Source organism: Psychrobacter sp. SZ93C1, from assembly GCF_015864635.1.
GTDB classification, from domain to species: domain Bacteria; phylum Pseudomonadota; class Gammaproteobacteria; order Pseudomonadales; family Moraxellaceae; genus Psychrobacter; species Psychrobacter fozii.
The window spans coordinates 1-57,671 of the sequence record NZ_JADYWY010000013.1 but is presented as its reverse complement, the minus strand read 5'-3'; the positions used below and the strand labels follow the sequence as shown (position 1 = coordinate 57,671).

Annotated in this window: 50 protein-coding genes, 2 tRNA genes and 1 pseudogene (1 of these 53 running past the window's edge); 26 read left to right on the top strand and 27 right to left on the bottom strand. The window is 41.6% G+C overall.

The features are described 5' to 3' along the window. The 4 genes from I6E83_RS14085 to infA all read left to right on the top strand — a co-directional run. Positions 1-677, top strand: partial view of a FimV/HubP family polar landmark protein gene (locus tag I6E83_RS14085; protein ID WP_197102813.1) — the 3' portion only. 886 nt of this gene lie to the left of the window's left edge; the window shows 677 of its 1,563 coding nt (coding positions 887-1,563); its start codon lies beyond the left edge, outside the window; it ends in the stop codon at positions 675-677. A gap of 171 nt (positions 678-848) precedes the next feature. Continuing rightward, positions 849-1,934: an asparaginase gene (locus tag I6E83_RS14080; protein ID WP_197102811.1), complete on the top strand. Its 1,086-nt coding sequence runs from the start codon at positions 849-851 to the stop codon at positions 1,932-1,934. A gap of 42 nt (positions 1,935-1,976) precedes the next feature. Beyond that, a complete protein-coding gene (gene truA / locus I6E83_RS14075) occupies positions 1,977-2,816 on the top strand; it encodes a tRNA pseudouridine(38-40) synthase TruA (protein WP_197102806.1) in 840 nt (279 codons plus the stop codon). Between the two features lie 121 nt (positions 2,817-2,937). Then, positions 2,938-3,159, top strand: a complete 222-nt coding sequence (gene infA / locus I6E83_RS14070) for a translation initiation factor IF-1 (protein WP_021814850.1) — start codon at positions 2,938-2,940, stop codon at positions 3,157-3,159. 242 nt (positions 3,160-3,401) lie between these two features. On the opposite strand, the gene I6E83_RS14065 is transcribed toward infA, so the two are convergent. From I6E83_RS14065 to leuC, 5 genes are all read right to left on the bottom strand, one after another. Then, on the bottom strand, positions 3,402-4,523 hold the full coding sequence (locus I6E83_RS14065) for a L,D-transpeptidase family protein (RefSeq protein ID WP_197102805.1): 1,122 nt from the start codon (positions 4,521-4,523) through the stop codon (positions 3,402-3,404). Between the two features lie 483 nt (positions 4,524-5,006). Continuing rightward, positions 5,007-6,110 carry a 3-isopropylmalate dehydrogenase gene (leuB, locus tag I6E83_RS14060; protein WP_197102804.1) on the bottom strand — a complete coding sequence of 368 codons (1,104 nt, stop codon included), beginning with the start codon at positions 6,108-6,110 and terminating at the stop codon, positions 5,007-5,009. A 162-nt stretch (positions 6,111-6,272) separates the two neighbouring features. Beyond that, positions 6,273-6,989, bottom strand: coding sequence for a hypothetical protein (locus I6E83_RS14055; RefSeq protein ID WP_197102803.1), 717 nt, complete (start codon positions 6,987-6,989; stop codon positions 6,273-6,275). A 139-nt stretch (positions 6,990-7,128) separates the two neighbouring features. Next, complete coding sequence (gene leuD, locus I6E83_RS14050) at positions 7,129-7,779, bottom strand: 3-isopropylmalate dehydratase small subunit (RefSeq protein ID WP_110922531.1); 651 nt, start codon at positions 7,777-7,779, stop codon at positions 7,129-7,131. Positions 7,780-7,821: 42 nt separating this feature from the next. Then, on the bottom strand, positions 7,822-9,240 hold the full coding sequence (gene leuC / locus I6E83_RS14045; protein WP_110922530.1) for a 3-isopropylmalate dehydratase large subunit: 1,419 nt from the start codon (positions 9,238-9,240) through the stop codon (positions 7,822-7,824). 453 nt (positions 9,241-9,693) lie between these two features. Here leuC and I6E83_RS14040 point away from each other — a divergent pair, with 453 nt between their 5' ends. Beyond that, positions 9,694-10,566: a LysR family transcriptional regulator gene (locus tag I6E83_RS14040; RefSeq protein WP_110922529.1), complete on the top strand. Its 873-nt coding sequence runs from the start codon at positions 9,694-9,696 to the stop codon at positions 10,564-10,566. 501 nt (positions 10,567-11,067) lie between these two features. Continuing rightward, positions 11,068-12,567, top strand: coding sequence for a sodium/proline symporter PutP (gene putP / locus I6E83_RS14035; protein ID WP_110922528.1), 1,500 nt, complete (start codon positions 11,068-11,070; stop codon positions 12,565-12,567). Positions 12,568-13,148: 581 nt separating this feature from the next. On the opposite strand, the gene I6E83_RS14030 is transcribed toward putP, so the two are convergent. The 3 genes from I6E83_RS14030 to I6E83_RS14020 form a co-directional block, all read right to left on the bottom strand. Next, complete coding sequence (locus I6E83_RS14030; protein WP_197102801.1) at positions 13,149-14,573, bottom strand: outer membrane protein transport protein; 1,425 nt, start codon at positions 14,571-14,573, stop codon at positions 13,149-13,151. Positions 14,574-14,979: 406 nt separating this feature from the next. After that, positions 14,980-16,206 (bottom strand): OmpP1/FadL family transporter, encoded by a 1,227-nt coding sequence (locus tag I6E83_RS14025; protein ID WP_197102799.1) that lies wholly within the window; start codon positions 16,204-16,206, stop codon positions 14,980-14,982. Positions 16,207-16,415: 209 nt separating this feature from the next. After that, positions 16,416-16,688, bottom strand: coding sequence for a SlyX family protein (locus I6E83_RS14020; RefSeq protein ID WP_197102797.1), 273 nt, complete (start codon positions 16,686-16,688; stop codon positions 16,416-16,418). A 225-nt stretch (positions 16,689-16,913) separates the two neighbouring features. On the opposite strand from I6E83_RS14020, the gene I6E83_RS14015 reads away from it, so the two are divergent. The 6 genes from I6E83_RS14015 (at position 16,914) to I6E83_RS13990 (ending at position 23,244) form a co-directional block, all read left to right on the top strand. Beyond that, positions 16,914-18,851, top strand: coding sequence for an ATP-binding cassette domain-containing protein (locus I6E83_RS14015; RefSeq protein WP_197102795.1), 1,938 nt, complete (start codon positions 16,914-16,916; stop codon positions 18,849-18,851). Between the two features lie 472 nt (positions 18,852-19,323). After that, complete coding sequence (gene petA / locus I6E83_RS14010; protein ID WP_110922523.1) at positions 19,324-19,908, top strand: ubiquinol-cytochrome c reductase iron-sulfur subunit; 585 nt, start codon at positions 19,324-19,326, stop codon at positions 19,906-19,908. A gap of 7 nt (positions 19,909-19,915) precedes the next feature. Continuing rightward, positions 19,916-21,136: a cytochrome b gene (locus I6E83_RS14005; protein ID WP_370463022.1), complete on the top strand. Its 1,221-nt coding sequence runs from the start codon at positions 19,916-19,918 to the stop codon at positions 21,134-21,136. After that, positions 21,136-21,849: a cytochrome c1 gene (locus tag I6E83_RS14000; protein WP_110922521.1), complete on the top strand. Its 714-nt coding sequence runs from the start codon at positions 21,136-21,138 to the stop codon at positions 21,847-21,849. Before I6E83_RS14005 ends, I6E83_RS14000 begins: the two co-directional genes overlap by 1 nt. 208 nt (positions 21,850-22,057) lie before the next feature. Continuing rightward, positions 22,058-22,672, top strand: a complete 615-nt coding sequence (locus tag I6E83_RS13995) for a glutathione S-transferase N-terminal domain-containing protein (protein ID WP_197102785.1) — start codon at positions 22,058-22,060, stop codon at positions 22,670-22,672. Positions 22,673-22,806: 134 nt separating this feature from the next. Beyond that, complete coding sequence (locus tag I6E83_RS13990; protein WP_197102783.1) at positions 22,807-23,244, top strand: ClpXP protease specificity-enhancing factor; 438 nt, start codon at positions 22,807-22,809, stop codon at positions 23,242-23,244. A 104-nt stretch (positions 23,245-23,348) separates the two neighbouring features. On the opposite strand, the gene dcd is transcribed toward I6E83_RS13990, so the two are convergent. The 8 genes from dcd to I6E83_RS13950 all read right to left on the bottom strand — a co-directional run bounded on the left by dcd (position 23,349) and on the right by I6E83_RS13950 (position 31,502). Next, on the bottom strand, positions 23,349-23,924 hold the full coding sequence (dcd, locus tag I6E83_RS13985) for a dCTP deaminase (protein WP_010199897.1): 576 nt from the start codon (positions 23,922-23,924) through the stop codon (positions 23,349-23,351). A 154-nt stretch (positions 23,925-24,078) separates the two neighbouring features. After that, positions 24,079-25,248, bottom strand: a complete 1,170-nt coding sequence (locus I6E83_RS13980) for a DUF2804 domain-containing protein (protein WP_197102779.1) — start codon at positions 25,246-25,248, stop codon at positions 24,079-24,081. A 12-nt stretch (positions 25,249-25,260) separates the two neighbouring features. After that, the gene (locus I6E83_RS13975) at positions 25,261-25,698 is read right to left on the bottom strand and encodes a hypothetical protein (protein WP_197102778.1); all 438 of its coding nucleotides are present in this window, start codon (positions 25,696-25,698) and stop codon (positions 25,261-25,263) included. Positions 25,699-25,762: 64 nt separating this feature from the next. After that, the gene (gene apbC / locus I6E83_RS13970) at positions 25,763-26,998 is read right to left on the bottom strand and encodes an iron-sulfur cluster carrier protein ApbC (RefSeq protein WP_197102777.1); all 1,236 of its coding nucleotides are present in this window, start codon (positions 26,996-26,998) and stop codon (positions 25,763-25,765) included. A 473-nt stretch (positions 26,999-27,471) separates the two neighbouring features. Continuing rightward, complete coding sequence (locus I6E83_RS13965) at positions 27,472-28,272, bottom strand: 3-hydroxybutyrate dehydrogenase (RefSeq protein ID WP_197102776.1); 801 nt, start codon at positions 28,270-28,272, stop codon at positions 27,472-27,474. A gap of 156 nt (positions 28,273-28,428) precedes the next feature. After that, complete coding sequence (locus I6E83_RS13960) at positions 28,429-29,058, bottom strand: 3-oxoacid CoA-transferase subunit B (RefSeq protein WP_197102775.1); 630 nt, start codon at positions 29,056-29,058, stop codon at positions 28,429-28,431. Between the two features lie 167 nt (positions 29,059-29,225). Then, positions 29,226-29,930: a CoA transferase subunit A gene (locus I6E83_RS13955; RefSeq protein ID WP_197102773.1), complete on the bottom strand. Its 705-nt coding sequence runs from the start codon at positions 29,928-29,930 to the stop codon at positions 29,226-29,228. Positions 29,931-30,161: 231 nt separating this feature from the next. Continuing rightward, positions 30,162-31,502, bottom strand: a complete 1,341-nt coding sequence (locus tag I6E83_RS13950) for a short-chain fatty acid transporter (RefSeq protein WP_197102772.1) — start codon at positions 31,500-31,502, stop codon at positions 30,162-30,164. A 411-nt stretch (positions 31,503-31,913) separates the two neighbouring features. Here I6E83_RS13950 and I6E83_RS13945 point away from each other — a divergent pair, with 411 nt between their 5' ends. Together I6E83_RS13945 and metG are read left to right on the top strand one after the other, a co-directional pair. Then, positions 31,914-33,329 carry a GntP family permease gene (locus I6E83_RS13945; RefSeq protein WP_197102770.1) on the top strand — a complete coding sequence of 472 codons (1,416 nt, stop codon included), beginning with the start codon at positions 31,914-31,916 and terminating at the stop codon, positions 33,327-33,329. 311 nt (positions 33,330-33,640) lie between these two features. After that, positions 33,641-35,746, top strand: coding sequence for a methionine--tRNA ligase (gene metG / locus I6E83_RS13940; RefSeq protein WP_197102768.1), 2,106 nt, complete (start codon positions 33,641-33,643; stop codon positions 35,744-35,746). Between the two features lie 88 nt (positions 35,747-35,834). On the opposite strand, the gene I6E83_RS13935 is transcribed toward metG, so the two are convergent. Next, entirely contained in the window at positions 35,835-36,242 is a 408-nt protein-coding gene (locus I6E83_RS13935; RefSeq protein WP_197102757.1) for a hypothetical protein, read from the bottom strand. A gap of 530 nt (positions 36,243-36,772) precedes the next feature. Between I6E83_RS13935 and I6E83_RS13930 the strand changes: the two genes are divergently transcribed. From I6E83_RS13930 to I6E83_RS13910, 5 genes and pseudogenes are all read left to right on the top strand, one after another. Then, positions 36,773-37,819 carry an ABC transporter substrate-binding protein gene (locus I6E83_RS13930; protein ID WP_194197091.1) on the top strand — a complete coding sequence of 349 codons (1,047 nt, stop codon included), beginning with the start codon at positions 36,773-36,775 and terminating at the stop codon, positions 37,817-37,819. Between the two features lie 181 nt (positions 37,820-38,000). Continuing rightward, positions 38,001-39,038, top strand: coding sequence for an ABC transporter substrate-binding protein (locus I6E83_RS13925; protein WP_197102755.1), 1,038 nt, complete (start codon positions 38,001-38,003; stop codon positions 39,036-39,038). A 356-nt stretch (positions 39,039-39,394) separates the two neighbouring features. Then, a complete protein-coding gene (locus tag I6E83_RS13920) occupies positions 39,395-40,294 on the top strand; it encodes an ABC transporter permease (RefSeq protein ID WP_194197089.1) in 900 nt (299 codons plus the stop codon). Positions 40,295-40,325: 31 nt separating this feature from the next. Continuing rightward, the gene (locus I6E83_RS13915; RefSeq protein WP_110922506.1) at positions 40,326-41,120 is read left to right on the top strand and encodes an ABC transporter ATP-binding protein; all 795 of its coding nucleotides are present in this window, start codon (positions 40,326-40,328) and stop codon (positions 41,118-41,120) included. Between the two features lie 133 nt (positions 41,121-41,253). Next, a pseudogene (locus I6E83_RS13910) lies at positions 41,254-41,400 on the top strand (IS5/IS1182 family transposase); the annotation flags it as partial. Between the two features lie 27 nt (positions 41,401-41,427). On the opposite strand, the gene I6E83_RS13905 reads toward I6E83_RS13910, so the two are convergent. Continuing rightward, positions 41,428-41,823 carry a VOC family protein gene (locus I6E83_RS13905; RefSeq protein ID WP_197102753.1) on the bottom strand — a complete coding sequence of 132 codons (396 nt, stop codon included), beginning with the start codon at positions 41,821-41,823 and terminating at the stop codon, positions 41,428-41,430. A 253-nt stretch (positions 41,824-42,076) separates the two neighbouring features. Then, positions 42,077-42,685 carry a LysE family translocator gene (locus I6E83_RS13900; RefSeq protein WP_194197086.1) on the bottom strand — a complete coding sequence of 203 codons (609 nt, stop codon included), beginning with the start codon at positions 42,683-42,685 and terminating at the stop codon, positions 42,077-42,079. A 147-nt stretch (positions 42,686-42,832) separates the two neighbouring features. On the opposite strand from I6E83_RS13900, the gene I6E83_RS13895 reads away from it, so the two are divergent. The 7 genes from I6E83_RS13895 (at position 42,833) to I6E83_RS13870 (ending at position 50,849) form a co-directional block, all read left to right on the top strand. Continuing rightward, on the top strand, positions 42,833-43,723 hold the full coding sequence (locus I6E83_RS13895; protein WP_197102751.1) for a LysR family transcriptional regulator: 891 nt from the start codon (positions 42,833-42,835) through the stop codon (positions 43,721-43,723). 417 nt (positions 43,724-44,140) lie between these two features. Then, positions 44,141-46,489, top strand: coding sequence for an FdhF/YdeP family oxidoreductase (locus I6E83_RS13890; protein WP_197102748.1), 2,349 nt, complete (start codon positions 44,141-44,143; stop codon positions 46,487-46,489). Positions 46,490-46,601: 112 nt separating this feature from the next. Continuing rightward, a complete protein-coding gene (locus tag I6E83_RS13885) occupies positions 46,602-47,543 on the top strand; it encodes a formate dehydrogenase accessory sulfurtransferase FdhD (protein ID WP_413787071.1) in 942 nt (313 codons plus the stop codon). Positions 47,544-48,492: 949 nt separating this feature from the next. Beyond that, entirely contained in the window at positions 48,493-50,133 is a 1,641-nt protein-coding gene (locus I6E83_RS13880) for a sodium:solute symporter family protein (protein ID WP_197102836.1), read from the top strand. A 108-nt stretch (positions 50,134-50,241) separates the two neighbouring features. Continuing rightward, on the top strand, positions 50,242-50,376 hold the full coding sequence (locus tag I6E83_RS14800; protein WP_220034714.1) for a putative transporter small subunit: 135 nt from the start codon (positions 50,242-50,244) through the stop codon (positions 50,374-50,376). Between the two features lie 188 nt (positions 50,377-50,564). Continuing rightward, positions 50,565-50,638 (top strand) — tRNA-Cys (locus I6E83_RS13875). A gap of 124 nt (positions 50,639-50,762) precedes the next feature. Next, a tRNA-Leu gene (locus I6E83_RS13870) sits at positions 50,763-50,849 on the top strand. 361 nt (positions 50,850-51,210) lie between these two features. Here I6E83_RS13870 and I6E83_RS13865 read toward each other — a convergent pair. The 8 genes from I6E83_RS13865 to I6E83_RS13830 all read right to left on the bottom strand — a co-directional run. Continuing rightward, entirely contained in the window at positions 51,211-51,630 is a 420-nt protein-coding gene (locus tag I6E83_RS13865; protein WP_197102746.1) for a hypothetical protein, read from the bottom strand. 701 nt (positions 51,631-52,331) lie between these two features. Further along, positions 52,332-53,528 carry a DUF6708 domain-containing protein gene (locus I6E83_RS13860; protein WP_197102744.1) on the bottom strand — a complete coding sequence of 399 codons (1,197 nt, stop codon included), beginning with the start codon at positions 53,526-53,528 and terminating at the stop codon, positions 52,332-52,334. A 165-nt stretch (positions 53,529-53,693) separates the two neighbouring features. Beyond that, entirely contained in the window at positions 53,694-53,873 is a 180-nt protein-coding gene (locus tag I6E83_RS13855) for a hypothetical protein (RefSeq protein ID WP_197102742.1), read from the bottom strand. A 55-nt stretch (positions 53,874-53,928) separates the two neighbouring features. Then, positions 53,929-54,807, bottom strand: coding sequence for a DUF6708 domain-containing protein (locus tag I6E83_RS14945; RefSeq protein ID WP_197102740.1), 879 nt, complete (start codon positions 54,805-54,807; stop codon positions 53,929-53,931). 160 nt (positions 54,808-54,967) lie between these two features. Then, positions 54,968-55,429, bottom strand: coding sequence for an IS630 transposase-related protein (locus I6E83_RS14795; RefSeq protein ID WP_227680964.1), 462 nt, complete (start codon positions 55,427-55,429; stop codon positions 54,968-54,970). A gap of 292 nt (positions 55,430-55,721) precedes the next feature. Beyond that, complete coding sequence (locus I6E83_RS13840) at positions 55,722-56,153, bottom strand: hypothetical protein (RefSeq protein WP_197102738.1); 432 nt, start codon at positions 56,151-56,153, stop codon at positions 55,722-55,724. Between the two features lie 47 nt (positions 56,154-56,200). Further along, positions 56,201-57,304 carry a polymorphic toxin type 44 domain-containing protein gene (locus tag I6E83_RS13835; RefSeq protein WP_197102729.1) on the bottom strand — a complete coding sequence of 368 codons (1,104 nt, stop codon included), beginning with the start codon at positions 57,302-57,304 and terminating at the stop codon, positions 56,201-56,203. Next, positions 57,297-57,671, bottom strand: a 375-nt coding sequence (locus I6E83_RS13830; protein WP_197102727.1) for a hypothetical protein, incomplete at its 5' end; no start/stop codon positions are given. The genes I6E83_RS13835 and I6E83_RS13830, both read right to left, overlap by 8 nt.

Sequence of the window (57,671 nt, the reverse complement as noted above, 5' to 3'; positions counted from 1 at the left end):
ATTTTGATAATTTAGCGACTGATGCTGATCAAAGTACTGAAGAGAACATTACTGAAGAATTGGTTATTGATGCGTTCGAAAGTGATGCAGCAGAAGACTTTGTATTACCTTCAGACAATATTGATACGCCAAGTAGCACAGAAACGTCGTTAGAAATTGAAGAAACTACCTTTGCAGAAAATAGTGATAACTTTGTTCTTCAAGACAGTAGTTTTGAAGAACAAAGTTTTGAGGACAGCGATTTTGAAATAGAAGATCTTGAAAAAATTGATGTTGAAGAGCCAATGCTCAACGATAGCAACTTACCAGAAACACTTGCTAATGGGTTTGCTGCTATACCGACTGACACGCCACTGTTCGATGACAACAGCCTAGTAAGTGATGAGTTTGCTGTAGAGCCTTTGACTGCAGCTAGCCCAGTCGATATCGAGACTGACATTGTAACTGACGAAGTGGACGAAACTCCTGAAACTGCAGAGGACTTCTCATCGCGTTTTGCAGCAGATTTTGATTTTGTAAAATCATTAGACAGCAACCAAGTGACTCTTGACTTGGCTGGCCAATATCTGCAATTGGGTGAGTATGACAGCGCCAAACGCTTACTCAATGAAGTGATTGCCCATGGCGATAGTGAACAGCAAAGCCAAGCGCAAGTACTACTTGAGCGCACTGCCTAGTAAACAACCAGTTTTCTCATCAGCAAGTATTCTACTAACATAGAATACTTGCTGATTTTTTTTGCATTTACCCTTTATACTATCTATTATTAATAAAGCTTATTGAGTACATTCTAGACGTCCTTTTCTTTCATACTTAATTATTACACCAATACTATGCCATCTCCTGCTATGACAACGACCATATCTAACCCTATTCAACTGATTTATGCTGGTGGTACTTTTGGGAGCTACGGAAGACCATTAGCTCCCTTAGCAGCAGATGTGTTTTTGCCAACATTGCAGACACTGATGCTTAATCAGGATAATGCAGCCAAGCACCCAAGTATCTCTTGGCTAGATAATGCATTAATTAAAGACAGTAGCCAACTCACTCCAAGTGACTTTATCCACTTTTATCAGCTGTTACTGACTGCTTATGCTCAAGGTGATAGGCGATTTGTGTTAATTACTGGTACGGACACCTTGAGCTACTTAGGAGCATTTTTGGCAGAAGCCTTTGCAGGTAGCGATATTTGTGTCATCGTCACTGGCAGTATGCGCCCATTGTTAGACAATGAAGTACTACAGTCCTATACTATCGACACTCACAGTGATGCTTGGGACAACCTCAATCATTCGTTAAAACTGGCAGCGGTAGGTGAATCGGGTGTCAAAATTAGTTTTGGTGGTGAATCTTGGCCTGCACAAACGGTACAAAAGATTCATAGTCATGATTTGATGGCATTTACTGGGCATTCTCGAGCAGCCTATCCAGCAAATAGCTATATCAAAAATCTACCAGATACCCGCCGACAGCATTGGACTGATGATCAGCAATCCTTACTTGCCAGCATTCGAGCGCGTGCTGAATCCAGCCGTATTCATGCACTATATTGCTTACCTAATGATACCAACGTCATCAATACTCAGCTACAAGCGCTCTTATCACACCCACCCTCTGGCATTATTCTACTGGGATTTGGGGCTGGTAATGTTCCTTATTCCGCAGCACTAGCAGAAACATTAGAGCTGCTTCATAAAAAAGGGCACATCGTAATATGTGCTAGTCAGTGCCCATTTGGCGGTGTTAGCGATAGCTACGCGGCGGGTAGTTGGCAATATGACCATCATGTCATTGCAGGTGGACGTCTAACGATTCCGGCAATTTATGCGCGATTATTATGGCTGTTATTGCGTTACGACACTCCGGCAAGACGCAAACAGCGTTGGTTGAATAATGTCAGTCAGACTGGCACCAGCATCAAAAAACGATAAACTACTCTTAATCCCCTTAACTTTAGAAGTTTAAAAATCACCATGTCTGAAACTGAAATTATCGAGTCTGAATGTTCGCCAATTTATACTTTAGCGATTGCTATTGAATTTTTGGGCACACATTATCATGGCTGGCAGCGACAACGAGAAGTGATGGGTGTACAAGAAGCACTCGAAACGGCTATTAGCAAAGTTGCCAACGAATCCGTAGAAGTCATCGCAGCTGGGCGTACTGATGCAAGCGTGCATGCCAGTAATATGATTGCTCATTTTACGACTCACGCTTATCGCCCTACCCATAATTGGTTGCGTGGTGTGAACAGCTTGCTACCTGACGACATTGCACTACGCTGGATTCAACCGATGCCCGCTGACTTCCATGCGCGCTTTGGCGCTATTGCCCGCCGTTATCGGTATATTACTCTGAACCAACCACAGCGCCCTGCGATACTCAATCATCAAGTCACGCATATCTACGAACCACTCGACTTAGCAGCAATGCAATTGGCAGCATCTGATATCGTTGGCACTCATGATTTTAGCAGCTACCGTGCCGCAGCTTGTCAATCCAATCAGCCAGTGCGTACCATCAGCCATGCTAGGCTTTTTAAACATGGTCAGTTTATTGTGTTTGATATTCAAGCAGATGGATTCTTACATCATATGGTTCGCAACTTAATGGGTACCTTATATACCATTGGTAGACATGAATTAGTACCAGACGATTTTTTGAATATTTTGCATAAAAAAGACCGTACGATTGCACCGCCGACCGCCTCTGGTGATGGTTTGTACTTCATTAATGCTTATTACCCTGAACGTTTTCAGCAGATATTACCACAGGCACCTTTGACCCCTATCTGGCTAAACCTACCTGACTAAATTAATATGGGCTGGCATACATATCACTTACAGACTGTCAAGTCAAAACCCGGTTCCGTATTGCTTTAACCTGCTAACTTACGTATAATATGGGCTTATTTTTAATTGATTGATACAAATTATGGCAAAAGACGATATTATCGAATTTGAAGGCGAAGTCATTGATACCCTTCCTAATACTTTATTTAAAGTTCGTTTAGAAAACGGACATGAAATCATTGCGCACATCTCTGGTAAAATGCGTAAGCATTATATCCGCATCTTGACTGGTGATAAAGTTAAGGTCGAAATGACGCCTTATGACCTGTCTAAAGGTCGCATTACTTATCGTGGTAAGAACTAATTTTTTATTGACTAAAATGGTTATAAAAGCATTTATATAAACACAGCCAGTTGTCGAATGACACTTTTATCACTGGTATAAATGTTTGAGTGGTTTGACTGATAATAATAATGAAAATGCTAAGCTACTCATTATTTCCTATCAATATTTTAGTTATTTGAATTCCGTTTTTACCATAAAAAATACCGCTCAATATCAGCGGTATTTTTTTGTCTATTTTTTATGATTTAGCTTATTTATGTTTAGCTAAATTCGACAGTTGCGCCGTTTTTAATCACACCTAAAAGACTAATTGCATCCCAGTTGGTCAGACGCACACAACCAGCTGATGCCTGACGACTGATACGAGCAGGATCTGGTGAACCATGAATCCCATAAGTTGGTTTACTCAGTCCAATCCATACCGAACCAACTGGATTGTTAGGGCCTGGCGGAATGATAGACTTACGACCGTCATTGCCTGTATAGGTATAATTAGGCTCGTGTACTTTCACCTTTACAGTATGCGTGCCTGTCGGCGATGGTGTCGCTGTACTACCCACTGTTGTTGGATAACTAGCAACTAACTTATTGTTTTCGTCATAAGCATAAAGTGTCTCAGTGTCCTTGTCAGCGACTACTCGGCTGACAGGCTTGGTGTTAGGGTTGCCAGGGTTATATACCGTAATAATTTCACCAGCAGTAAAGCTGGCATTGGGATTAAGAGATTTTAGATATTTCTCACTAATATGAAATTTTTCTGCAAGTGCCTCAGTGAGGCTTTCATAATACATTCCTTCGAGCTTGGATTTGGCCACAGAATCAGCAGGTATACTCGTAGTTTTGACGTTTACATCTGCATCAGTTAGCTGATAACTAACTAACACTGGTTGAGCGATAAGCTTTTCATTTTTAATCAGTGCTTGCCACGTTTCATTGTTCAATGTGTCAGTTACAGTCAGACCATTCGCATTTTGAAATGCTTGCATGGCTTTTCGGGTATTTTTTCCCCAATATCCATCAACAGGCCCTACCCCATTATGATACCAGTTCAATAAGGCTTGCAGTTTCGTTCCCATATTACGATCTATATCAGCGTCCGTAGTCCAATTGATATTGTTCACTTCTTTTGCCGTGTCTGATAGGTTTTCAGTTGTGTATTTTATGGTAGGCAATAGCTTATTTAATGATGTTGCAGCTTTACTATCCCCTGTTAATTTTTGGCTTATCCCATTCGTCACTGGACTCACTTCTGTCGGAGCTGTAGCGCTATTATCTACAATCATGCTATTAGTTGGTTCTGCTGCAATGCCCTGCCCCATAAAGACGACTGTAGAGAATCCAATCATTGCTATCGCGGTGCTTAATTTTTTTAATTGATACATGTGATACTCCTAATTTTTGATAATTTTTTTTGTTTTTTTTCAGTTTTTATTATGCATAAACTCTTATTTTTAGACGTTCAAACTTTTAATGGTTATAAAGCTTTTTCTATTAACTTCCTTATAAAATGATAAATACATCTATCCATTTATTATTAATCAATATTGCCATATTCCTCTGTGGTCATATAACAACTTTGTGTTAATGAGCGCCTTACACGATAGTAGCTGTGTTAAAACAAGTGCTTTTTTACAACGAGGTGGGTGAGTATGTTACGGATGATAAAACACTCAGATAAGCACGAAAAAACCCATAATCTGCTGAGCAAATTATGGGTTTGCAACTACAAGAATTTATGAATATTAAATAACTCAGTCTAAAAATAAGACGGAGAAAATTTTAAGCTATACTAGGGCGTGTCCTCAATTCAATCGATAGTTATCTAAATGGGTTAAAAATGAGGACAAGCCCTAAAAATATGCTGATTAAACCAGTTTAGCCAATACTGCTTGACCCATTTCTATACAACCTACTTGCTTAAGTCCAGCTTCAGTACTATCTAAAATATCAAGCGTACGTAGACCATCATCAAGCACATCACTGACTGCTTGCTCAATGGCTTTAGCGGCCTCTTCTTGCTTAAAAGTATAACGCAGCATCATCGCAACAGATAAGATGGTCGCCAATGGATTAGCTTTATCTTGTCCTGCGATATCAGGTGCTGAACCATGGCACGGCTCATACATCCCTTTACCTGCCACATCTAGACTGGCTGATGGCAACATACCGATAGAGCCGGTTAGCATCGCCGCTTCGTCAGACAAGATATCACCGAACATATTGCCCGTTACCATCACATCGAACTGCTTAGGATCTTTGATCAGCTGCATACAAGCATTGTCAGCGTACATGTGCGATAACGCCACATCGCTATAGTCCGCTTGTTGCATCTGGGTCATCGTCTGCTTCCACAGCTCTGTGACTTCTAATACGTTTGCTTTGTCCACTGAGCAAACTTTAGGCGCTGTACCTGCTGCTTGCGCACGTGTTTTTGCCAATTCAAAAGCAACTTTTCCGATACGTTGAATCTCGCTCGTACTATACACCATGGTGTTATAGCCTTGCTGCTCGCCATTCTCTAATGTACGAATACCACGCGGCTCACCAAAATAAATACCACCTGTCAGCTCACGAACGATAAGCAAGTCTAAACCTGAGATAATTTCAGGCTTGATACTAGAGGCATTAGCAAGCTGTGGATAAAGCTTTGCCACACGTAGATTAGCAAACAAACCAAGCTCACCACGAATTTTTAGTAGACCACGTTCAGGACGTTTGCTACGCTCAATACCATCCCATTTAGGGCCGCCAACAGCGCCTAGCAATACGGCATCTGCAGCACGTGCACGCGCCAGAGTCTCATCAGGTAAAGGCTCACCAGTTGCGTCAATAGCTACGCCACCAATCAATCCAGACTCAAGTGTCAAACCTAATGTAAACTTATCGTTCACAGCATTAAGCACATCAATGGCTTGAGTCATGATTTCAGGGCCAATACCATCGCCTGCTAATGTTAAAATCGTTGCCATACTGATCCTTGGGTAAGTAAGTTTTATTTATAATACTGCTATAAGCACATGATAACTTTTAAAAGATAATTACTCGTGTAATGAGCTACACGAGAAAAAGAAATTTATCCCATTTAAATGACTACTAAATTCTGTATCAATCTGAGACTAACACACTGGTTATTAAGCTTTTGTTTTTGATGGTATAGGCATAGTCTTGGTGAGACGCGTTTCTACAAACTCGCCTTGATGCTCAGCACCCAGTTCTTTGCAGAAACGGCGCTGTACACTGTTTCCTTGATATAGATCGACACACAAAGGCTCTGGTGAGGCGGTGTCTAATAAACTACCTGAGTTATCACTAGATTTCTTTTGATAAGCTCGAAGCTGATAAGTATCCGCCTCGACAAAATCATGAATCATCGCAAAACGCTCAACATAGCCCAAGTTGTTTTCTGGATAAAAATTCACTTGTACTTCTCGTTTGGCTGGCTTTACCCGTGCATAGTAATTGGTTAGACCGGCGATGCCTGAAGCCGATAAAGGTACAATTTTTATCTCATTTTTATGAGTAATCGGTGTCATATCCATTTTCATGGTGACTTTCGAACGGTTATTGCTACTGTCTGCTGTCATCGCAACGACCATCGTAGAGTTTATAGGCTCATGGGTATCCGTAGCTATCACTGGCACTTTATCTATTCTCGCAATTTCACAATGATAAGTGCCTATGCAAGCAATGTTTACTTCACCAGCGACAGGTTGAATCTTACCTGCCCACGCTGTTGCGCTTTCTGCCTCATCTATTTTCTGGTAGCCATTCATGAGCTGACAGCCTGACAACCACAAGCTGGCAGCAACAATTGTACTTGTCCATAAAACATAACGTTTTTTATTCATAATGACGGCTACTATTCATAAGTGAAATAATAAAATACTTTACAAAACCATACTTCATTTTAGCCAGTTCGCCGCCATAACTCAACGCTACATTACTGTTGTTCAGCAGTTTTATGAGTAATAGCTATCAATTGATTGTCTAGGCTCGCACTTCATTAAAGATCCAAGGCGTTTTTTGCATCATTTGTTGCTCATACTCTTTGATAGCATCACTTTGCTGTAAAGTGAGACCGATATCATCAAGACCATTTAGCAAGCAGTGTTTACGGAAATCATCCACTTCAAAAGCGTACTCTTCACCTGTTGGCGTAATAACGACCTGACGCTCAAGATCAGCAGTCAGCTCGTAGCCTTCATTAGCAACGGTCGCTTTCATCAACGCATCGACGATATCTTCCGCCAGTACAATTGGGAGCATGCCATTTTTAAAACAGTTGTTATAAAAAATATCAGCGAAGCTTGGTGCAATAACGGTACGAAAGCCATATTCTGAAAGCGCCCACGGTGCATGCTCACGGCTAGAGCCACAGCCAAAGTTTCTGCGTGCCAGCAAAATATTAGCACCTTGATAACGTGGTTGATTGAGAATAAAGTCTGGGTTGATAATGCGTGTGCTATTGTCCTGACCTGGATAGCCTTCGTCGAGATAGCGCCAATCATCAAACAAATTGACACCAAATCCTGTGCGTTTAATAGATTTTAAAAACTGTTTTGCGATAATTTGATCGGTATCGACGTTTGCGCGATCTAAAGGGCAAACGATACCTGTTTGGGTGTTATAAGCTTGCATAAAATTTCCTATCAATGATGTTTTTATTGATGTGTATCCGTCTTAGAATGTGCGTACATCTACAAAGTGACCGGCCAATGCTGCTGCTGCTGCCATCGCTGGGCTAACAAGATGCGTACGACCACCATTACCCTGACGACCCTCAAAATTACGGTTAGACGTAGAAGCACAATGTTCTTGTGGCTCAAGCTTATCGGCGTTCATGGCTAAGCACATAGAACAGCCCGGCTCGCGCCATTCAAATCCAGCATCCGTAAACAGGGTATTCAAACCCTCTGCTTCCGCTTGTAGTTTCACTTGACCAGAACCCGCAACCACAATAGCTTCTTTAATATTGTTAGCTACTTTACGGCCTTTAATTACCGCCGCTGCATCACGCAAATCTTCGATACGTGAGTTGGTGCATGACCCAATGAAGATACGATCTAGTTGAATATCGGTAATTTTTTGACCCGCTTCTAGCCCCATATAGGTATAGGCACGTAACCAACCTTCTTCTTGTGCTTCATCCACAGCTTGGTCAGGCGTTGGCACTGACTGAGTGATGTCGACGACCATTTCAGGTGATGTACCCCAAGACACTTGCGGCGCTATTTGGCTACCATCAATCTCAACCACACTGTCAAATACTGCATCATCATCTGAATACAATGTGCGCCAGTATTCTTCAGCTTGTTGCCATTGTGATTCTGTTGGCGCATAAGGACGACCTTTCACATAGTCGATAGTGATGTCATCGACCGCAACCATACCTACGCGAGCACCGGCTTCAATGGCCATGTTACAGACGGTCATACGACCTTCCATACTCATCTCTTCAAATACTTGCCCAGCAAATTCAATCGCGTAGCCTGTGCCACCCGCTGTACCAATTTTTGCGATGATGGCCAGTACAACATCTTTCGAGGTCACGCCAGCACCTAGCTGACCAGTCACACGAATTTGCATATTTTTTGATTTTTTCTGAATCAGGCATTGAGTGGCCAATACATGCTCCACTTCAGACGTACCGATACCATGTGCCAAGCAACCAAGTGCACCATGGGTCGCTGTATGTGAATCACCACAAACGACTGTCATGCCTGGTAATACAAGGCCTTGCTCAGGACCAACAACATGCAAAATTCCTTGACGAGCATCGTTGATCGTAAATTCAGCGATATCAAACTTAGCACAGTTATCATCCAAGGTGACCACTTGCAAGCGTGATACTTTGTCTTTGATACCAGACACGCCTTCTAAGCGCTCTTTAGACACCGTTGGCACGTTGTGATCAGGACTCGCGATATTGGCAGACAAACGCCATGGCGCTCGATTGGCCAATTCCAAACCTTCAAATGCTTGCGGACTTGTCACTTCATGCAGTAGATGACGATCGATATAAATGAGGCTCGAACCATCATCACGTTTAGTGACTTCGTGAGCGTTCCAAAGTTTGTCATATAACGTTTGACTGGCCATGTTGCTATCCTTTATTGGTTGCTAGCTACTTGATTACTCGATGGCTTACACCATAATAAACGAGGATTCTATTTAAAATTTATGTTTATGTATAACGGCTTGATAGTATTTACTTATCAATGCCTATTGGCTTAAAACTGACATTTTTCAATAAATACTTTCATCAAAACAGATCTATCAGGACATCTCTACTCTATAAATACAAAATAACAATTCTCTATTTTTTTATATTTATTGCTGCAATTGAGGCTCAAAACAAGTTTTATAGCGTCATTTATCAAGTTAATCTAATAAATATGTCACAATACGTCCTGATGTCTTGTGATTATAGCAGGCTAATCCTATAATAATAATTGATGATTTTTGACCAGACGCAAACTTTTATTTCTAATACATTGTGATTAGGCCAGCCAACTTTTATTTATAGCTCGATAAGTAGCTAAGGACATCCGCTTGAACACCACAAACTTAACGACTTTCGTCACTGTTATGCACACAGGCAGTATTTCGGGCGCGGCAGAAAAGCTGTTTATTACTCAGCCTGCTGTCAGTAAACGCATCAAAAATCTAGAAGATGAATTTAATATTACGTTGTTTGACACAGTAGGACGCGGGATTGTACCGACACAAGCAGCCAATGAGATGCTACCACATGCCAAACGTTGGTTAGAAGATTATGAAAATTTCAAAATCAACCTACAGCATTCTCAACATATCGTATCAGGCAAACTGGTCATCGGCACCAGTCATCATATAGGCTTGCATCATCTAGCGCCTGTGCTTAAACACTTTATTCAAGCTTATCCTGCCGTACAGTTAGAAGTACATTTCGTTGATTCAGAAAAAGCACACAAGGCCGTGCTAGATGGCGATTTATCGTTGGCTTTCGTCACGCTGCCACCTGTGTATGATAAGCGCTTGACCTATCACACGCTATGGTCAGATCCTCTCTACTTTATGACAGGCACTCTATCGCCTTTAGCAACCAAGTCTAATGTCACCTTAGAGCAATTGGCCCGTTATCCTGCTATTTTGCCATCTGCCAATACCTTTACCAGTCAGATTACCTTAGCTGAATTCGCCAAGCACAATCTTAAGCCTTATGCCACGATGAGCACTAATCCACTTGAGTCTATTCGCATGTTGGTTTCTGTTGGGCTTGGTTGGTCAGTATTGCCACAGACCATGATCAGTCAAGATTTGGAACGTATCGATATGGCTGATAACGTTGAGCTACAGCGTCATCTAGGTGTTGTAATCAATCCAAAACTAACACAATCTAGCAGTGTTACTGCTTTGCTAGACTTGCTTGCTCCTATCGAATAAAAACTGCTCTCTAAAGATCAATTTCTATAGTTACAATTGGAACAATTTATTGGGTCAAAAAAGCACGCTATTCGCATTTGCGTCAGTCATACGTTATAATACACTCGGCGTTGTCTACATAACAAAAACTTACCATATGAACACTGATAGTCATATATTGAAGACTTCTAGTAAGATATGATGGTTAGTAGTAGGTTTGATGGTTTTAAATGATTGGTTATACAGGCGGCTTATATTGATATATAACGAGCAGATGCGAGCAATTAAGACAGATAGAAAGAGCGTAATATTTCTATTGCTCTCAAATGACTGCTTAATTAGTATTCGCCCTAAAACAGCATCAATCATATAAAACTAACAACAGATATTAAATAAAAGCCATTATGTCCTACTTAATGGCTTTTTTTGTCTTTAGATATTGTTTTGGACATCGTCTTGTAACACTTAATATTTATAGTTAAAAATAATTACAGCCAACATGGTTGGTTAAGGATCATTTATATGAACGGAGTTTCTAGTGGCGTGCTGATATCACTCGGTGCCTATTTCTTAGTGATGATTGGGATTGGCATTTACGCTTATTTTAAGCAAGCCAATGATACTGAAGGCTATATGTTAGGGGGTCGTAACTTAGGTCCAGCAGTAACAGCACTTTCGGCAGGTGCATCAGATATGTCAGGTTGGTTATTACTTGGCCTACCTGGTTATATGTTCGCCGATGGTGTGGTTAGTATTTGGATTGCCCTTGGTTTGACATTAGGCGCATTCTTGAACTATCTCATCGTAGCACCGCGTCTTCGTGTTTATACCGAAGTAGCTGATAATGCTATTACCCTACCTGATTATTTCGCCAACCGCTTCGAAGATAAATCACATATGCTACGGGTTATTTCAGCCGTGGTTATCATCTTGTTCTTCACTGTTTACACCGCAGCCAGCTTAGTAGGTGGTGGTAAACTATTCGAAAGCTCACTCAACCTTTCTTACAGCACAGGCCTATGGGTCACCGCTGGCGTGGTTGTCGCATACACCTTGTTTGGTGGTTTCTTAGCTGTATCAATGACCGACTTTGTGCAGGGCGTTATCATGCTTTTTGCCATGGTTATCGTACCGGTTGTTGCTTTCACAGACTTGGGTGGTATTTCTGCCACCACAACGGCTGTTAGAAATATTGACCCGAGTTTGCTAGACATTACCAGTGGTATGACGGTTATTGGTATCGTTTCTCTGATGGCATGGGGCTTAGGCTATTTTGGTCAGCCACATATTATTGTTCGTTTTATGGCGATTCGCTCAGTAAAAGACGTTCCTACTGCGCGTAATATCGGTATGAGCTGGATGGTAGTTAGTCTTGTAGGTTCATTGATGACTGGTTTTGCTGGTCGCGCTTATGTACAAAAAACTGCGATGACACTAGACGATCCTGAAACTATCTTTTTAGTATTCACTCAGTTTTTATTCCATCCACTGGTATCAGGTTTCCTATTAGCCGCTATTTTAGCCGCTATTATGAGTACGATTTCTTCACAGCTATTGGTGGTATCAAGCTCACTAACCAAAGATGTGTACAAATTGTTCTTTGATCAAGATGCACCAGAAGCTCGCCAAGTATTGGTTGGACGTATTTCTGTAGTCGCCGTTGCTCTAGTATCAATCTTACTTGCCTCTAATCCTGAAAGCTCTGTACTAAGCCTTGTATCTAACGCATGGGCTGGATTTGGTGCAGCATTTGGACCATTGGTTATATTTAGCTTGATATGGCGTGGTATGAACCGCAATGGTGCGGTTGCCGGTATGGTCATTGGTGCTTTGACCGTCATTCTATGGATATATGGTCCATTCGAGATGAATGGTATGGCATTGAATAGCTGGTTATATGCTATCGTTCCAGGCTTTGTATTAAGTACGATCGCAATCTTTGCTGTTAGTATCATGACTGGTGGTCCAAGACCTTCAGTATCTGCTAAGTTCGAAGAGATGGAGCTGAACCTAAACAAGTAACTTTGTTTAGCACTTTTAGCTTACTACAACAAAAAAACCTCGCCATCATTGGCGAGGTTTTTTTGTTGATTGCAATTAATACAAAAGTAACTAGAACTTAAATCAACTCGCTTTGGGCTTGTCGCTTAGTACCTACCGTATGTTGGCAATGCCAAATTGCTATAACGACAGTACCAATACCTCTATTTTCTTTGTGAAAGGATATAAACAGTTGTTAATTATTCTTTCAGACTGTCATGTAAAGATTCCATCAATAGATCGCTATAGTATCCAATCGTAGCGCTATACTTCTCAGATAACCCTACATAGCATACAAGCTGAAACTCTATAGCTTACACCCTAAACCCCCTATATAGCTTCAGTCTACCTAACCAACAGTCACTTATCACTTTCCCTATATTTACTTATAACGATTGCAGCAATCAGCATTTTTTCACTGAACAGCATGTCCTATTATTCGTTATTAAACTCTTTATAAGAAAGTCCATATAAAACACGCCATAAAAAAGCGACCTTTAGCAGATCGCTTTTTTTTACTACATATCAGTTATCAGTTATCAGTTATCAGTTATCAGTTAATACTATTTTGCTTGATAAGAAACTTTTAGACCAGCGATGAAGCCATCATTGTCTTGGAAGTCACCAACGAGTTTATCACTAGGTAACTGTCCTTTTGCATCACCGAACCACAGATATTTACCACCAGCTGATACAGCCCAGTTCTCAGTGAAATTGTACTTAGCACCAAGACCAACGCTATAGTAACCTTCAACAGGGCCTAACGACGTCGTTGGATCACCAGCGCCACTATCCCAACCAACCGTACCACTGATTGCTAGTGCTGGTGCTACACGTTTAGCTAAACCAAGCTCTACCATCCACTGATCTTCAGTATATTCAACCAAGTTTAGACCATCAGGGCCATAACTTATTTTACTAGTATCATTATAAAGTGGTGGTGTAATGACAAAATCACTCCACGGTACCCAGCGTACTTTTGCCGTCGCTAGTGTCGTAGGATTGATACCAGTTTGAAAATCAAAGTTTACTGATTTAGGTGTAGTAATCTCATAGTTACTGGCTCTATTTGATAATGCCGTAGCCTGTTCTGCAGTTGCTCCTGCTGCTACGGCTCTGATAGCTACTAACGGGTAACTCTCAGCGATATCTACATTGTGTTCAATCTCAGAACGGTACGTCAACGCCGCTTTTAGTGCAATTTCAGGCTTACTATAGGCAATACCTGCGATGTAACCATAATCCATATTAGGATTGCTGGTTGAGGTGTAACCACTAGCAGGGCCGTAAGCCAGTCCACGTAGTTTGGTTTCAGCTTGAATACGCTGTGCCACTGGGCCACCATACACTTGGAAGTTTTTGTTAGCGCCAAACTTCATTCCAAGAATACCAGTTAGGCTTTGGCTACGAACCTCTACATTGGTATTTTCGCCAGCATTACCCGCCTCGGCTGTTGCTACTGCAACTGCTCCACGCAACCCGTCTAATTGAGCTTGCTGTGCTGGGGTTAACACACCTGCTGTTTCTCCTGCAGCTAGTGCACCAATTCCAGCTTGTGCTGCTGCCAGACTCGGAGCAGCACCATTAGTAATAGAAGAAATGGAAGCATCCATATCCCCTTGCGATACAAAGTTGCTTTGAGTATATTCAGCTGCCGCACCAAAAGGTTCGTCATATAAGACACCAACACTGAAAGTATCATTGATATCGGCTTTTACGCCATAGCGGAAAAAGTCATAACTTTCAGCGATATCGCCCGTTTTATCACCACGTACGTAATCATTTTGAGAAGGATTAGTATTAGCACTGTCGTAACCACTCACATCAGCATCGATGTAGGTATAAACGGCTTCAGCATAAGTGCCATCTTGGAAAAAGGCGGTGACATCTTGACCTGAACGATCGAGACCAGCTGCATTGGTGACGCTGGCTATAGAAAGAGTAGCAATCGCTACTGCGAGGGTTTTCAAATGAAAGTGATTGCGCATTGTGTATCTCCAACGGTCCTTGTTGTATTACTACTTTAACAATCAATATATAGCATTGTTGCGCTTAACATTGAAGTTATCAAAGTCGTGTCCTAAGTTGAATACTAATGCCTTTTTGACACTAAAACAACAATAAAAGTGCTTTATTTCCCAATTATGACTGGACAGTACAAATACCATATAAATATAATACTAGTATATGTTTTTAAGATATGATTATTATTTAAATCACTGTTAGAGTTACTTAGATATAATAGCGAGATAAGAATTTGATCATAATCAAGCCCCTAGTAAGCTATGCTTATTTTCTTCAAAGATAGTAATGCACGCACAAAAAAACGACTCATAATGAGTCGTTTTTTTTCGCCGCTAAACTATACATTCAACAATATGATGGACGTACGCCTTATAGCGCTTGGTAAGAAACTTTTACGCCAAGTACAAAACCGTCATTGTTTTCAAAGTTAGCAACAGTGTCACCAGTTGGCACTTGACCATCAGCATCACCAAGCCATAAATATTTACCACCAGCTGAGATTGCCCAGTTTTCAGTGACATTATACTTAGCACCTAAACCAGCACTATAATAGCCTTCAGTAGGTCCTAATGAGGTCACAGGGTTACCAGCACCACTATCCCAACCTACCGTACCACTTACTGCTAGAGCTGGCGCCAAACGTTTGGCAAGGCCTAGCTCAACTACCCACTGATCTTCATCATAGCTTACTAATGGTAAACCATCTGGACCATAACTAAGTTGGCTCACACCATTATATAGTGACGGTACAATTGCAAAGTCACTCCATGGTACCCAACGTACTTTGGCAGTCGCTAAAGTCGTTGGGTTAATACCCGTTTGGAAATCAAAGTTGACTGACTCAGGGGTAGTAATGTCGATACTACTACTTCTGCTTGATGAAAGACCTAGTGCTGATATGGCAGAATCTGGTATCAAACCACTATCAACGAAAGGATAAATTTCAGCAGCATCAGCTGTATGCTTGATTTCTGAGCGATAGGTCAATGCTGCTTTCAGTGCAATTTCAGGCTTGCTATATGCAACACCAGCAATATAGCCATATTCTTGATCTGTACTAATATGCGTCGTATAACCATTAGCAGCACTATAAGCTGCACCGCGCAGCTTTACATCAGCTTGTACACGTTGAGCGACTGGGCCGCCATATACTTGGAAGTTCTTGTTTTCACCAAATTTAGCACCAACAATAGCAGTAATGCTTTCGGTACGTACTTCTACATTTGTACCTTCACCATTTCTAGGTGAAGCGGTATTTTGGTCGACGAAGTTATTGTCACCACTATAGTCAGCCGCAGCACCAAAAGGCTCGTCATATAAGATACCAACACTAAAAGTCTCATTAACGTCTGCTTTTACACCATAGCGAAAGAAATCATAAGATTCTGCGATATCACCAATTTTATTACCTGAGACATCATTGCCTGTCACATCAGCATCGATATAAGTATAGACGGCTTCGGCATAGGTGCCATCTTGTAGGAATGCGGTGACATCCTGACCTGAGCGATCAAGACCAGCAGCACTAGCAATGCTAGTAATAGAAAGTACAGCAACAGCTACTGTAAGAGTTTTTAAATGAAAGGTGTTGCGCATTATATGTCTCCAAACGTCCGCATTGTTTTACTGCCTTACCCATTTTTGACGAGTAAGCAGTATCCGAGATGGAGAATAGTAATGATTTTCGAACATTAAAACAACTATAAGAATACATTATTTCTTCATTATGACCAGATAGTCATAATATAGTGCCTTTATATAAATACGTGAATATAATTTTATTAACGGTTCAACATTTATATGTATCAATAATGAGGCGGTCTGTCTGCCATCACATCAAATGGTGCAATGCCAGTTTCTGTATCTTGACTATCCACTTGTTTATAAATCAGCTGCAACTGTCGCTGTAATGTCTGAAGATCCTTATCTTGACGTGCAATCACTGCATCGAGTCTCTCTACTGTCATCTCAAGATGCGCCATGCTCATTTGAAGGTCAATGACTTGTTGCGTTTGTAAATCAACCTGCATAGCTGCGTCGTCTTTTTTAGCGTTGTCTTGAGTGTTAGATTGATTCATGTCTTTCTCTGAGTTATCGTAAATATAAAGCTAGTAGGATTGGTTATATAAGCAAATGAGTAACCGATATATTACCGCTATTAAAAAATAAGGCTTTTAAAACAGTAGCTATAAATAGTGTGTATAAAACTATTTACACGCACTACAGTCACGTAGTGGCATGTTATACTGCTAGCAATTCTGCAACAACCCCTACCTCACTATTATATAAGCTTAAGATATTCTATGGCACTGATACATTTAAAAGATATTCACCTTGCATTTGGCGTCGCTCCTGTACTTGATGGCATTGATTTTGCTATTGAAGCAGGCGAGCGTGTCTGTCTAATTGGCCGTAATGGCGAAGGCAAATCTACCTTATTTAAGCTGATTAGCGGCACCTTACAACCTGATAGTGGCGAAGTTATTATCAATAGTAGCGTACGTGTTGCGATGCTAGAACAAGACGTTCCTGAAACCAGCGGACGTATTTTGGATATCGTGATGGGTGGCAGCCGCCGCACGGCCGATCTGCTTATCAACTATAACGCCCAAACTGACTTATGTGCGAATGGCGATATGGATGCCTGCGAGCGTATGGCTGATTTGCAACATGATATCGATGCCGTACATGGCTGGGATCTAGAGCGCGAAGCAACCCGCCTTATCAAAACCATGGGGCTCAACCCAGACGATGATTTGTCTTCATTATCAGGTGGCCGTAAGCGCCGTGTGCTACTAGCACGCTCTTTGGTAACCAAACCTGATGTACTGCTTCTCGATGAACCAACCAACCATTTGGATGTTGATAGTATTGAATGGTTAGAGCGCTTTTTATTAGACTGGCAAGGTCTGACACTATTGTTCGTGACCCATGATAGAGCATTCGTTAACAAACTATCGACTCGCATCATTGAGCTTGATCGTGGTCAATTGACCAGCTATGACGTCACCCAAGGCGAAGGTGGCTACGCACGCTATCAAGAGCTAAAAGAGCTACAGTTACTGGCTGAAGAAAAGAATAATGCTAACTTTGATAAAAAGCTGGCACAAGAAGAAGTTTGGATTCGTCAAGGTATTAAAGCCCGTCGTACCCGTAATGAGGGCCGTGTCCGTGAGCTAAAAGCATTACGTGAAGAGCGTAGTGATCGCCGTGAGCAAGTTGGTAATGTCAACATCACGATGGGTCAAGGCGAGAAAAGCGGTAAGCTCGTCTGTAAAGTTAAAAACTTACATCTTGAGTATGACGGCAATGTATTGGTTGAAAACTTTACGACGACTATCATGCGCGGCGATAAAATCGGTATTGTCGGACCTAACGGTGCTGGTAAAACCACCCTTATTAAAGCCCTACTTGATATGTCTGATGACGAAGTCACAAAGTCTGGTAGCGTTGAATTAGGGACCAACCTAAAAATCGCTTTCTTCGACCAGTTGCGCGATCAGTTAGACCTTGAAGCCAGTGTGGCGCAAAACGTCTCAGAAGGCTCGGATTTTGTAGAAGTGGGTGGTCGTAAGACGCACATCATGAGCTATTTACAAGACTTCTTGTTTGCTCCAGAGCGTGCACGTACACCAGTTAAAGCATTATCAGGTGGTGAGCGTAACCGCGTCCTACTTGCCAAGCAATTATTGAAGCCTGCCAATATTCTGGTACTTGATGAGCCAACCAACGATTTGGATATGGCAACACTTGAGCTATTAGAAGAGTCAGTCGCCAGCTTTGGCGGTACGATTTTGCTCATCAGTCATGATCGTTCATTCATGGACAACGTCGTTACCTCAACATGGGTATTTGGCGAAGACGAAGATGGCAAAGGTACTGTCAGCGAGTATGTCGGTGGCTATCAAGAGTATTTGGTACAAAAAAATCGTGAAGAAGCAGCAAAGGCGGCTAGAGCACCAGTAATCAATACAGCAGGTAAAGCAGCCAATAAACCAACAGCCGCAAAACCCAATAAAGCAGCCAAGAAGCTTAACTTTAATGATCAACGCGAACTGGATAATTTACCAAAAGAAATCGCGGCACTAGAAGCTGAACAAAATGATCTACAAGAAAAACTGGCAGATGGCTCTTGGTTCAATAGCGACTTTGATGCGGCGACTGCTGCTAGTGAGCGTCTATTGACTATCGAAGATGAGATGATGAACAAGCTTGAACGCTGGAGTACGCTAGAGGGCTAAGTATTCGTTTTAGGTTCTTTGATAAATGCTTATTTGATGAACATTTATAGTGGTAAGCAGTTAAATATTAAAAAATAATCACCACTTGATTGTACAAAGTGGTGATTATTCGTTTATAGCGACTTACAAAGCAGTTAGATAGTGAAAGTTACCTTAATTTCAAGTATCATTCGCTATTGCTAAATATCCTTATTAATTATAAGGTCATCCGCATTTATAATCCTTGCTAGAAAACAGAGTCCAGATAGTGATAAACCATCTACTTTACTTAGGTTATCGCTTTCAACCTTATAATATATCCTATTAAGGTTGCTTTATTTTTAACGCAATAATTTATTTTATCACCGAAATAGCTTAGAATAGCAACAATTAGCAAAATTAGGCATAGCCAAAGTGGCTTGATATTATATATTTTATAAGTCACAAACCCAGTGTGGGATAATCCCATTTCATTCACCTGGAGGAAGTATTAATGAGCCAAGCCGAAGGCGTTAATGTACAACGCCGTAGAGTTCTTATTGCCTCAACTGCCGCGATTGGTGCAGTTGGAGTCGCTGCTGTGGCAACACCTTTTGTCCGTTCTTGGTATCCAAGCGCTAAAGCTGAGGCTGCAGGGGCTGCAGTGACCCAAGACATTGGTTCTATCGAAGCAGGACAGATGATTGTTGTCAAATACCGTGGTAAACCTATCTATGTGGTTAAACGTACAGAAGAAATGATTGCAGGACTAGAATCAGTCAAGCCATTATTGTCTGATCCTGAGTCTGCAGCATCGTTACAGCCTGAATACTGTACCAATCCTACTCGCTCTTTAGAACCAACTGTGTTGGTCGTCGAAGGCGTTTGTACGCATCTAGGCTGTGCACCGAACTATCGTCCTGATGTTGGTGCAGCTGATTTGGGTGGTAATGACTGGTTTGGTGGATTTTTCTGCCCGTGTCATGGGTCTAAATATGACTTAGCCGGTCGCGTCTTTAGTGGCGTTCCAGCACCGCTTAATTTACCTATTCCAGAGTACAACATGGATGGTACCATCTTGACGGTTGGGGAGGCTTAATATGAGTATGGGTAAAAAGTTAATGCATTGGGTGGACGCTCGCTTCCCAGCGACCGAAACCTATGAATACCATATGTCAAAGTACTATGCACCAAAGAACTTTAACTTTTGGTACTTCTTTGGCGTATTGTCAATGATTGTACTGGTTAACCAATTGGTGACTGGTATTTGGCTGACGATGATGTATAACCCAAGTGCCGAAGGGGCGTTTGCATCTGTTGAATACATCATGCGTGATGTAAAAGGCGGTTGGCTCATTCGTTATATGCACTCGACTGGCGCATCAGCGTTCTTCGTCGTGGTATATTTGCATATGTTCCGCGCATTACTATATGGTTCATACCAAAAACCGCGTGAGCTTATTTGGCTCATCGGTATGGGTATTTACCTAGCGCTAATGGCAGAAGGCTTCTTTGGTTATCTACTACCTTGGGGTAACATGTCATTCTGGGGTGCACAGGTTATTTTGAACCTTCCTGCTGCCCTACCTGTGATCGGCGATGGTCTTGCTGAATGGGTACGTGGTGATTATATTATCTCTGGTATTACGCTAAACCGTTTCTTTGCTCTACACGTTGTTGCTATTCCATTAGTACTGGTAGGCTTAGTATTTATGCATTTGGTGGCACTGCATCACGTGGGTTCGAACAACCCTGATGGCATTGACATTAAAAAGCTAAAAGATAAAAATGGTGTGCCATTAGACGGTATCGAATTCCATCCGTACTACACTGTGCATGACATGGTTGGTATTGTTGTGTTCTTTATCTGCTTCTTTGCAGTGGTATTCTTCTTCCCAGAAGGCGGCGGTTTCTTCCTTGAGCCACCAAACTTTGAGACAGCGAACTCACTGAAAACACCAGCACATATTGCACCAGTATGGTACTACACGCCGTTCTACGCTATTTTACGTGCGGTTCCTGATAAGTTAGGTGGTGTGGTCGCGATGGGTGCTGCAATTGCCGTACTATTCTTGATACCATGGCTTGATAGATCACCAGTACGTTCTATACGCTATAAAGGCATATTGTCTAAGATTGCTTTAACAGTATTCGCTATTAGCTTTGTCGTACTAGGCTACTTGGGTGCAACACCAACGACCCCAACAGCAACATTAATGGCTCGTATATTTACGGTCTTGTATTTCTTATTCTTCTTATTGATGCCGTTCTACACTGCTATTGAGAAGTGTAAACAGCCACCAGAACGCGTTACCGGAGGTCACTAATGAACACGCTAATTAAATCCCTAGCTGGTCTAGGCTTGGGCGCGGCATTAACCTTGACTGCTGGTACCGCAATGGCCGAAGGTAGTGGCTGTGGTACGTTCACTAATGCCGATGGCGTTGATGAACATCTGGCTTGTAGTACAGCTCCTATTGATTTTACCAATAAGGGCTCACTACAAAACGGTGCTAAGATCTTTATGAACTACTGTGCTGGGTGTCACTCGGCCAAGTATGTTCGTCATTCACGCATTGCCAAAGATTTAGAGATACCGCCTGAGCTTGTTGAAAAGTATCTGATGGTCACCACCGATCAAATCGGTGACCATATCACTGCTGAGATTGATCCTGATATTCAAGCATCTTGGTTTGGTGCTGCGCCTCCGGATTTGTCACTTGAGACAAGACTACGCGGCGATGACTGGGTATATACTTACCTACTGTCATTTTATGAAGATCCAAATCGTCCTTGGGGCGCTAATAACCTAGTGCTTAAAAACGCGGCTATGCCTCACGTCTTGCATAACATGCAAGAAAAATTGAGTGCAGAAGAGTTTGAGAGCGAAGTTGGTGACCTAGTGAACTTTATGGCATGGATGGGTGAACCTGCTCGTCATGACCGTCAAGTGATTGGTTTCTTTGTGATTCTATTCTTATTAGTACTGCTCATCCCAGTTTACTTATTGAACAAAGAATTCTGGAAAGACGTAAAATAAGATAGTAGTAGAAACATAAAAAACGAGCATGACATTAGGCACTACTTCGGTAGTGCCTTTTTCTATTCTGATAAACCATTAAATCATAGAACTATCGCCAAAGAGGTAGACAAATAAAGCGCTCACAAGCAATGTTTACGTACGTTACCTTGATAATCAGGGCAACTTTGTTTACGATGATAGTCTTTACTATTAACATTAGGCTTTCATGATTGATGCGAACGACATTCCAAGTAGTCAGCTGATTTTGTACGCTGATGACGGCTACGACAGTCATGTGGTACGCCTATTACTTGAAGAAAAAAAGCTCGCCTACTATTTATCACGTTTACACTCTGAGCGTCCTGAAGATTTGACTGAGCTGAACCCCTATCATACTTTACCTGTCCTGCAGCAGCGAGAAATTGCGCTTTATGAGATCAATGTTATCTTTGAGTATCTCGAAGAACGCTATCATACAAACAAACTACTGCCTGATACACCGCAGGAGCGTGCACAGTTCAGACAGTTAGCGTGGCGTATTCAGCGTGATTGGCTCTCACTCGGCAAGCGCCTACTCGTACACCCAGATAGCTTTAATAAAGCACAAGCAGCAGTTGCTAAAAAACAGCTGAGTGATTCGCTGATTACTTTGTCACCTTTGTTTGCCCATAAGCCTTATTTTATGGCAGATGAATTTGGCTGGTGTGACATACTATTGGCACCGTTATTGTGGCGACTTGAAGAGATGCATATCGAACTACCTCGTGCCATTAGTCGTCCACTATTTGATTATCAAAAGCGTGTCTTTGAACGCGATAGCTTTCAAAAAAGTGTGCGTTGATTAGACAGCTGGCTTAGAATAGAAAATTACTAGAATAGAAGTTAAGTAATATTTATTTAGGTTTTTTCAATGAACAAGCTACTCCAAGAAGTATCTGTTCACTATTAAAAATAATTCGTATAGGAAATCATCAAATGAGCGAAACCACCTCTATTACCCCAACACGTCCCTATATGGTGCGCGCACTGTATCAGTGGATAGAAGACAATTCACTTACCCCGTATCTAATGGTTGATGCCACTGCTGAAGAAGTACAGATTCCAAGAGAGCATGTGCAAGATGGTCGTATCGTGCTCAATATTGCGAGCCGTGCAACTGGTAATATGAGTATGGGGAACGACTATATTAACTTCAGTGCCCGCTTCGGTGGTGTATCGCAAGAAATTTGGGTGCCACTGACTGCAGTGTTAGGTATCTATGCAAAAGAGAACTCACAGGGTATGTTCTTTGATCCTAACGAATATGATAATTACGTACCTGAAGAAGATTCAGACATTACGGTTAAGACAGTCCCTACTGCTGCGCCCAAGCCAAAACGTGATAATAAAGCAGGTTTAAAAGTCTTAAAATAACTGACTCAACAAAGTGAGTAGGTTTAAAACCGTAAAAAGGCCAGTCATATTAATTATGACTGGCCTTTTTTATAACTGATTCGACACTTATATTGCTAACATTACTACGTCCGTGGCAATGTCACACCGCGTTGACCTTGGTATTTACCACCGCGATCCTTATAACTGGTCTCGCAAACATCATCAGCATCACTTTGGAAAAATAGCATTTGTGCCACACCTTCACCAGCATAGATACGGGCTGGTAGATTGGTGGTATTACTAAATTCTAAAGTGACATGCCCTTCCCACTCTGGCTCCAGCGGTGTCACGTTGACAATAATACCGCAACGCGCATACGTTGATTTACCTAGGCAAATAGTCAATACATCACGCGGAATACGGAAATATTCCATGGTACGTGCTAGCGCGAATGAGTTTGGTGGAATAATACACTCGTCACCAACGATATCAATAAAACTTTTTTCATCGAAGTTTTTAGGATCAACGACGACTGAATGTACGTTGGTAAAGACTTTAAACTCAGGGGCACAGCGCACGTCATAACCATAGCTTGACGTACCATAGCTCACCAAGCGCTCGCCAGCATCGTTAAAGCGTACTTGACCCGCTTCAAATGGCTCAATCATGCCATGCTCTTCGGCCATTTTACGAATCCAGCGGTCAGACTTGATAGACATTGTTGTTCCTTAGCAAATATTTAATAGCGGTTATGATAACAGTATTTTGATAGCGACGATTATACGGAATTGATGGCAAAATTTATAGAGGAGCGGCTACTTAAAACTGAATACAGCCAATAATCTCATTTATCCCCATCTTATGTTTTAGAAGCTACCATTTGGCAAAATGATCTTCTGCGAGCCCCATGACATTATCAAGCCTAATGACTTCATCTCTTATTCGAATTTCACCACTATAAAAACCTATCCATTGCTCAAAGATACTGGCTATCACACCAAAATTATCAGTCTTTTTATAGACGGTAATCGGTGTAAAGCTTAAATCAATATCGACATTGCTCCACCCAAGATTTTGATGATAAATACGCCACGGCTTTGTGGCGCTAGCATCACTTTCTACACTTTCTACACTTTCTACACTTGGCTCAAGACTGTCTGGCTGACTTGATCGAATATTTGAACCCTCACGAGCAAACATAACGGGTGGTAAATAGAATATCTGCCCATCAAGCCAGCAAGCATTTTCACTGGCTCCTGTCTCATTGACACCCATAGACAGATTGAGCAAAAAGCGACGGCCATCTGACAAATAGCTAGTGATACAGCTCCAAAACCAATTGGTCTCATGACGCATATAGCCGAGCGTCCAATCTAGATTGGCAATAGTGGCATCGGTGAAAGTTGTTTTTTGAGGTTGAGCGTCAGGAGCATCAGTATGAAACTTTGACTTGGTTTTAATAAGTAAATGCCCAGATAGTGCGGTCAACGGCTCTTTTTGCGTAAACGTCCAGCCACGCTTACCAGTCGGCGTACATATGGCTAACGGTTGTGCGCTTCGTGCTAACGCTGCCGTGATTGCAACATACTGACTGTCGAGCGCAATAGTCATCTGAGCAGGACTAAAATCCAAGGTGACGCTGAGCTTTGTATGTGTAAATGCCATCTGCCCTTGATAACCATCACCGTCTAAGTGCGTATGATGCGTCAAAGGCTGTAGCGCCTCACAGACTTCCAGCTGCTGAGTATCCTCATTATAAATGTAAACGAAAGCACTAGTCGCAAGCTTAATCGTTGCGAGCGCGAGGCACACTCTATAAGGGGGATGGAGTATCTGAATGAAGCAGAACTGGTTGGCTTTTAGTTCTTTACGCCAGTTAGGTAAGGATTTTTGTGAAATGAGATGACTATGATAGTCTAAGTAATTGATATTTTTTACTTGAGAAAAAACACCAAAGGTAGGCTGACCATTTTGGATAAGATATTCGAGATTTGCCAGTTTTAAGTTGGCGGCAGTATATGGTTTGTCGTGGCTTTTATTCATGATATCGGCATCCTAGCCAAATTTTTCTAAAGGTACTATCTGTCCTTGATAGCTAACGGTGCTATGTAAAATTCTTCTTTTTGCCTGTACAGAACCCACAAAAAGCGCTTCAGTTATCACCTTAACTTCAATATTGGTTAATCCATCTGCTAGTGTTTCTGTAACATTGATTGATGCAAGCGCACTCATCCATAAAAAGTGTCTTGGAAACTTTTTTAACAGCTCAGCGAGAGCCTTTGCTAATTTGTTAAAATCGGCAATTACCATTCGGCGATTGCTAAAGTCAGCATTAATCTGATAGCGTTTGCTACTACCATCTTTATAGTAGCAAACGGCACTCAACTGATTGTTTGAGAGTTCAATGATGTATATCGGTGGGCGAAATAATCGTAGGACTCTATACTGCTTGGGAGTATTGTCTAAATGACTTTGATAAATAGATAAGTTCAAGATATCCTCTTTTTAGACAATACATTCACTTTAAAAGTTGCCAGCTTAAGCTACTTCTCCACCATCAAAAAATCCGCTTGTCATCAACAGGTTTGGCAAATTTATTAATATTGGCTTCGATATTTGTAGCGATACTCAGATAATAAATCGCAAACTCGTCATTAGCCAAGACGCTTGGCACGCCTTTATCCACTTGCGCACGAATACCACTGGCAAGGGGGAGCTGCCCTAACAGCGGCACTTGATACTGTTCAGCGATTTTTTCGCCGCCACCCGTACCAAAAATAGCTTCAGTATGATTACAGTTACTACAAGTGTGTAGCGCCATATTTTCAACGACACCAAGCACAGGGATATTGGTTTTGTTAAACATCTCGATGCCTTTTTGAGCATCAAGTAGTGCAACATGCTGCGGTGTCGTCACAATCACGGCTCCAGTGACTGGAATGCGCTGTGCCAATGTTAGCTGTATATCGCCAGTACCGGGTGGCATATCAATCACCAAATAATCTAACTGTGGCCAGTTGGTTTGATTATAAAGCTGCATCAAAGCACCAGTCGCTTTCGGTCCGCGCCATGCGACAGGCGTGTTGTCGCCATCGAGTAAGCTACCAATTGAAAGCATCGCTATGCCATGTGCATCAACAGGTACGAATTGCTCGTTCTCTAGTTGTGGCTTCACATCGGCAACGCCCAACATCGTAGGCATACTAGGACCATAAATGTCAGCATCAAGCACACCCACACGATTGCCAAGCTTTTGTAATGCCAACGCAATATTGACTGTCGTTGTCGATTTGCCGACACCGCCCTTGCCTGATGCCACTACGATAATATGGCGAATACGCGGATGTGCTGCTAGCGATTCTTGTGTCGGTGCCGCTTTAGTAATCGGTGGTTCAGCATTGTTATCATTATTACTATTGTCATCAGGATTGGCTACAGGCTTGCTTTGACTATCCATAGCATTGGTCGTCTTCGGCATTTTCTTTGGTAAGCTTGAACCTGAGCCTTTTTCTGGCGCTGGTAGACGTACATTCATATGAATCGTCGTAATACCATGCGGATGCAGTAATTGACCCAGTTCTTGCTGAATGGCTTCAGGCTTACTCTCTTGCGGTAGACGCAAGTCTAAAGTGAGCTGATCACCATCGCGATTAAGACCCGTTACCATAGTGGCAATACTGACCGTACCGACTTCATAACCAAGCAATACCTTGTCCACAGCACTATCTCGAGCTGCCCGCTGCTCTGGCGTTTCTGGTTTGTTAGTGGGAGTTTTCTTCATAAAGTTAAACATAGCGACCATTACTGCCTATACAAGTGGGTTGGTATGCTAAAACAGCTCGTTCAACACCATAGTAGATATGATAAACCACATAGTCGGTTGAATATAATTTGAATACAAGGAAGGCGAGTGAAAGTGCTACAAGTAGTAGACTAAGCGAGCCTGACACCGTATCCAATTTATAGAGGATTGACTATATAATATATGAGCGTTTAGCCAGACCTTTTATCTTGATAGTGTAGCTGAATTACAAGCATAAAAAAACCACAACGCCAGTAGGACTGAGCTTTGCTACATATGTTCTACTGTGAGCCAAGTTTGCTGCCTGCTATTTCTTAAACTATCTCAACCATTAGTCAAAAAACAGACAGGAAAAAGCAATAAAAAAGAGCCAATCTAATTGGCTCTAATGGACATAAAAAAAGATGCTGATCTGATAAGAATCTAGAAGAATACTAGTGGCTATTCCGTCAGTAGAATAGTCGTTAGTTCATAAACCAGCCATGACTGGCCACGATAGACTGGCCCGTAAATACATTGGTTGGGAATGCTGCTAAAAATAGCGCCAATTGCGCAATGTCTTCTACCGTCGTAAATTCTTTGTCTACCGTGTTTACCAGCATGATATCGTTAATAACCGACTCTTCACTGATGCCCTTTTCAGCTGCTTGCTCTGGGATTTGTTTTTCTACCAAAGGTGTTTTAACAAAGCCTGGACAAATCACATGCGAACGTACTTTATGCTCGGCACCTTCTTTAGCCAATACACGACACAGACCTAATAATCCATGCTTAGCGGTCACATAAGGGGCTTTATATAATGAGGCCTCATGCGAATGAGCAGAGCCCATATAAATGACCGTGCCGCCTTTATCGCCTTTATACATATGCTTAATCGCTGCTTTGGTGGTTAAAAATGCACCGTCCAAATGGATATTGAGCATTTTTTTCCAATCGCTGAAAGCCATTTTATCAATAGGGTCAATGATCTGAATACCAGCATTAGAGACTAGAATATCAATACCGCCAAAGGTATCTACTAGCTGCTGTACACCTTCGTTGACTGCATCTTCTGACGTAACATCCATGGCAATCGCCAGTGCGCGGCCACCAGCGGCTTCAATCGCATCAACGGTTTTCTGTGCCGCTTCTAGGTTAATATCTGCAATACCAACCGCTGCACCTGCTTTTGCATAAGTCTCAGCGATGTCACGTCCGATACCACTTGCAGAGCCAGTGACTAACGCTACTTTGCCTGTCAAATCTTGTTGTAATTGAGTCGCCATACATATTCCTTATCATGGTCTAAAATATTGTTAGTTTTTATAAAAGTAGAGCTGAATGAATACGCCACTATGATTATAGTGGCGTATTTATCTGAGGGATAAAGCTCATTGATGTTAAGAAAGTCACATTACAGTAAAGAGCTTACTGTACAAAGTTTACTGGATAATGTTTACTGGCGTTTTTTCTTGTAACTCTTTAAAGCTAACACCGTCTGCTAATTCAACCAATTTTAACCCGCTGTCAGTAACGTCTAATACAGCAAGCTCGGTGATGATACGATCAACCACGCCTTTGCCTGTCAATGGTAGCTCGCAATTGGCTAGAATCTTCGGGTCGCCGTGTTTATTAACTTGTTCCATTAGGACAATCACACGCTGTACGCCTGCAACCAAATCCATCGCACCGCCCATGCCTTTGACCATCTTTTTTGGAATCATCCAGTTGGCCAAATCACCATTTTCTGATACTTCCATTGCGCCTAATATTGCCAAGTTAACATGGCCACCGCGAATCATCGCAAAAGACTCTGAGCTGCTAAAATAGCTGGAGCCTGGCGCTGCTGTGACCGTTTGCTTGCCAGCATTAATCAAGTCGGCATCAACGTTATCTGCTGTTGGAAACTCGCCAATACCTAGTAAACCGTTCTCTGATTGTAACCACACGTCCACGCCTTCAGGAATATAGTTAGCGACTAACGTTGGCAGACCAATGCCTAAATTTACGTAATAGCCGTCTTGTAGTTCCTGTGCAGCACGCTGCGCCATTTGTTCTCTTGTCCATGCCATGGTAAATTCCTTATTTTTTACGATATTCTATTTTTTTTCATCTAAGCAGTTCTTTACTTAAACGGTTCTTCATCTAAACGATGAGCTATCTAAACTGTCATAAATATAAGAACTGACTATTAATTTCACATACGATTAAGCTTCGACCACGTTTTTATTTAAGCACCTTACACTGCTTTAATTGTCGTTTTTTCGATGCGTTTTTCAGGGCTATTATTCAACACAATACGCTGAACAAAGATACCTGGTAGATGCACTTCATCTGGATCAAATGTACCCGTCTCTACAATCTCTTCGACTTCAACAATTGTGATTTTACCTGCCATTGCACAGTCTGGGTTAAAGTTACGAGCAGTCTTGTTAAAGATTAGATTACCTGCTTTGTCAGCCTTTTGCGCCTTAATTAATGCCACATCAGCACGTAATGAATGCTCTAACACATAAGTACGACCATCAAAATCACGCGTCTCTTTACCTTCAGCGACCAGTGTGCCTACGCCTGTTGCGGTATAAAATGCAGGGATACCAGCACCGCCTGAGCGTAATTTCTCAGCCAATGTGCCTTGTGGCGTCAGCTCAACCTCTAGCTCGCCAGCTAAATACTGACGCTCAAATTCTTTGTTTTCGCCCACATATGACGAAATCATTTTTTTGATTTGGCGAGTTTGTAGTAACAGCCCAAGACCAAAGTCATCCACGCCCGCGTTATTACTGATACAGGTTAGACCCTTAACCTTGCTATCACGCAATGCTTCGATTAACGATTCTGGAATACCGCATAGACCAAAGCCACCAATAGCAAGCGTTTGCCCATCAGTCACGACGCCTTTTAGCGCCTCTTCAGCACTACTGTATATCTTTGATTGACTCATACTTATCTCCTATGATTATCATTTATATTTTTAATCCTTGCATAAACTACTGCTGAACTAAATGTCTCAATTATCCGTTTGATTGCTGCTTTTAATAAGACCTAACAGCGAAAACTCATCATGCTTATTTTTTTGCGCGTTATAGCCTTGTATAGTCGATTCGATTAAATTTAAAAATAGTACAAGGCTGCCGCGGGTAGATGTATATCTAATACTTTTATAGTGGAATGACTATACCACCAGCCAGAACACACTCATGATAATAGCACCAGATACCGCCAGTACGATCAGGCAGTAGCCCATAATGGCTCGTGCATCCAAACCTGCGATACCTAGCAATGGCAAGGCCCAAAACGGCTGAATCATGTTAGTCCACGCATCGCCCCATGCTATCGCCATCGCAGTAACGGCTGGATTCACACCCAGCTCAATGCCAGCAGGAATCATAACAGGACCCTGTACCGCAAACTGTCCACCGCCTGACGGTACAAAGACATTGACCAGACCTGCACTTAAAAAGGCAAAAATCGGGAAACTGTCTGCGGAAGCTGAATTGACGAAAAATTCGGTCACTTGCGTACTGATAGAAATCCCATCAGCATTCGCACCAGTCATGATGCCCATGATACCGCCATAGAACGGAAACAGTAGCACAATACCTGTGATGCCACCTATCCCTGAGTGCACGGCTCGATAATAACGCTCTAACGTGCCATGCGATAGTAACCCTATAAACAAAAACAGCCCAATGACGATGTTGAGCCCGAGGTTAAAACCGTTACTACCAAACTCGCTGATATAGTACATCAGTGCCAACGCCAATAGGATAACAGCAATAATACGGCTGTCATCTAGTTTTTGTGCCGGCGTGTCTCTCTGAGGTGCGACATACACTTCTTGTTTGATCAATTTAGGATCGATAACCGTAGGGTTTTTGGGATGCATAAAGCGATTGACGAGTGGCAAAATAATGATGAGCAAACCTACTAGCAACAAGTTATAGCCTGCAAATACCGTCTGTGACAGAGGTACCGCTTCGGTCATGGTATTGCCTGATAGCGTCAGCAGCGTATCACCGCCAGAGCTAAGCGTCAGTGGTATCGAACCTGAAAAACCGCCATGCCAAATCACGAAACCTGAGTAAGCAGCAGCGACCAATAGCGGATAATCGACATTAGCGACCTTTTTTGCCAGTGCTTTGGCAAAGATAGCCCCAATGATGAGACCAAACCCCCAGTTTATCCATGAACCGACCAGACCAACCAAGGTCGATACGATAATAGCGGTCGTAGGAGAATGCACTCTACTGGCAAGGTTGTCTAACAAACGCTGAATGAATGGTGCGCTGGCAAATGCGTAGCCTGTCACTAGGACCAATGCCATTTGCATGGCAAAGCTATGTAATGACCATAGCCCATTGCCCCAGTGCCCTGCCATAGCAATCATATCTTGGCCAGTAATAGCCAGTCCCACCGCAAACGCAATGAGCGTCAAAACGATCGAAAATACGAATGGGGATGGTAGATAGCGATTGACTAACTGCACGCTCATATTAGTGATGGCACTAAACATATTCACATTCCTTGTAAATTTAATGTTTGGTTGTAAAAATTATAGTTAGAGCTATGTTGAACGATTATCATATTTGAGAGCAATTACTGTTTACTGCACCTAATAAATGGAAAACATTGTATTTTATATTGTCATCCATAACAATACATTTTATATCGCTATATCATGCGTGAAACACTTGTGCTAACTTAACATATTATTTTCGTAGCGACTAGAAAATAACAGTCAGCGCATGTGAGTCAACGCTGTGCAGTATATAGATCGGTAAGATATTAATGATGGATAGCGCATGAGTCTAGATTTATGTTTGATAAAACAGACGAAATAGACCTGTTTTGATTAATTTTATTGACCTATATGGATAAGCACGGCATACTCGCTGCCTTATTTTTTTTGCCAAGGAGGGCCATCATGTTTAGTACGCTTGCTATTGTCATTACTCTATTATTACTCATGTTCTTTGCTTATCGCGGTTATTCTGTGCTGATCTTAGCACCAATTATGGCGACATTAGCCGTATTTCTTTCAGGTGACTTTTTAAGCAGTATTCCCGCCTATACCGATGTCTTCATGGGTGCTTTGAGTGGATTTTTACTTAAGTTCTTCCCTATTTTCTTATTGGGCGCGCTCTTTGGGCGTTTGATGGCAGACTCTGGTGCAGCAACAGCAATTGCCAATACCGTGGTCGAAAAGCTTGGTGCTAGCAAGGCTATTTTAGCCGTTATCTTAGTTTGTGCTATTTTGACCTATGGCGGTGTGTCATTATTCGTCGTGGCATTTGCTATTTATCCAATCGCCAAAGACTTGTTCAAAGCTGCCGATATTCCTAAGCGCTTGATACCAGCAGCGATTGCTTTGGGCTCATTTACCTTTACGATGACAGCATTGCCAGGTACGCCTGCCATTCAGAACGCCATTCCAATTCCTTATTACAATACCAACGTATTTGCCGCGCCTATTTTGGGTATTATCGGTGGTCTGGTTATGTTTATTGGTGGTTGGTTGTGGTTGCAGTCACGAGCCAGAAAGGCCAATGCAGCGGGTGAAGGCTATGGTCAGCATGATGAAGAGGATGTGGGCGGTATCAGTTCAACTGCAAAAGAAACTGAAGCATTAAACACGCATCACACCTCATTTACCGTTGCGATGATTCCATTAATATTGGTCATCGGTTTAAACGCTGTATTGACGTACGCTATCTTTCCATCGATGGACTTTAGCGCTCTACAGGCGCAGTTTCCTGACTTAAATATCGCAGGCTCACTCGGATTATGGTCAATTATTCTCTCATTGGTTGTGGCTTGCGTGGTGTTAATCTTGCTACGTATTGGACATTGGAACAATCTACAAAAAACCATTAACCGTGGTACTTACGACTCTATGTTGCCGATTTTTAACACGGCATCGGAAGTAGGCTATGGTGCGGTCATCGCCTCGTTGGCAGGCTTCCTTATCATTCGTGATAGCATCTTGAACCTAAGCCCTGAAAACCCACTCATCTCAGAAGCGGTCGCTATGACTACGCTGGCGGGTATTACCGGTTCATCGTCTGGTGGTTTGAGTATTGCTCTATCCACTTTGGGTGAAGACTATCTCAGAATGGCCGTAAATGCTGGTATCGATCCAGAGCTGATGCATCGAGTCGCTGTCATGGCAGCCGGTGGTTTGGATACCTTGCCACATAGTGGTGCGGTTATTACCTTACTAGCGATTTGTGGTCTGACCCACAAGCAGTCATATCTAAACGTTGCCATGGTCACAATGGCTATTCCACTGGTGGCGGTCGTCACTGTTATCACTTTAGGTACTATGTTTGGTTCGTTTTAACTTTTAATAATAAAATCTAAACAACTGTACCTAATCAAAAACCCACTTAGAGATTACTCGGTGGGTTTTTTATGGCCAGTTGATAACGTCTAAATTCGATGCAAGCCTATTGTTTATGGTTAGTAGATGCCTGACGAATGAGAAGTAATTACCAAGGAATATCACAAATTTAGCCGAATTACGGTATCATAGGCACACTTTTTAAATTTTCATTATTTTTGGAAGTTTTTAGCATTGATAACATCGCGTCCAATAGCCATAAGCTGCTTAAGACGTTTGATAACTAACCCGTTTATATAAAAATATAGGTGATGAAAGTGCGTGAGATTCTAGTAACCAGTGCGCTGCCCTACGCCAATGGCTATATCCATTTGGGGCATCTTGTAGAATATATTCAGACAGACATTTGGGTACGTGCGATGAAAGCGCAAGGCCATCAGGTCACTTATGTCTGTGCAGATGATGCACACGGTACCGCCATCATGCTAAAAGCAGAAGCCAATGGCGTGACACCAGAAGAACAAATTGCGTCAGTGAAAGCATCACATGAAGCTGATTTTTCTAAGTTTTTGATTAATTTTGATAATTATCACTCTACTCACTCAGAAGAAAACAAAGAGTTTTCTGAGCTTATTTATCGTCGTCTTAGTAGCGCTGGACACATCAGCACTAAAGACGTTGAGCAGTTATTCGATCCTGAAAAGCAGTTATTTTTAGCCGATCGATTTGTCAAAGGCACCTGCCCTGAATGTGATAGCCCAGACCAATATGGTGATAACTGTGAAGTATGCGGCACCACATACAATGCTACCGAACTTAAAAATCCACAGTCTACGCTGTCTGGTTCAACGCCTGTACTCAAAACCTCTAAGCATTATTTCTTCAACTTGCCAGAGTTTGAGCAATTCTTAAAAGACTGGACACGCAGTGACAACCGTTTGCAAACGTCAGTGGCCAATAAATTGCAAGAGTGGTTTGAGGCAGGCTTAGCGACTTGGGACATCTCACGCGATGCGCCCTATTTTGGCTTTCAAATTCCAGATACTCCAAGCGATGAGCCAGATAAATACTTTTATGTATGGCTAGATGCACCAGTCGGCTATATGGCAAGTTTTAAAAACCTATGCGACAAGCGCGAAGGTACAGAGCAAGCGCTTGATTTTGACCGCTATTGGGCACAAGAAAACGAGCATAAAACCGAGGTTTATCACTTCATCGGTAAAGACATCGTTTACTTCCATGCGTTGTTTTGGCCGGCGATGCTTGCGGGCAGCGAGTATCGCACACCAACAGGCGTCTTTGCCCACGGCTTCTTGATGGTCAATGGCGAAAAAATGAGTAAGTCACGCGGTACCTTTATTAAGGCCGAAACTTACGCTGAGCACTTACACCCTGAGTACCTGCGCTATTACTTCGCCAGTAAACTGTCTGACAAAGTCGAAGATATCAATCTAGATTTAGAAGACTTTATGCAAAAGGTCAACTCTGATCTGGTTGGAAAAGTAGTCAATATCGCCAGTCGCAGTGCTGGGTTCTTGGTTAAGAAATACGACGGCATGCTGTCAGAAGTTTGTGCAGAGCCAGAACTGTTAGAAGACATCACCAAAACGGGTGATGAAATTGCTGCTGCCTATGAAAATCGCGAATTCTCACGTGCCATGCGTCTAATCATGCAGTGTGCGGACAAAGCCAATGAGTATATTGACGAGAAAAAACCATGGTCGCTTGCTAAACAAGAAGGCACTGAACAAGAAGTTCAAGACGTCTGCTCGGTTGCGATTAATATTTTCCGTCAATTGATGGTCTACCTTGCGCCAGTATTACCTGAGCTGACCAATAATGCCAAAGAATTCTTAAACATTGACAGCTTAGATTTCGCTAGCCGTAATCAGTGGTTGCTTGGACATAAAATCAATAAGTTCAAACCACTGATGCAGCGTATCGAAGAAAAAGATATTGAAGCTATGGTAGAAGACTCAAAAGCCTCTCTCGCACAAGTAGACGCGCCAGCACCAGCTGTCATCACAAACAGCAAGCCAGCAGCGAAAAATGCAGCACCAGAAGCCAATGCAGACGCTGAGAAAACTGACTATATTGGTATCGAAGACTTTGCTAAAGTTGAGATGAAGGTAGCGCACGTCTTAGCCTGTAACCACGTCGAAGGCGCGGACAAGCTTTTACAGTTTACGTTAGATGTTGGTGAAGACAAGCCACGCAACGTGTTCAGCGGTATCCGTAAGTTTTATGAGCCTGAGCAATTGGTTGATAAAAAGGTCGTTTGTGTGACCAACCTTGCACCGCGTAAGATGAAATTTGGTATCTCAGAAGGCATGGTGCTATCAACTGGTGAGCCAAAGACGGGCTTAACAGTCGTTACCTTACCGGATGCTTGTGTCGTTGGTGATGTTTTAGCTTAACGGTTATTTTTAGTGTTAAAAAATAAAAAAGATGCCCTAGTGGCATCTTTTTTTATGGTTGATTTATTAAATGAATAAAAACCAAGCATTACCTATTCAAAATATTAATAATCTGCAACGTGTCACTAATCACCGTCACAATATTATTTTCTGGCGTGCGAATACGAGTGTAGCGGTTATCATAACGGTCTAAGACGACCGAACGATCGTAATCTCTTCTATCAATCTTGCCGACTACTCTGTAACCGTATCTATCGAGATCACGCTTGAATGAGGCGTTAGGGCTAGCATTGCTATAAGCATTAATATTAGGTCGGGCTTTACTGTGATGGTTATTACCTTTATGGACATAAGCAGATTTGCCATTTCCGTGTCCATTTCCGTGTCCATTTCCGTGCCCGTTTCCATGACCATTTTTTGCCATAGCAGGTAAGCAAATCAATGAGGTAGCAGTGATGCCAGCGATGGTTAATAGTTTGAGATTAGCAGTGTTCATAATGTTGCCTTCATAATGGTGCTTGCAGAGTATTCGTTTAAACAATATCAAGTAGAGACCAGAGTGAGTTCGATATTCGCCACGTCAGCGTAATAGTAATGTGAATTTTGGACTTACTATCATTCTCGTATTAGAAAATTCTCTTATAAAAATCAGCTTACGTTAATTATGAAGGCAGTCCGTAATAGATGCGTTGCTAGCTTGTAAGATTTTTGATGGTGACTTTACTGAATAAGATAGCCAACCTACTCCTTATTAGCACCGATGACGAACACGACTGAATTTTTTATTGCGATAACTTACATTACTGTCATAATATGAACATAATGATCGATGGAACGATTACTTTATTGTTAGCCTGCTATTTTGGCATCAACATAGCATTGACTCGGCTAACCTGCATTTTCCAATATCATGTTTAAAACCCAAGCATAACGAAGATGAGTAAGCTCTCTTATAAATAGACTGAACACATCTAACGATATGTACTTGGTTTTTACGATTGATATAACCTATGAGTTAACCTAATAATGACTATTGCTTCTACCTTACGCTTAAGCCTATACGGTGCTGCTATCAGCGCCACTCTCGGACTGATCGGCTGCTCAAACGCTACAGACACTGCTGCAACTGATGACAGCGCTACTGCTGATGCTAGCAAGCCCGCCAAAACATTGGCCATCACGCAAATTGTCGAACACCCTTCGTTAGATGAGATGCGCCGCGGTATCATAGATGAGCTGGCTGACAACGGTTATGTCGAAGGCCAAAACCTAACCATTAACTTCCAAAGCGCTCAAGGAAACACAGCGACAGCGGGTCAGATTGCCAAGCAGTTCGCAGGAGACAACCCAGATGCCATCGTGGCCATCTCAACGCCCTCTGCCCAATCAATCGTGGCTTCAACCAAAACGGTTCCTGTTATCTATACCGCTATCTCAGATCCTGTCGCGGCAAAGCTTATCGATGCAAATGCGGTGCCTATCCAATCTAATGTGACAGGCTTATCTAGCGAGTTGCCTATCGAGCCGCAATTAGACAACATTCAGAAAATTGCGCCTAATGCTAAGACCATTGGTTACGTCTATAGCCCAGGTGAGGTCAACTCTGTATCAGTACTCAACCAACTGAAAAAAGCCGCACCCGCGCGTGGCCTTAAAATATTAGAAGTCACTGCCAATCGCCCAACGGACGTTGCTATGGCAACGCGTAGCTTATCTGGTCGTGCTGATATTATTTATACCTCTTTAGACAACAATGTCGTTTCTGCCTTTGAAGCGATGGCAGGTGCCGCCAATGAGCTTGATATTCCCGTCATTGCCTCAGACGAGTTTAGTGTGAGACGCGGTGCTACTGCAGCACTTGGTGTCAATGACTATGACTTTGGTCGTACCACAGGAAAAATGGTATATCGAGTATTAAGTGGCGAAGCCGTCAATACCATCAAACCTGAAGTCATGAATACCTTAACCTTATATGCCAGTCCAAAACATGCGGCTGAGCAAGGCGTGAGCTTGACCGATGAGCTGCTAAAAAATGCCATCAATGTCGACAAAGAAGCAAAGAGTGCTAAATAAGTAATCGTTACCTATCTGGTGCGTGTTATCAATTAGCACATTAATACATTTAGTGATCTTAAAATGGCTAAATTTTAAGCCTCACAATCTAATTGATAACATGCCCTACAAGAACCGCTAGCAATCATTTTTATTTATTAAATAATGTACGGACACATTATTATTTTCAGGAGTGAGACCCATGTTGTATCAAAATTGTTTTGGTCATTTCAATTTTAGTAAGGCGCTATTATTAGGCGGTGTTTGTACCGCTCTATTGACTGGTTGTAATCAATCAGCACAAGATACTGGTAGTACTGACAGCGCTACTGGCGATGCCGCAACAGAGATGAAAAACGTCGCTATTACGGCTATTGTTGAGCATCCAGCGCTTGATGACGTACGCAAAGGTGTCATCGATGAGCTAAATGAGGCCGGCTTTAAAGACGGTGAAAACTTAACCGTTAATTTCCAAAGCGCACAGGGTAACACTGCTACTGCAGGACAGATTGCCAAGCAATTTGTTGCAGACAACTCAGATGTTATCGTTGCCATTGGTACGCCATCAGCACAATCGGTTGCGGCTGCTACCAGCACTATTCCTTTGGTATTCTCTGCGGTGACCGACCCAGTAGAAGCCAAATTGGTATCAAAGCTTGATGGCTCTGGCACCAATGTAACTGGCGGTTCTGATGCGCTTCCTTATGAGCCACAAATTGCCTTAATGCGCCAAATTATTCCAAGCTTAAAAAACGTAGGTTATGTTTATAGCCCAGGTGAGGTGAACTCTACCATCATCCTAAAAAACCTAAAAGAAAAACTGACACCAATGGGCATCACTGTACATGAAGCCCCTGCCCAGCGCAGTACCGACATAGCAATGGCTGCACGTAGCCTCGAAGGTAAAGTCGATATGATTTACACATCAACCGATAACAACGTGGTATCTGCTTACGAGTCACTGTTCCAAGTCGCTAAAGAAAGCAAAATCCCGCTGATTGCTTCAGACACCAGTTCTGTTGCACGCGGTGCCATTGCTGCATTGGGCGTTGACTATTATGCACTTGGCCGCGAAACAGGTAAAATTGTCGTGCGTATTTTAAATGGTGAAAAAGCAGGCGATATCCCTGTTTATACACCACAAGCACTTGATTTGTATGTCAGTCCGAAAAACGCCACAGCTGAAGGCATCACATTGCCACAAGCAGTTATCGATAAAGCAAAAGAAGTGGTAGAATAGCGCCCTCTGAATGTAAGCATCACGTTAAACGACTATATAGATAGTTTAATAATAGATTGTTGCTTATATTTACTGCTATTATTTCAGTATAAAAATGACCCAGCTACTGGTATATGAGCTGGGTTATTTTTAATGTGATATAAGCATTAAAACCGAATTTCGAACCAAGGTATTTTATGCTCATTCCTCATAGGAAGATGTTTTGGTTTACCCTAACCGCAGATTGCTTAATCTGTTAAATTCACCGCTTAGCCGTTTGGGTTATATAGGCTTATAGGCAGCATGCTTCATACCTTTGCTACTTTTTGCTTGTGATAATAATCGCTAAACGCTTGATGATAACCGACTAATATCTTATGTCCTTAATTGCTTTTTTTGGTGCGCTTGAAAGCGGTCTAATTTATGGCCTTGTTGCACTTGGCGTGCTGATTTCATTTCGTACGCTCGACTTTCCCGACTTGACCGCTGACGGCAGCTTTCCGCTAGGTGGCGCAGTCGCTGGTATATCCATCATCGCTGGTATCAACCCATGGTTGGCCTGTGCCTTTGGTATGCTAGCAGGCTCCGTCGCTGGTATCGTTACTGCATGGTTGCATGTCAAACTTGGCATACTGCAATTACTTGCCAGTATCTTAGTGATGGTTGCCCTATATTCTATCAATTTACGTATTATGGGCGCGCCAAACTTACCGCTATTGGGCGAAACCACGGTGTTTAGCACCTTGGTGACCGATGGTAATGGCTATTGGATGCGCTGTTTGATTATTGGTATGGTTGTGATACTTGCCATGCTGTTTTTAAACTGGTTCTATAGTACCGAGACTGGTCTTTCGATGCGTGCGACTGGCTCTAATTTACGTATGGCACAAGCGCAAGGTATTAATACCTCATGGATGACCATCGTTGGTATGGCAGTGTCTAACGGCTTAATCGCTTTAGCGGGTGCATTGTTCGTTCAGACTCAAGGCGGTGCAGATATCTCGATCGGTATCGGTACGATTGTCATTGGTCTAGCAGCGGTCATCATCGGTGAAACCATCATTCCTGCTAAGCGCATTTGGCTGATTACTTTTGCCGTGGTCGTCGGTGCCGTGCTGTACAAGCTATTTATTCAGGTCGCCCTATCGAGTGATACGCTGCGTAGTATTGGCTTTGGCCCGCAGGATTTGAACTTGATTACAGCGCTACTCGTCGTATTTGCCTTGGTATTGCCAAAAGCTAAAAATAAATTTTTAAGTCGTAAAGTTCGAGCTTAATGTCAATGTGCAACCATAAGGAATAATTATTATGATGCAAGCTACAGATTTGCGGTTGACCTTTAATCCTGGAACGCCCATTGAAAACCCTGCACTACGCGGTATCAACTTAAACATAGCAGATGGTGAGTTTGTGACTGTCATCGGTACCAACGGTGCTGGTAAATCGACCTTTCTAAACGCCGTCAGTGGCACCACGCGCGTCGATAGTGGCTCAATCCTGTTAAACGGTATTGATGTCACCAAAAAGACTGCGCATCAACGTGCTCATTGGGTGGCTCGTGTGTTTCAAGACCCAATGGCAGGAACTTGTGAAGCGCTCACCATCGAAGAGAACATGGCGCTTGCTTATAAGCGCGGCGGCAAACGTGGTTTGAGCTTTGCGCTAAACCCAAATAACCGAGACTTGTTTAGAGAGAAACTCTCAGTCCTAAAGCTTGGACTAGAGAATCGCCTAACTGACCGTATGGGACTATTGTCTGGTGGTCAACGACAAGCCGTCAGTCTACTAATGGCATCATTGCAACCGTCTAAAATTCTATTACTAGATGAGCATACAGCGGCACTTGATCCCAAAACGGCGGCTTTCGTTTTAGAATTGACCGATAAGATTGTAACGGACAATAAGCTGACCACGATGATGGTCACGCACTCGATGCAACAAGCACTGGCACATGGCACACGTACCGTTATGTTGCATCAAGGCCAAGTCGTACTAGACGTCGCTGGTGATGCTCGTAAAGGCATGACTGTACATGATTTGCTCGATATGTTTGAGCAAACGCGCGGCGAAAAAGTCGAAGATGATAGCTTGATTTTGAGCTAATCTGCAAAACAGCTGCATTTGAATGCTAAATAAAAAACGCCTGTTAAATGGGCGTATTGAACATTATGAGCAAAAAAATAGCAAACGAGTAATTTTTAAGTTCTCACACAAAAAAGACGTCGTTTGCTATGCCTTGCTCAAAGAGCAACACTGGACAAGACTAAGGTCTATATTACTAGAGCTTAATATCTATGACACAGGGAATCTTAGACAAACGGTCGAAGGCGTACTGTATCGTATGCGTGTCGGCTATCCTTGGCGTGATCTACCCTCCTTATTTTTAATCATCATAGTCATTATATAAATTTTATAAAGAATGACAAACGACTTCAATCTTGTTCCCTGAAGGGTCGATTAGAAAAGCGGCATAATAACCCTCATGATACTCAGCTCGAAGTCCTGGCTGCCCAGCGTCATATCCACCATTAGCAATGCCTTGAACATGAAAGGAATCAACTCTATCTCTCTTATCGACTTGAAAACACCAATGGTTAGCATGGTTACGAGTGAAGTCTTGTGCCTCAAAGATAGTCAGATAGCTATTATGATGAGCAGCTGGCGTGTTCCGAACGCCGTATTTTAAAGCCTCGGCTGAACCCTCTACTTTCTTAGCACCTAAAATAGGCATAATAGCATCGTAAAATTTTTCAGCATTATTTAAGTTGGCAACCGATAGTGAGATATGATCAATTTGTAGCGTCATGAAAGTTCAACCTTAAAGTTATTAGAGTGTTAGGGTGTGTTATCAATTAGCACATTAATACATTATTTATCTACAATTTTTCTTATTTTAAGCCTCATAATCTAATCGATGACACACCCTAGGTGATTTAAAAATAAATAAGCATAATAGAGACACTTCTCTACTTTGCGCAAAAGCTTTTAATACCTATCAGCCGCAATGCTTACATTAATTTCCATATCGATAAAGGTAACTTTATTCATATTTAATTCCTTTAGTTTAAGTTTGCAAAGAGCAAGAACACACCTAATAGACCTAATATAAAACCAATGACACGATTGATTGCGACTTGCTGCTGTAGCATTTTTTCTCGTAGCGTCCGTTGAGAGAACAATAAAGCCACCAAGGCGAACCATATGAAGTGAGCCACAGACATAAACAAGCCATAACCGATTAAAATAGACTTTGGAGTACTGGCGCTAACAATCTGCGTATACGTGCTAATGACAAACAATGTAGTTTTGGGATTCAAAGCATTGGTAAAAAAGCCATAGCGCAATGCTTGTCCGGAACTGATGCGCGCAGAAGCGCCGACGTCATGTACAGGCTTTTGTGTGAATGTCTTATAACCAATATAAATAAGATAAAGTGCACCAAGATATTTTACAATTGTCAAAAAATTTGGCGCAAGCTTCATGACAATCGCAACAGCTACTAACGTATAAGTCACGTGTACTAAGACACCTAGCGCTATACCAATAGACGTTAGCACACCGACTGAACGCCCGTATAGGTAGCTATTCTTAGTAACAATAGCGAAATCAGCCCCAGGACTAATCACAGCAAGAATGGTAATCATAATAACGGTAAAAAATTCTGTCATTTAATGAACTCTATAAAGAAAATACCAATGTATAAAGAGTTTTATCTTTATATTAGTCTTTTCATATTATTAATTTAAGTGCATTCTCCTACATTTACAGATAAACTAAAATTGAGTTTATTACATCATCATCTATGAGTTTTTGGCATGATAGAAAAAATATCGTTGAATTCATTAAGGTTCTTTTACTACGTTGCAGAGCATAATAGTGTGACGCTTGCTTCTCAGAAACTGTTTGTGACACAAAGTGCAGTGAGTAAACAGATTAAGAATTTGGAAGATGCTTTAGGTGTATCTTTGTTTAACCGAGTCAATAAGAAACTGGTGCTCACAGCCAATGGCAATCTACTTTTTTCTTGTTGTCAGCAAATTTTTGCGAAATTAGATGACTGTCTTGTGGATCTAACGAGGCAAGATCATCGAAAAAAGCAACTGGTACTCTCCTGTGAGCCCACTATTTCAATGAAATGGTTGATACCGCGTTTGGCTGAATTTAATTCATTAAATTATGGGTTTGAAATTGTATTACTAACGGATGGTGGAGCAGTAGACTTTCAAGGGAAATCTATTGATATTGCTTTGCGCAGAAATGATTTTGAATGGGACCAAAATATATTTCATGAGAAAATTATTGAAGAATACATAGTCGCTGTCCGCAACCCTAGAACTGAACCAACGAATACCCTATTACTGACTTCTTCTCGACCAAATTTTTGGCATCACATAAATAAATCCAAGTTAGTGAGTAGCGAGATTTTATCGTACGAGACCATGGTGTTAGAGCACTTTTACTTATGTATTGAGGGATGCTTAGCTGGTTTGGGAACCGCTATTGTTTCAATATTTATGGTGGAAAAAGAACTTTCGCATCACTTTTTAGAATTAATCCATCCTCCAATGGCAGACAGCTCGTCTTATCATTTATTGTCTTATCACCCTTTTTACGAAGATGAGAGAAAGGTGGTGTTTAAAAATTGGCTGAAAAAAGAGATGCTGAATAGCAAGATACAGTTTATGCAAACTTTGCAGTGCGTATAGAAATTATATCGTGATATTTCGACAATACTTGCATTTTGTTATAAGTAAAAAAATATATTGAGTAAGATGAACAGCCCCAACTTTATCGGAGACTTAATATTCTGAGAAAATTGACTATATTAGATCCAACCCTCTTCGAAAAGCTGCTCAGTATTACGCACTTTATAGGTTTAGGCTATAGAACGCCAAGACAGATGTGGTTTGACTTTTATTGTCAGGCTACGTAACTAAAATCTCCCAAGTGAATGTCTACAGATTTGACAGCATAGGTCACTTATCAACCTTTGAGAACACTCAATCTTCTCGAAGGTTTTTTGTTATCTATAGTTACTGATTCTACAAATTTCTCGCTCATCATTATATAGTTGTCGTCTATAACAACAACTTATCCATCACCATTTATCTATGAGGTTTGTCATGCGCAAAATTCCTGTCTACTCCCACCCTGCTGCTGGTTGGCCTGCGCTGTTTTCCTCTACTCGTAAACTGATGGACTATCAAACTTTTTTGCGTGGCAGTGTCAGCGTATTCAAAAGCAACCAACCTCAAGGCGGATTTGATTGCCCAGGTTGTGCTTGGCCTGACCACAAGTCCCACAAAGCCATCGATGTCTGTGAAAATGGTATCAAGGTCATCGCTAGTGAAACCATGACCAAAAAAGCAGATGCCCAGTTCTTTACACGACACACCGTCACTGAACTACAAGGGTGGACAGGCTATGAGCTAGAGCACAGTGGCCGCTTATCAGAGCCGCTATATTATGATGCCGCACAAGACCGCTATGTAGCGATCTCTTGGGAGATGGCTTACCAACGTATCGCTGAACAATTCAAACAGCTGAGCTCGCCAGATGAGGCGCTCTTTTACACCTCAGGCCGTGTCACCAACGAGCCAGCCTTTATGTATCAGCTGTTCGTACGCTGTTTCGGTACTAATAACCTACCTGACTGCTCAAACATGTGTCACGAGCCAACCTCGGTCATGCTAGGTAAGCAGTTAGGTATTGGTAAAGCAACGGTCAAGTTAGAAGATTTTGAGCAAGCCAAACTTATCCTGATGTTTGGACAAAATCCAGCGACCAATCATCCGCGGATGCTTGAGATGCTTGCCCATGCTCACGAGCAAGGATGTCGAATTATTTCTATCAATCCCATGCGCGAACAAGGTCTCAGTAAATTTAGAAACCCACAAAAACCCACACATATGGCAGCAGGCCAAAGCAATGACATGGTCGATGAAGTGGTTCAACTTCAGATCGGTGGCGATGCGGCGTTATTGACAGGTATCGCCAAATGGCTGATTGAAAACGATAAAATCAACCACGATTTCATTACCACTCATACATCAGGTTTTGAGCCAATAAAACAGTGGTTGGCAGAGCAGTCATGGGCAGATATCGAGCTTGGTTGCGGTATTCTAGAAACAGACATTATAAATCTCGCCGAACTGGTGGCTGCTAGTCCTGCAACGATTTGCACATGGGGTATGGGTATCACTCAGCATGTGCAAGGCGATGACAATGTCGCGATGATTACCAATCTATTATTATTAATGGGAATGATTGGTATTGATGGAGCAGGCGCGTCTCCTGTTCGTGGGCACTCTAATGTACAGGGCGATCGCACCATGGGTATCCATGAACGTCCTAGCAAAAGCTTACTAGACAGTCTGGAACGTGTCTTTGAGCATCCTATGCCACAAAAGCATGGATATGACGTGGTTACTGGGGCCAAAGCGCTTATCGCTGGTAAACTAAAAATATTCATGGGCATGGGTGGCAACTATGCTGTGGCAGCGCCTGATACCAGTGCCATTGAACAAGCTCTGACGACAACGCAGCTTAATATATTTGTAGGTACCAAGTTAAATGAAACCATGTTGTACCCAGGTGCAAACAATCTAATCTTGCCATGTTTAGGGCGTACTGAACGCATCGTGACTGCTAAAGGGGAGCAATTTGCGACCATTGAAGACTCTATGTGTCAGGTAGTACCCACTCAAGGCACGCTCAAACCTGTCAGTGATACCTTAAAGTCTGAATCACAGATTGTGGCAGATATAGCCACTCATGTACTTGGCCCTGACTCTACTATTCCTTGGCAAGCGATGAGCGAGGATTTTGACATCGTTCGTGACTATGTTGCCCAAGCTATCAATGGCTTCGAAGATTTTAATCATCGCATTCGCACTACTGAACGTGGCTTTCATTTATATCATGCTGCTCGCCATCGTATATGGAATACTGACAGTGGTAAGGCACAGTTCGAAGTACCCAAATACCCAATTACTTATGTCGCCGCACAAATGGCAGAAACCACATCAGTTCTTGAAGACAATGCGAGAAAAAATGGCAACGTTGATGACGATCAAAACGATGGACAAAAGATTTGGCAATTGACCAGTGTTCGTAGTCATGACCAATTTAATACGATGATTTTTGGCTATAAAGATCGCTATCGTCAAACCAATCGCCGTGATGTTTTATTGATGCATCCTGATGAAATCAGCCGCCTAGGCTGGCACGCAGGTGATAGTGTCATGGTATCTCGACAAGGCAACTCAGATAGCACCAGCCAGCCGCGTACACTAGGGCCACTGGTATTGACTGAAATGGATATTGCATCCAATGCCGTTGCTGCCTATTACCCTGAATGTAATGACTTATTTGACTTAGACACGCATGCGCCCGATTCACACATACCAGCGTATAAATCAACGACGGTTGTCTTACAACGGGTCAATGCAAGCATTGCTGAGCCAGTATAGTAAGTGGGAAGTAGATCGTAAAATGATGACAACTGAAACCTATGTTAAAGAGCATGAGCACACCAGTGAGCAGCAGCATGAAAGCAATGTGTTTGAAAGCGTAAATACATCGATGACGCCACTGGTACGTACCCATTTATCAGAAAAGCATTATTATTCATCCGCTAGCAACAATGATGACAATACCTCTCAGGTACGTATTGATCGCCAACCAGCCAGTCTCGCTGTAGAGGCGGCGGTTGCCATCATTATCAATGGTATTCACTATGCGGTGCTGATGGCAAGCCCGCATCAGCTAGAGTATTTAGCTGTTGGGTTTTTATTTAGCGAAGGCTTGATCCAACACAGTCATGAATTGCTTGATTGGGATGTCACTCAACTAACCGATACCGCAAGCTACCAACCCCTTACTCAAGAATCAGCTGATCTGGAATCAGAAGATGTTGAAGCAGAAAGCCTTGAGCAAACCTTACAACAGCTACAGGACTATGATATTTATATCGTGGAACTGATCTTAAACCAACGCTGCCATCAACGTATCCAAGCACAGAAACGTCAGCTCGCAGGGCGCACAGGTTGCGGCATGTGCGGTATCACTGGACTGGCACAAGCTTTGCCTGATTTGAGTAGTTACGCCCAAGATAATGTATCAAACGGCTCAAATAAAAAATCCGCAACACCGAGTCTAGACGACTTATTAAAAATGCGACAACAAGTCGATGCCACACAGCACACGCACCAACTGACAGGTGCCGTACACGCTGCGGCAACGATGCATCAGCAGCAGTTATATCTATTTGAGGATGTAGGACGTCATAACGCCCTCGATAAACTAATCGGTTGGCAACTGCGTCAAAAGGTCGATGTCGACTGTGTACTAATGACCTCACGCCTATCAATTGAACTGGTACAGAAATCTATCCGTGGTCGCATACCTTGGCTGGTTGGCATGTCTGCGCCTACCAGTACAGCGGTACGTGTCGCTGAGCGTTATGGATTGGGCTTAGCAGGCTTCTTACGTAACGATAGAGTGACCTACTACTCGGGCATTTGATCCATCATCACGTATTCTGTGATAAAAGCTAATTCCTAGAACTAATGAATACGCATCATCTTAAATTTACTCATATTAGCTTCTCGTAACAACTCCCAATACCACCCCTTTCACTAAACCTAGACTATCTATTGATGGCTTACCTTGGGCGTTCCGACGCTCAAGGTAAGCCGTGTCTATATTTTAAAGATATTAATAAAAATAAGATAAGTTACAGTCAAACGATAAAAACACCCCAGATAATATCGAGATATTAACTAGATTTCTGACGTTGTTTTGGCTAGATTTAGCTACTTTTAGCCCATTTAGATGGTAAGCAATTGAATTGAGAAAATACTCTATTAATCTCGCATAACATTTGAGGTTGACGACATAATAGGTTACCCTGACCTCACGAACATGTTACATACACTTAACAGATCTGTAGTTTTATTTATTAATACCAAGTTCACTGTGCTGATTATTCACACAGTATTGGATTTGGTATTTGAATTACAGGTGATGCATCAATGCGATAGTTGAGCAAAAACCTCTTAACTATTGCTTATTACAGCTGATAAGGCTGTCTAAACCGAGCTCAGGTCATGCCCTCATGGCTTAGTGCTCATTCGTAATTCTGCTATAGACGCTCATCATATGAGCTTTCTTTAGCTCTCAGCTACCTTTGTGTATGCCTATTAATAGCGTCATGGTTTATCCATGAACTGACGCCTATTGAGAGTAGCCCCTGTCATTTTGATTTAACACGATGTGAGTCATAAAACAGCGGCACGACACTTAGTACTTGCTCAACACTACAGTTGGTATTTTTGCTGTCTACATTAGCCGCATACATCCAGTATGAGGGCTTTTTAGGCTATGTCGTATGCTCAATAGTTTGGAATAGATAATTTTAATAAACTTTATTTACTTAAAACAATTGCGAGGTATAAGTTTGAAAACTGAGTCATTGTTCCAATTTTCATCATTAACGATTATTTTATTACTACTAGCTTTTTATGGTGGCACTTACCTGCTTTCTTTGTTAATAAAAAAGGACAAAGAAACAACTTCTGGGTTTATGGTCGCAGGCCACGGTGTTGGCTTTGGTATGGGCGCGGCCAGTATGACCGCCACTTGGATTTGGGCTGCTTCATTTTATGCTGCTGCTACCTCTGGCTATAAATACGGCGTGTCAGGACCGATACATTATGGCTTCTGGGGCGCGTTGATGATTCTATTCATCTATCCTTTTGGTATGCGCTTTCGTGAGCTGGCCCCCAATGGTCACACGTTAGGCGAGCTCATCCATGCCCGCCATGGTTCATCAAGCCAATTAATTTTAGCAATATCTAATATTATGGGCAGCTTAATTAGCTTGATGGTCAACTTCACTGCTGCTGGAGCACTGGTGTCAGTATTGTCACCATTATCGTTCCAAACCGGTGTGATGATCGCGGGTATCGGGGTATTGAGCTATACGTTGACGTCAGGCTTCCGTGCATCCGTGTTTACCGACTTTGCGCAACTAGTCGCGTTGATGGCCATTGGTGTTGTCATTATCCCAGCGGTACTATTTGCCATGGGTGGGCCTGAAGTCATGGTTGAAGGACTGTCAAATCTGACATTGGAGCAACAAAACTTCTTTTCTTCTGAAGCATTCTTTCAGCAAGGCGCGCCCTATTTCGTTGCGGTATTGGCCTATGCGATCGGCAACCAAACCATTACCCAACGATTATTTGCGATTGATAAAACCAAGATTAAGGCTACCTTTGTCACAGCCACCGTCGGCTACGCTGGCATTGTCATTGGCTTAGGCATGATTGGATTGATGGCCGTCACCATCGGTATCGAACCACTCGATGGCAACATGAATAACCTGATTCCACAGATGGTCAGCACTTACCTGCATCCTGTCTTTATCGCATTATTCTTTATCTTAGTGATTGGTTCATTGTCATCCACTGCTGATTCAGATCTGTCAGCGCTATCGACGATTATGATGGCGGATGTCTACGGCAAAAACATTGCCAAAAAAGGTCATGTTAAACCAAAAACCATGATGCTTGTCGGTCGTGGCACGATGATTGTCGCGACGGCAGCTGGATTAATTTTTGCCAGCTTCAAACTCGATATTTTAGTGATGCTAGTCTTCGTTGGCGCATTGTGGGGTGCGATCGTCTTTCCTGTCATTGCCAGTGTCTTCTGGAATCGCGTCACCAATACTGCTTTCACCTCAGCCGTCATCATCGGACTTCTTCTATTCTGTGTTGTACGCTTTGAATTACTACCAATTACGGGTTTCACTGCCCTATTCTTCGAGATACTCGCCAGTGTCGGTGGCGCTGTCGTGATTGGCCTGATGGTCTTTGGATTCTTAGGTCGTAAGATTGGTATGGGAGCCGCTGCTATCACGCTCGTACTGATGCTAATCTTTGCCACTGGCTTCCTACGTCAATACATGGTTCTACTGGCCTCACTGACCGCTTACGGTGCGAGTACTATCGTCTGTGTGATAGTCAGCCTGATGGGGAACGAACATTTTGACTTTGACTTAATTAAGCAGCGTGTGGGTGACTACGATAATAAGCCTGATACACCACAAATTTAAATTGTCTTAACTGAAGTTTATTTGATGTAAACAACGGTTGGTCAGTTTGTCATAGCGTCATCAAACTGATCATCCGATAACTATTAAAAGAGACTATAAGGAGATAGTATGGATAACGTCTTTATCTACGGCTCATATATTTTGATTTGGCCAGTGATTACGCTAGGGGTGCTCATATTAATTTGCACCGCAACCTATCGTGATATTAAAAAAGCAAAACGTGATAACAAGGATATCGTTTAGCGTCTCATCGCCATTATTTTTAGAAAACATCACTGAGCACTGGCTTGGTGATAGCGTTATAAAGCCTATTAATCGTATAAATAACTCTAAATTAGGGTTATTTATAGATAAGGTAGTAAATAACCTGTTTTTAATGAAAAAATCACTTGTAATTTATTATAGTTTTGCTAATATAGGCCACCTTGATTGGCTGGATGGCAGAGTGGTCATGCAGCGGACTGCAACTCCGTTAACGCCGGTTCGATTCCGACTCCAGCCTCCAATTATTTATTAATTTTACGTTAATTTAAGCTTGCATTATTATCATAATTGACTATAATAGCGAGCACTTATCTAGTAACTAGATGGTCTATCAGCTAGCTTACATATTAGATAAAACAAGTTTTGCCCGGGTGGTGAAATTGGTAGACACAAGGGATTTAAAATCCCTCGCTAGCAATAGCGTGCCGGTTCAAGTCCGGCTCCGGGTACCATTACATTAAAAGGCTTCCAAGCAATTGGAAGCCTTTTTCTTATGCTTTAATATTTCTTATTGAACTAAATCTCTTCTTTAAACGCCCACTTCCTAGATGGTCTTCAGTAAGAATTTCATCTATATCTTTTGAAAACCATGCTTCTTTACATATCATAGGCTACGAGTAGTAGATTGTCTTGTGTTTGCATGGCAGAGTCAGTAAGCATTCATACAAACAATACCGTATCGATTTTAAAGTTATTAAATTATAGTTTGAGTCCATTACTTAAAATCAGTATTGATTTCATGGGTCTTCTAGACAACCCCCCTACTTATATTATTTACTCTTCAAATCAGGGACTGTAGTAGATAACTACTAGCTAAGCATTATAAGCCACTACCGCCCAAGCAAATAAACCAACGTTAATCGCGATCGCCACTATCCATCTGATATTCACTTGCCAGTTTTTACCTTGAAATGCCTTCTCCGCTTCTGGTGTAATTGGTTGAATAGGATACGGGTTATCTTGACCGTCCCATGTCAGTAACTTCTGCACATCGGGATGTAGAATCGCTCGTTTGACGCATTGATAATGACTGCCGTGAAATAAGTTCCCTAAAGCATAAAGTGAGCCTATAGCCAGCATGGCAACAACGGTGTCTCCAGTATGTTTCGTATTTATAGAACCCTCTCTTCGATAGATAATGTCGCTACAGGCAAATAATGATTTGCTAGTATCAGTAGGATAAGCCTGACATAACTTTGAATCTATCGATAGCGCTTCACTCGGGCTTTCCATATAGGTGCGAATAAACGCCCATTGCACTCTTGGATTGACGTTATAGTCCTCTAACTTTAGATGATGGGTGATATCGCCTGTCTCAGGATCAGCGACATAAAGATTAAGGGGTGTATACGCCCGATTGCCTTTGTCTTGATGGAGGTCTGGATGGACGTCCTTTTAGTCTACTATTTTCAGCTCATAAGGCTGTCTGATTTTCCATAGCGGACGGTAGTAGTAAGCTATTTTTTGCTGCTGCTTTAAAAAGTAGTATTGGGTGCGAAACGGTTTCTTGGTAATGAATTGATAGAGGATTAGGACTAAAGGTGTGCAAAATACTATAAACATAAAAATGCCCAGTATTATGAACGATACAGTAAAACCAGATAACACGAAATCCTTATTTAATATGAACAGGAAGATAAAAGTGACAGAAAACATAAAAGAAGAAAAATAAACCCATCCAATAGCAAAATAAAAATACCAGAAATAAGCAGGAAAAAAGGTAAGGTAATCAGGGTTTATATTATGAATTTCTCTATTAAGGTAGCTGATATCATCTTCATTATCGTTAAGTAGCGTCTTGTCTATAGGCTGAGAGTATGGACGCTCTATAGGATTGTTAAGTTCACTGATGTGGGTGGCAAAATCGTTGCGTAGTTACATTCAAAGCCTTCTTATTTTTATCTAAGCAGTCACATGCATAGTAAAAAATTTAATCACACTAAATGAAACCAATACAGTAGCGTATATGCCAGCCCTGTGTCATACCCCTTAATTGCCTCTATTATGTCAATAAAAAATGCAAAAACGAACAACATAATAATACCGAATAAAATAAGCGCGAGACTAAATACTAGCTTTTTCCAAATGGGTTGATTGGCATCTTCAACATTGCCTTCGGGCAAGTTTTTGTTTAAGTCATATGGATCGTTAGGATCTATCTGACATTCAGCTTCAATCTCAGGGCTAAACTTAGGGGTGATGCTGGTGTTGATAGATAATAAACGTCCCAGGTAACGTAACCAAGCAAAAGGTATTAGTAGGTATTCTGCTAATACAAGTCTAAATGTATTTGGATTCTCTTGATTAACGTGACTAGCATGATAGCCTAGCTTAACTCTTTGCAAAGACACTAATGGAGTTTCTCTCTTTTCATGTACAGGATGAACATAGCGAACAGCGCTTTTAACTTCTTTAAATTGCTTATCATTGTCTTCCATATATCTACGAACAAACTCGAAATGTCCTAGCAATGTACCTTCATCATGTCTATCTGCCCCTAAACTATTAACAAACGGTAAGCTAAACATCCCCGTAATAGTGACGCCATCATCAGCTAAAGTAATACCACGCACATCACCACCGTCTTTGTAGGTAGTGGCCATATAGAATTTTAGGTCATCCCAATCAAAAACTTGTACTTGGCGATTGGCTTGGCGAACATAAACCTTGCGTGTTTTTCGATTAAAGCTAATGGGAAGATAGGTATAGCTGAATAGCTCCGTTGAGAGTAAAGCCAGTAAATAAATAAAAACAACTATAAAGGCTAACGTTATGGCACTAGCCAATATCCCTAATAAAAAAGAGCCTGTTAGGAACTCGTCATACAGTATGATAAAACCTAAATAGATGACACCTGATATTAGTCCTAAAAAAAATAAACTGCCAAACGTGACATCACCTCGTATTCTATCCTGACGACCTGTTAGCTCCATATAAGTTGAATTAAACTGTACGACGGTGCGCTGCGGATAAAATGGTACGTCATAACTGTGTGCTTTATCTAGCCATTTGAAGTCCTTAATTTCTTGAACTCGTCCGCCTAAACCCACACCAAAATCACCACCGAATTTTTGATTGATTTCTTTATAACTAAGTTTGGTAAAGGGGTTTCTACCGTTAATATCTATCATTTAACTATCCTGTAGATCGATATCATCACCTACCACAGCACGATCAAATTGCTCTAATGTATGCTCAAGTGACCAAGCTTGAGAGTACGTTCCAGGCATTGATCCTCGTCTATATAGACATCCCCATTGTTTCTACCATCGCACAGCTCTGATGTCTTCAGATATCTAAATCCACCGAAATAACAGCAAATCCCACAGTATTTTAAAGAAGCTGGGATAATCACCATGTGGTCGCGCGGCACCGATGATATCAATAATAATGGCGAGTATCGATAAAGAAGCAAGCGTTGCAACTACCATCATTACGACATAAAACACTTTTTCTAACAAGGTGGCAGGCTCCATGAGCGCTGGTATCGGCGGGTTTTTATTTAAGTCAAATTTATCGTTGGGATCTACATCACACTGAACTTCTATCNCGACGTCCCAATAGCTTTAAAAACCAAAAAGGAATATTAATCATAAACGTCCAGTCTAACTTTAAAGTGTCTTCTGGATATTCCATATCATAGAAATCTTGATGATATTCAAATAAAGAACGTTGCGCACTTTCTTTAAAGGTTTCTTTACGTTGATGGACGGGAAAGATATGACGAATGCTACTGGCTACCTCAGCGAGCTCGCTATCATCTTTGGCAGACATATAGCGATTAACAAACTCAAAATGGCCATATAAGACCTTATATACTCTGTCGTATCGAAAAGGCAGACTAAAAGTGCGTTGGATAATACCCTTATCGTCTACGTCGCAGCAGCGGATATCCCATGGTGCATTGGCATCGGTCTGCATTTGTATCTTTAGACTACCCCAGTCATAGGTTTCTACTTTTTTATTGGCACCCATGACATAGACTTTGCCCTCTTTACGATTAAAACGAATGGGGAAATAGGTGTAGGTAAATAGCTCTCTGCTAAGACGTCTTAATACAACATAGAAAAGAGCAAAAAGCATTGAGGTGAGAAGTATAAATACAACAAAGTATAGACTTATACCATCCTTATCAAAAATCATCCCTAATACTAAGAAAAAAATACCGATGCCAAATAATAAAACTGATAAAATAAATAATTGACTCCAAACAATCTCGCCACGGATAGAGTCCCACATGTCTACCAGCTCCATATAGGTGCTATTAAACTGTACAACAGTACGCTGAGGCCGTAGTGGATAGTCAAGCTTTTGATATGGGCGCAGCTCATGTTGTAAGTTATCTACTTTATAGGCTTTACCTAAGGTGTCGTAGGTTCCGTTTTTTCCGCGGCCTATTATGTCGATCATCGTTTTACTCCGCCGTCTTTGTTAAAGCATCGTCATGCGTTTGGATGAATTTTTCATCGTTATTTTTATTGATATAGTCGATTCAATTTAAAAATAGTACAAGGCAACCGAGCGTAGATGTATATGTGATACTGCAAGCGAGGTTAACGCTGTAATACTTTTATAGTGGAATGACTATTCCATCACTGTCATAAGTATAACGCACGCGCTTACCTTGGCTGATAAGTTCTGCTGGACGACCTTGAGATTTGTGCTTCGCTGTTTGAGCTTGTTTATTAGTATCCTCTACTCTACTGCTATGAGTCGATACTCGGTTCCCTGCTGGGTCAAAGGCAAATTGTTCGATAATGCTAGTGTTTGACCCTGCTAGTTTATGCTGAGTTAGGCGACCCATGGCATCATACTGGTAGTGATGGTTGCGGGTGTGCTGCTGGACGGTATTGTCTTTACCTATGAGTGATGTCTGATTGCTGATGTCAGTTAGTTTGATACTAGGATCTTTGAGCCAGTTCTGTAGCGTGGCCTTGCTAATGTCATAGAATGCAAAAGCTTGTCTGATACTCATGTCTTGCTCTTCAACACTTTTAATCACTTGCGATCGAAAGTCTGCTGAATAAGTCATAATTTTTTGACTTTTCGCTTATTTTAAAACCGCTGTACCACTTTTATAAAATCTATACTATAGTCTTTATAGTTAATAGTATTTATTCCAGTACTTAGAATATATAATAGATAAATTATACAAAAAACCATAATTAGAAAAAGTTATATTAGAATTTCAATGGCGCTAGATTACCCTACACCATTTAATTCTCTACTAATCCTATAAAACAGTAATAGTTGATTTTTAAAAATGGAATTTTATTGTTTATCTGAGAAGTTATTTAAAATAAATATAGATATAATAAATTATTTCACTCTACTAAATATAATTTTTTATAACATAAGTTTATTTTGCTATTTTGAATATCGGCATAGCCATCATAAATATATATTGTATATTTACAGAAACCATTCCGACCTATCGTAAAACGTTTTCCCACACCAAACCCTTCTTCTTCATATGACGTATCCATTCTCATAACCTTCTCAGATAGTATAGACTTCATACTAACATCATATGAGTAACTAGCATTTGGCTTAAGAGATACGTAACTGAGAAAAGATTTTTTTATGTCATCATATTCAGGCTCTATCTTACTGTTTTCAAACTCAATTTTAGCTATTCTTATGACCTCATTGGTATTATTAACTAATTTTACAGTTGGACTAATCAAGTAAGAATAGAGCCATGAGATAACAGCTAGGCATAAAATAATAACTAACAAATATTTCAAATATTTCATACTAAGATTCCAAAATAATGTCGCTGGTAATTAATTTAGGATATTTATTATCTAAAACAATAATGTTTGACTTTCGAGTTTGGGAAACTATCGTCTGGTTTAGATGTAATTTGGTTTAAGATTTTTGTGGCTGTAATATCACGGCTTAGTGAGTAGGCTTCAAATAGTTCAATACCTATTAGCATTCCAGTTTCATCATCAATTGTATCTCCTGATCCTTTGAATGCGTCTCTAAAATGAAATTTCAATAATTTTATTATAGTATCTTTAGTATCTTTAGTTACTTGCTGTATACCTGACCCCATCATCAGCTGATCCTTTGTAAAGCCAACAGATCTTCCTACATACCCGTAATGAATGTTTGACCATATATCGAGAAAATAATCGTGTCCTCTGTATTTGTGATACCACGTTTCAGACCATGTAGATTTTGGAGGCGGTAAAGGACGATAAACAGCTACATGTTTAAATTTTTCTCGAATTTTATTCTTATGATCCCAAGGTTTGTTTGTATTTACTTTTCCAATCCATAGCTCAGCGGCAGTAATTTTAGATCTACTTCTATGATTTGCACCTGCTATAGGGTGTCCTGTCTGTTTAGATATTTGTGTAATTGATGCGTCAGCTTTATTAAAGATCCTTTCAAGTTGGTTAGAGATTTCACCTGTTAAGTGATATCTCATTCTATGTGCAACTGGAGAATTAACGTTAGTCTGTATCTCATCAACAATATATTGAGCTACTTGAATAGCGCCATCTGCGTGGTTACAAGCGGCTATACGTATCTGCCGTTCCATCTCTTTGTTTGATTGGGTCATAGCTTTTGTTGATTTAACATAAATTGAATTAAAGTCTCTACTTAGTAAGTCAATACTTTTTTTGTCGGTAGCCTTTAGTACGCCTTGAGCTAAAACAAGCTTGGTATTAGAGCCAGCAACTACTTGGTAAGTTATAAGCATATCGCCAATGCTAATTTTAGTATCCTCGTATTGAAAACTAATCGTTTTATTTCCCAATTTTTCGATAGATCCTATCAATGGTACCTTGGAAGTGATACCAGCGTTATTAATGTCAATTTGATACTGACTTTTTGATAGAATTTGTGTGCTACTACTGACATGTAAATGAATATATCCTGTTTTCTTAGCCATTGTCTTGTCCCTCTACAACATGTATTTCAATATTTTCTGGTTCTTCAGTAATAAACTGCTCGGTATAGCCTAAATTATCTGTCTTACCTGTTATCATTTCCTCAGTCGTATGGTTATAGGCAATATAGTCACGGTTTCTAAGAATATTACCTTGCTTATCTTTAATCTCATATTTCAAATAAAACTTCTCGCCTTCTATTATCTTTGCCTGTCTAAGAACAATAGCTTTGGCAATACTCCTACCCCCACTGCCCCGATCCACCTTACTAGCCTTATAGCCCACTTGAGCAGGCGTGATAAACGTCACATTGCCACCTGATATCTCAATACCACTGCCTGCCGCTTTTAGGGTCAGCGTATCAGGCGC

Coding starts and splice junctions, on each gene's coding strand:
- I6E83_RS14080 (WP_197102811.1), top strand. CDS start 849: ATGACAACGACCATATCTAACCCTATTCAACTGATTTATGCTGGTGGT.
- truA (WP_197102806.1), top strand. CDS start 1,977: ATGTCTGAAACTGAAATTATCGAGTCTGAATGTTCGCCAATTTATACT.
- infA (WP_021814850.1), top strand. CDS start 2,938: ATGGCAAAAGACGATATTATCGAATTTGAAGGCGAAGTCATTGATACC.
- I6E83_RS14065 (WP_197102805.1), bottom strand. CDS start 4,523: ATGTATCAATTAAAAAAATTAAGCACCGCGATAGCAATGATTGGATTC.
- leuB (WP_197102804.1), bottom strand. CDS start 6,110: ATGGCAACGATTTTAACATTAGCAGGCGATGGTATTGGCCCTGAAATC.
- I6E83_RS14055 (WP_197102803.1), bottom strand. CDS start 6,989: ATGAATAAAAAACGTTATGTTTTATGGACAAGTACAATTGTTGCTGCC.
- leuD (WP_110922531.1), bottom strand. CDS start 7,779: ATGCAAGCTTATAACACCCAAACAGGTATCGTTTGCCCTTTAGATCGC.
- leuC (WP_110922530.1), bottom strand. CDS start 9,240: ATGGCCAGTCAAACGTTATATGACAAACTTTGGAACGCTCACGAAGTC.
- putP (WP_110922528.1), top strand. CDS start 11,068: ATGAACGGAGTTTCTAGTGGCGTGCTGATATCACTCGGTGCCTATTTC.
- I6E83_RS14030 (WP_197102801.1), bottom strand. CDS start 14,573: ATGCGCAATCACTTTCATTTGAAAACCCTCGCAGTAGCGATTGCTACT.
- I6E83_RS14025 (WP_197102799.1), bottom strand. CDS start 16,206: ATGCGCAACACCTTTCATTTAAAAACTCTTACAGTAGCTGTTGCTGTA.
- I6E83_RS14020 (WP_197102797.1), bottom strand. CDS start 16,688: ATGAATCAATCTAACACTCAAGACAACGCTAAAAAAGACGACGCAGCT.
- I6E83_RS14015 (WP_197102795.1), top strand. CDS start 16,914: ATGGCACTGATACATTTAAAAGATATTCACCTTGCATTTGGCGTCGCT.
- petA (WP_110922523.1), top strand. CDS start 19,324: ATGAGCCAAGCCGAAGGCGTTAATGTACAACGCCGTAGAGTTCTTATT.
- I6E83_RS14005 (WP_370463022.1), top strand. CDS start 19,916: ATGGGTAAAAAGTTAATGCATTGGGTGGACGCTCGCTTCCCAGCGACC.
- I6E83_RS14000 (WP_110922521.1), top strand. CDS start 21,136: ATGAACACGCTAATTAAATCCCTAGCTGGTCTAGGCTTGGGCGCGGCA.
- I6E83_RS13995 (WP_197102785.1), top strand. CDS start 22,058: ATGATTGATGCGAACGACATTCCAAGTAGTCAGCTGATTTTGTACGCT.
- I6E83_RS13990 (WP_197102783.1), top strand. CDS start 22,807: ATGAGCGAAACCACCTCTATTACCCCAACACGTCCCTATATGGTGCGC.
- dcd (WP_010199897.1), bottom strand. CDS start 23,924: ATGTCTATCAAGTCTGACCGCTGGATTCGTAAAATGGCCGAAGAGCAT.
- I6E83_RS13980 (WP_197102779.1), bottom strand. CDS start 25,248: ATGAATAAAAGCCACGACAAACCATATACTGCCGCCAACTTAAAACTG.
- apbC (WP_197102777.1), bottom strand. CDS start 26,998: ATGTTTAACTTTATGAAGAAAACTCCCACTAACAAACCAGAAACGCCA.
- I6E83_RS13965 (WP_197102776.1), bottom strand. CDS start 28,272: ATGGCGACTCAATTACAACAAGATTTGACAGGCAAAGTAGCGTTAGTC.
- I6E83_RS13960 (WP_197102775.1), bottom strand. CDS start 29,058: ATGGCATGGACAAGAGAACAAATGGCGCAGCGTGCTGCACAGGAACTA.
- I6E83_RS13955 (WP_197102773.1), bottom strand. CDS start 29,930: ATGAGTCAATCAAAGATATACAGTAGTGCTGAAGAGGCGCTAAAAGGC.
- I6E83_RS13950 (WP_197102772.1), bottom strand. CDS start 31,502: ATGTTTAGTGCCATCACTAATATGAGCGTGCAGTTAGTCAATCGCTAT.
- I6E83_RS13945 (WP_197102770.1), top strand. CDS start 31,914: ATGTTTAGTACGCTTGCTATTGTCATTACTCTATTATTACTCATGTTC.
- metG (WP_197102768.1), top strand. CDS start 33,641: ATGAAAGTGCGTGAGATTCTAGTAACCAGTGCGCTGCCCTACGCCAAT.
- I6E83_RS13935 (WP_197102757.1), bottom strand. CDS start 36,242: ATGAACACTGCTAATCTCAAACTATTAACCATCGCTGGCATCACTGCT.
- I6E83_RS13930 (WP_194197091.1), top strand. CDS start 36,773: ATGACTATTGCTTCTACCTTACGCTTAAGCCTATACGGTGCTGCTATC.
- I6E83_RS13925 (WP_197102755.1), top strand. CDS start 38,001: ATGTTGTATCAAAATTGTTTTGGTCATTTCAATTTTAGTAAGGCGCTA.
- I6E83_RS13920 (WP_194197089.1), top strand. CDS start 39,395: ATGTCCTTAATTGCTTTTTTTGGTGCGCTTGAAAGCGGTCTAATTTAT.
- I6E83_RS13915 (WP_110922506.1), top strand. CDS start 40,326: ATGATGCAAGCTACAGATTTGCGGTTGACCTTTAATCCTGGAACGCCC.
- I6E83_RS13905 (WP_197102753.1), bottom strand. CDS start 41,823: ATGACGCTACAAATTGATCATATCTCACTATCGGTTGCCAACTTAAAT.
- I6E83_RS13900 (WP_194197086.1), bottom strand. CDS start 42,685: ATGACAGAATTTTTTACCGTTATTATGATTACCATTCTTGCTGTGATT.
- I6E83_RS13895 (WP_197102751.1), top strand. CDS start 42,833: ATGATAGAAAAAATATCGTTGAATTCATTAAGGTTCTTTTACTACGTT.
- I6E83_RS13890 (WP_197102748.1), top strand. CDS start 44,141: ATGCGCAAAATTCCTGTCTACTCCCACCCTGCTGCTGGTTGGCCTGCG.
- I6E83_RS13885 (WP_413787071.1), top strand. CDS start 46,602: ATGACGCCACTGGTACGTACCCATTTATCAGAAAAGCATTATTATTCA.
- I6E83_RS14800 (WP_220034714.1), top strand. CDS start 50,242: ATGGATAACGTCTTTATCTACGGCTCATATATTTTGATTTGGCCAGTG.
- I6E83_RS13865 (WP_197102746.1), bottom strand. CDS start 51,630: ATGGAAAGCCCGAGTGAAGCGCTATCGATAGATTCAAAGTTATGTCAG.
- I6E83_RS13860 (WP_197102744.1), bottom strand. CDS start 53,528: ATGATAGATATTAACGGTAGAAACCCCTTTACCAAACTTAGTTATAAA.
- I6E83_RS13855 (WP_197102742.1), bottom strand. CDS start 53,873: ATGGAGCCTGCCACCTTGTTAGAAAAAGTGTTTTATGTCGTAATGATG.
- I6E83_RS14795 (WP_227680964.1), bottom strand. CDS start 55,429: ATGACTTATTCAGCAGACTTTCGATCGCAAGTGATTAAAAGTGTTGAA.
- I6E83_RS13840 (WP_197102738.1), bottom strand. CDS start 56,153: ATGAAATATTTGAAATATTTGTTAGTTATTATTTTATGCCTAGCTGTT.
- I6E83_RS13835 (WP_197102729.1), bottom strand. CDS start 57,304: ATGGCTAAGAAAACAGGATATATTCATTTACATGTCAGTAGTAGCACA.